Below are 54156 nucleotides of genomic sequence, written 5' to 3' on the forward strand. Positions count from 1 at the left end.
TGGCCGACCCTTGCCCCGCTCTGCGCGCGATGCCATACAAAACCGTAAGGTCGGGACGAACAGGAAGGCCAACCCGTCGAACAAACAGGAAATCCCTAACTCATACCTTGACAGCAAAATCCTCATGTGAGGGGGGAGAAGACTCGCGGAACCGCCTCGGCCCAATTGAGGCACCTACGATGCGGCTGGGTTAATCCCTCCCCACGGGGGTCGCAGTCTTGCGCCCAACATGCGCAGTAGACTCGGCTATGCTATCGAGCGCTACACCGCGAACACGAAGTCGCTCGCATGYAAATCGCCTTCGGCGACGCCCTTCAGCGTCAGGGTATCGTGGCCGGCGGTAATGACGGCGTCCCCGTTCGTGAACGCAATATGATGCTGCATCAGTTCGTCGAAGCTGGTGATGGCCTTCCAGCCGGAAACATCGACGCGGTCATAGTCATGTGTAAAGTCAGTGACCGTGTCATTGCCGTCGCCGGTTGAAAAATGAAACACATCGGTATCGCCGCCGCCGGTGAGGATATCGTTGCCCTTGTGACCATAGAGGTTATCCACTCCGAGCAAGCCCTTGATGACATTGTTACCGGAATTGCCGTGGATGGTGTTGTCGTAGGCGGTGCCAGTTCCCTTGGTGTCATCGGAACCAAGCAGGAACAGTCTTTCCACATTGTCCGAGAGCTTGTAGCTCACGGTCGACTTGACCGTGTCAGTCCCCTGGTCAAAGTCTTCTATGAGCTTCACCTTGGCGCTGTCGGTGATCAGTGTATCGTTGCCTATGGAACCTGCCACACCGCTCATATCGTTGGTAATGACGCCACCACGATTGTCGAACCGGTCATCGCCGGCGCCGAGATCTATATTGCCGGTGATCGTGCCATCGTTGACCACAGTCGTCGTGCCGTCACCGCCGAGCACGGCGTCTTGTGTCGCGGTGATCGTTCCGTGGTTGACCAGGCTCGACGAACCCAGACTGACGGCAAACGTCTTGCCGATGATGGTAGCCCCTTCCGCATTGACGATATGGGTATCTGAAACAACATAGATGGCGGAATCGGCTTTGATGATGTTTTCGTTCGTGAATGTCAGGTGTGTGGCGCCGCTGAAGACGCCATAGCCGGCTGCCGCAATCTTGCTGTCGTTGACGACGGAAATATTGTCGCCGGTAACGGCAATTCCCGCACCGCCGGTTAGTTTGGCGGTTGCCCCGATGTGGATCGTGGTGTCGTCGGATTCACAGAAAACACCCGCTTGATCGCCGTGTACCGCACCGTCGATCTCAATCGTGTTGCCGTCAAAATTCGCGCCGACATGGATTCCATATGTCGTCGACGTGACGGAAAAATCTTTCGTAAACGTCCAATCGTCGGCGGATTTTTTGATTTCATAGGTGCTGGTGAAGTCGGAATCGATGATGTGCTTGGCCATGACAAATGTTTCCTTGAGTTGATTGTTCAGTTGCTGCCGGTCGATGGATCGGCATCGTCTGAACGGCAGACGTTGGCTTCACCACATTGTTGGCGGCAACAGCCGGTTTCCAGGTTTCGGCAGCAGATCCGGCGACAGGTCAATCGGCGCCACCTGGCGTAATCCGCTGGACCTGTGGGATTTTATCGAGCGCTCGTCGCAGGAATATGCCGAAGGCGCGGTGACGAGCGCTACATTGCGAAGGTAAAATCGCCGGCATCGAGGTCGGCTTTGGCAACGCCGTCCAATATCAGGGAATCGTGGCCAGCGGTAATGATGGCGTCGCCGTTCTTGAACGCAATGTGATGCTGCATCAGGTCGTCGAAGCTGGTGATCGCTTTCCAGCGGGAAACGTCGACCTTGTCCAAACCATTTTCAAAGTCGGTGACGGTGTCTTGGCCGTCGTCGATCGAAAAGTGAAACACATCGGCGCCGCCGCCGCCGGTCAGGATGTCATTGCCCTTGTGGCCATAGAGGTTGTCGGCTCCGAGCAATCCCATGATGACATTGTCACCGGAATTGCCGTGAATGACGTTGTCGGCGTCGGTGCCGGTTGCGCGCGTATTGTCGGAGCCGAGCAGGAACAGATTCTCGACGTTTGCAGAGAGCTTGTAGCTCACGGTCGACTTGACCGTGTCGGTTCCCTCGTCGAGGTCTTCGATGAGTTTCACCTTGGCGCTGTCGGTGATCAGCGTGTCGTTGCCATCATTCCCGGTGACGCCGTGCCCGTCATTGGTAATGGTACCGCCGCGGTTGTCAAATCGGTCGTTGCCTGCTCCGAGCATGATGTTGCCGATGATGGTGCCGTCGTTGGTCGCGGTCGTATCGCCGTCTTCGGTAAAATACGCATCCTGTCCCGATGTAATCGTTCCGTGATTGACCATGCTCGTATGCGAGCCGTCAACGTCCGCTATGGCGACTCCATAGGTCGTGCCGGTGATGGTTGCTCCTGCTGAATTGATAACTGTGGAACCCGGACCAAGAACAAGTGCGTCGACGGCCTTGACCGTGTTGTTGTTGGTGAACGTCACGTGGGTCGCGTCATGGGCGAAGACACCATAGGTCGTCGCAGCGAGCTTGCTGTCGTTGACGATCGAGACAGTGTCGCCGGCGACTTCAAGACTGACGGAGCCCGTCAACTTGGCGGTCGATCCAAGGTTGATCGTGGTATTATTCGCTTCACTGAAGACACCCGCGATATCACCGTGCGCTTCGCCATCCATGACGATGGTATTGCCGGTGTACTGACTGCCGATGTCGATGCCGAAATTTTCACCAAACGCGGAAAATGATTTCGCAAAGGTCCAATTGTCGCCGTTCGTCTTGATCTCATACGTGCTGTTGAAGTCGGAATCGATATTGTGCTTAGCCATGACGTATGCCCCTTCGGCCGGATTGTTTTTCTCGCGACCAGGCCAAAGCATTCGGCATGCGCATCGATTGAATGCCAGACGTTCGCAACTGCGAGATTATTCTCGATAGTATGACTATTTGATTCAGACGACCAAGAAACGGTCTGTTGGTCGGACTTCACGGATGGCTCCCAAGCCTGGCTGCTCGCGATGGATGCATCAATGAAATGTAAGCGCGTCGGCGCCACCACGTCGTCAGCGGGGTTCTGCGGCATCTTGGATAGCCCATCCACTCTACTCGCCACCCATCAACCATCCCCCAACGCCCACCGCTCCCCTCTCTCCCCAGAAGGCGGCGCGGCAAGCGCGCCTTCTCTCCGTAGGAGAGACCCCCTTGCCGCCGCTTGCCGCCTCAATGATTTCAATGGGTTACGGCTGCTTGCCGCCCTTGCCGCCTTTGCTTGCCGCTTTTGCCACAAATATCTGATTTCATTGACTAAAGCAGGCGGCAAGCAATTCCTTGCCGCCGCTTGCCGCCACCTTGCCGCCTGCTTGCCGCCCATCAAACGAGATCTCCAATCACTTTCAAACCGGATCTGTTGTTGCTGCTGTCGAAGGTGCTGGAGATGATGATTTCATTGTCCAGCCACGCCTTGAGCAGCCGATCCATGACGCTGGTCTTGACGTTGAAATGCCGGCTGAGCGCCCGCGGCGCATAACGCCCGGTCCGCTGCGACTGAATGGTCATGGAATAGGGATTGCCCTTGTCGAAGGCCGTCTGGATTTCGCGCAGGATCACCTTGCACGTGTTTTTTGACGGCAGATCGTCATGCCGCTCCCCCTCCGCCGCCGTCACCACACAGGAGCCGATCCTGTCGCCATCCTGGTCGTGCCCCAGATCGACCGCTTTCAACTTGAACCTGAACTCCTCGCCGCCCTCGTAATCGCGCTGTTTCGTCACCCTGGCCACGCGCCCCTCGACCTCATCGACCGACACTTCGATCTCGGTATCCGTCGCCGCCCGCAGCGAGGAGTGGCCGCGGGCGCCCTTGGCCACGTCCTTGCCGGTGTGATGGACGATCATCACATGGGCGCCGGTGGCCTGGCGGATCGCATCGACGTTCCTGATGAAGGCGGTCATGTCGGTGGCGGCGTTTTCGTCGCCGCCGGCGATGACGCGCGACAGCGTGTCGATGACGATCAGCGACAGCGGCGCCACCTCCTCCACCTCGCGCGCCAGCCGGATCACATGGGCGGTATCGGCCCGGGGATCGAGCAGGTCGAGCCCGGCGCGGCGCAGCGCCAGGGGCACATCGGTCACCCCCGTCCGGCTGCGCAGTGCCGCGATGCGGTTGGCAATGCCATTGCCGCCCTCGGCCGCCAGATAGAGCACCGCTCCGCCATCCACCCGGCGCTCCCGCCAGCGGGCCGCGGTGGCGATGTGGAAGGCCAGATCGAGCGCAAAGAAGGTCTTGCCGCTGTTGGATGGGCCGTAGATCACCGACATCGCCGCATGATCGAGGAAACCCTTGATGATATAGGGCGACACCGTCACCGGTTGGACATGATCGAACCATTCCAGCTCCGATTTCGCCCGCGCCTTTTCCGTCTCGTTCCTTTCTGCCTCCTTCTTCTCCCAGGCCGCCAGGATCATCGCATTGATCCGCGCCGCCTCCAGCGGGTCGACCGCATGCGGCAGGTCCGATTGCGGCAGGACGCGCGGTTCCTTCCGCCCGGCGCCGAGGCCGGATTGGATCGTCATCCGGCTTTCCACCGCGTCGAGCCCCGAATGCGCCGCCGCATTGGCCAGCAGCGCAAACACCTCGCTCTCGCCGATAAAACCGGCGCCGACCAGCTGGCCGAGCGCGAAGGCGGCTTCGTTGAGCGTGTTGTTGCGCCCGCCCTCGGCAGCACCGGCCACCTTGGCCACCTCCGCGGCAATCGCCGCATCGCAATAGGCGCGGATGCGCTGATCGGACATTTCTGTCCGGGGAACGGCCATTGGCTGGACCGGGCGCGCCGGCTCGCCATCGAGAATGGCGCTGAACCAGTCCGGCAGGACGGGGGCTGCGGCCAGGTCGCCGAACAGCTCATAGCGGCCACGCTGCATCTCGCTGCCCGGCGCAATCACATAGCCGCCATCGCCGCGGATATTGATGCCCATATCCTTGAGCTTGCAGCCCTTGTAGAGGCGGCTGTCGGCATTGCCGAAGCTTTTGCCCTCCGGCTGGCGGTAGAAGAAATGCGTGCCATTGCCGGGCGTCGACACGGTCGGCACCGGCGCCGGGTCATAGCCATGATCGGCCATCATGTCGCCCACGGCCAGCACGCCATCGGCCTGCCCGTGCCGGTCGGCATCGATGACGATCAGCCCCGATTTCGCCAGATCCAGCCCCGGCGCCGCATACGGCCAGGTCCGCCACCAGCGGCTGACCTGCTGCGGATCATTGCTGGACATTTTGCGCCACTGGATCGTCGGCATCGGCTTCTTCGCCCCGTCGCCTGAGGAACGGCAGGGGAAGACGAAATAGCCGAGATCGGCGAGGCGAAGCGCGGTTTCGAAATTGGGGCTGAGGGTCATGGGCATTGGGATCGATACATATGTGCAAACGTCTTGTTGCCGGGCGCTGCGGCCAGTGCCGCGATCTGGGCGCAACTTTCTATTGTAAAATCGATCTTGTTCTGCTGGAGTTTATTGTCCACTGCGAAGGAGGGGAAAGCATGGATCGGGCTAGGTTCGAGCTTCTCAGCGGGATGTTTTTGGCCAAAGGTCTGAGTAAGGCGCCAGATCTTACTGTACCCGACAGGGCCATGGCTCAAAGACTTGAAGCGGTCATGGTTAGTTTTGTGCCAGATCAATTCTGCCGGGAGGATATGCAAGTTGTGCTCAAGATATGGCAACAGCCATACGAGCCGGCAACAGTGCTGACACCAACTCCAGTCGAATTCCAGCCCAATGCCGACGAGCATCTTGCACAGGCGCTCTCGGGGCTTCCACAACAGTCTCCCGGACTTTACCTTGGACTGATCATCTCGACCCTTGCGGCGCTGATCGTTGAGCGCACAAAAAACGCGCCGATCGCGTTCGAACGGAGTCAGTTGAACTATGCAACGGCCATCGATGTAGAAAAGGCAAGCTACCTGGCCTGGAGCGCGCGGTTGGAAGCAAGCGCCGAGGAGGAAAATGCCAAGTCGACTTTTCAGCAACTGAATTTGAATTTTCAATCGTTTGTCGACGATGCGCGCAAGACAATGTCTGTCTTTTCTGACGAGATCGCCAGCCGGCAATCTGCCTTTTCGGCGCTGACAAATCAGACGAACACCGCATCGGAAGCCGTAAGCGCTATGCTTCGAAGCACCGATACAAGCATCAACAAGACGCAGGCTCAGATCAGCGATCTCTCTGAAAACGCGAGCCGAATAGCCAATTTCGTCAAAGAAAGCGCAGACCGGATCAACGCTATCGAAACCTCTGTAACGGAGGACGCCGCACAGAGGTCCGGCCGGGACTTGTGGGACAAGCGCGCGGCTGCGAACACGAGGGCCTTTTGGGTCACCACAGCGGCGCTCGGCGCCCTGCTCATCGTCATTCCGGCGCTGGCGATCTATTATGACGATGCCGTCATCGACGCCCTGATGAAAATAAACTCCGTGGTCATGCGCGATCTTCCGCCAAATCCCACGGCTGCACAGCTCACAATGGCGGCCCTCAATCGCTTGTTGATCATCGCTTTCCCAATAGGGCTTTATCTTTGGACAATTCGGATTCTTGTGCGTCTGAACATGCATAGTCTGCTGATGGCCAATGATGCGCAGCAGCGGCGGACCATTATGCAAACGTACATCCACCTGATCAGAAACGATTTTGCTCAAAAGGAAGATCGGGCACTGCTGCTGAATGCCCTGTTCCGCCCGCCGCCGGGCCAGGTAAACGACAGTGTCGAACCTCCAAGCTTCACCGACTTGATCGACAAGATGAAGGGCATGGGAGGCTAGGCTGCAGGGTGTCGCGCGGTCCATTTTCTCCCCGGCGGCTCTCATCAGGCACGCTTTCCGTCGAGCGGCTCTGACGCCAAATCTTGGCCTCGGACTTTTTTGTCCGAATTCGCTTGAATTCCGGACAAAAATGTCCGACACTCGCCGCATCGAAACGGAGAAAGACCCATGCAAACCTACGCCTATGCGGCCATATTCGAGCCCAGCGAGCGCGAAGGCGGCTTTGACGTCACCTTTCCGGACGTGCCGGAAGCCATCACCGGGGGTGACGACATGGCCGATGCACGGGCGATGGCGCGCGATGCCCTGGGCGTTGCCCTGCTCTTCTATCTGGAAGCCGGCAAGCCCCTGCCCGCAGCCGCCGCGGCCGGCCCGATGATCACGCCGGATCCGGAAATCGCCGCCAAGATCGCCGTGATCGAGACCTTTCGCGGCTCGGGCCTGACGCAAAGCGAGCTGGCGCGCCGCATGGGCCGCGATGAAAAGGAAGTCCGCCGGCTGCTCGACCCGGACAAGGCGACCAAGCTGCCCATGCTGCAGGTAGCACTTGCCGCCATGGGCTATGCGCTGGTCATCGGCCTGGAGGCGGCGGAATAGCGGAAAATCGCCGGCCTGGGATTCTTTTCCGCCACACGGAACGGTTCGTTTCCGACCGACATGAATCGCCATGGTTGTGCGTGAAAGGTTTGTGTCATGGCCCAGTTCTGGGATAAGGGCGTGGAGCTCGAACTCCACGGCATCGGCAAATATCGCCGCGTCACCAGCACCGAGGAAGCCGCCCGGCATCTGACCGGCGAGGAATGGCCGGAAAGCGATAGCCAGGCCTTCAAGGCGGCGGTCAAAGCCTGCATCGCGGCGCTGGAAAACACCCGCAGACGCGCGCTGGCCTCCAAGGCGCGCGCGGCGTTCATCAAGGCCGCGGACGATGCGGGGATTTATGTGAGGGAGAGGTAGCGGTGTTGACCTGAGCGGCTTGCGCCGTTCCGGGAAGGCCTCTGTCGCATGTGGCGTACCCCCCTCTGCCCTCCTGAGCTTTTGTCGAAGGGCGGGCATCTCCCCCTCAAGGGGGGAGATTGACTCGCGGCGCTCCCACCGCCTCACATGAACGTTGCAGAGCAGGCGACGGTAGACGAAGCCGAGACGGCGCCCCATCCAATCTCCCCCCTTGAGGGGGAGATGTCCGGCAGGACAGAGGGGGGTGTCCCACCGGATGACGCTACCACACGAGGATCGCAGGAAGGGTCGAGAGGGACACAACAAAACACCAAGCATCGTCCCGATCCTTCCCGAGCAATGGGGTTCAAATAGAAATACCGGGCGCTTCAAAAACCAGCGCCCGGCTTTGCCTCGCAGCGGCCCTCGAAAAAGCGACCGCGTCAAAATGGCCCTCGATCGAGCAGCCTTGCACCCCCATCCCACATCAGACCGGCATGCCAGCCGCCCTTACCGCCCGCACCTCATTGCGCTGCGCATATTGGCCCGCGGGATCGCTCGCGATCCCCACCTTGATCCGGCAGGCAATGTTGCACAGTTCGTCCACATCGCGCGGCACCAGCCGCCCAGTCGCCGCGCGGATCGCGGCAAATTGCGCATTGGCGATGGCGATCACCTTGTCGAGATTTTGCATATTCTCAGCCCAGAGATTGAGCCGCTGAGAGATGAGGCGATTGCCAAACGGCCCGGCCTCGATCTGCCAGGTCAGTGTCAGGCAGCGGCCGTAACTGCTGGCCCTCGACACGTCCCCGATCGCTGCACCGACAATGCTGGCGCGATAATCACCGGCCGGGACAGGCGCGAAGCCGGTCGAGGCCCGGGCATCATGAGGGCCGGCACGATGCACCATGATGGCGCCTCCCGGGGGTTGCGCCTGCCCCAACAGTGCACCGTCGCAGGCCGAGACGCGCCGCATCGGCATGGTAAAGGGCGATCGGCCCCGGCAGGTCCGCCGGGAAACCGGAGCCGATCGCATCCGGCCCTGCCATGGCCGAGAGAGCGTCAGGGGTCATGTCATGCCGCCTGTTTTTGCGGCCTGTCGGGCCTGAGTTTACGGGCTTCCGGCTTGTCCGTCGGGCGGGTGCAATCCTCGCACCAGCGCTCGATGATCTCGGCCGGCCCGAGCGATTTGTGGCAGGCGGGGCATTGGTCGATGGGGTGGGTGAGCATTGGTGTGGGCTCCGTGGTTGCGTGTGTGGGGCGGCTGAAGTTCATCTCAACAAAGGTGCAGCAACTGCATGCGCGAAAATCCCGCGACATGAGGTGAGGTTGTCACCACCCCCTACTCCCGCCCCACCCGCTGCCCCGCCTCGGCGATCGACAGCCCCGACAGGATCAGCGCAATGAACCGGTCCTCGGCACTGCGCGGCACATCGAAGCCGCGTCGCACCCGGCGGTGGCGGCGCAGCGCCTCGGGCTCTTCCACCTCCGGCACGCCGATCTTGCGCACCGCCGGCGGCACGCCGCCGCCATGGGTCATGCCATATTGCCGGCGCTCGTGGATCAGGGTCGAGTTGGGGGCAAAATGCACGAGGCCCAGGATCGCCGCGATCTCGGTAAACTCCTTGCCCTCGCCATAGGCGATCAGCGCCCGGCGGATCTGGCTGTCGCAATAGGTTCGCTGCCGCGTCATGGCCTGCTCCTCGTCCTCAAAATCGAAATCCTCAAAACCGAAATCGTCGTCACCGGCGCCGGCGCAGAGGCCGGCGGCCGAACGCCGCCGGTTGAACCTCGGCGACGGTGTGGCGGCGGCACTGTCCTGCGCTGTGTCGGATTCGCTTGTCATGGCCAAATAAATGCTATATGCATTTTATTCTGTCAATGCCAATCGCATTTTTATTTCGGGTATGCATAGCGCATGACTGACATCAACGACATCGCGGCCCGTCTGAAAGCCGCCCGCAAGAATGCAGGCTTCAAGACCGCGATTGCCGCGGCGGAATCGCTCGGCGTGCCCTATGCGACCTATTCGCAGCATGAGAACGGCACACGCGGCCTGACCACGGATGCGAGCGAGCTTTATGCGCGGCGCTATCGCGTCTCGCTCGACTGGCTCCTGACCGGCAAGGGCGACAGCCCCGGCTACATGCCCCCGATGGGGGTCGCCGAGGAGCCGGCGCAGCCGCCCGAACGCCGCGCCACCCGGCCGAATGCCAGCTTCCCGCCGATCTACACCGAATTCCCCAAGGGCCGCAGCATCCCCGTGCTCGGCCAGACCGAAGCCGGCCCGAACGGCAAGTTTGTCCTCAACGGCGCCGAAGTCGCCCGCGTCTTCTGCCCGCCCGAGCTCGAAAACGTGCCCAATGCCTATGCCGTGCGCGTCTACGGCACCTCGATGGAGCCGCGCTTCAAGGCCGGCGAAACCGTGTGGCTCAACCCGCAGCTTCCCGTCCGCCACGGCGACGACGTGGTCGTACAGCTCAAACCGATGCGCGACGGCGACGAGATGGAAAGCTATGTGAAGGAATTCCGCGCCAAGAGCTCACGGCGCCTGCAGCTCTGGCAGCACAATCCCGAGGAAGGCGAGAGCCGCGAACTCGACTTCGACACCGAACGGGTGTTTTCGATCCACAAGATCGTGCATCACTCGATGATTTGAGTTGCGTTTGCCGGGGCCGGGGCGGGCCTCACGAGACCTGCTCAGCACCGACAAGGGTTCGGGCATGTCCTGCTCGATTGCGGCGCCGAGCAGATCGATGATTTGGCGTGGCATGGCTGGTGACCACGTCAGCGACAACGCCGTTCAGCGCAACAATCGCCGCTCGAGGAAGGATTGCATGTCTCGCCGACCGTCGGCGACGCAATAGATGATCACGTTCTCTCCCATGACGCGATAGATCATCCGCCATGGCTTGTGGTGCAGTTCCCGATATTCGGTAATGCTCAGTCCAACCAATTCCTTCGGCACATTTCCTCTCTCGGGAAAATCCTCGAGGCCGAGGCAGGCTTCTTCGATTTCGCTGAGGATCCGTTCGGCGGTCTGGACGCCATCCCGACCGGTCAGGAAACGGTAGAGATCTTCAACATCCTGTTCCGCGTCCTCCGCAAAAAGAACCTGGTACGACATCAGGTTTCAGGTTTCGACAGGCGGTCGCGAAGGCGTGCGAACGTTTCTTTCGCAGGGCGGACTTTGCCGTCTTCGACCTGCTTGTTGGTCAGTGCCAGCACCTTCAAAAGCGCCAGCGTTTCCTGCGTTTCCTCATATTGCCTGACGTCCTGGAGCACTGCCTTTGCCTCGCCATGCAGGGTGATCACCACCGGTTGCCGGTGATCGCCAAGCTGGCGAAGGATTTCCGGCGCGTGAGCCTTGAGGTAGCTGATGGGTTTGACCTGTTCAGACAATTTCATCGATCCGATCTCCTTTTGACCAGAATATAGACCGTTAATGGTCTAATACCAAGGTCCGCAGAGACAGACGCGCGGGATTCCGTTTGCATGCAAATCACCTTGATCGCCTCCGGGGAAAGTTTCCTGCTTTTCGGCCCCGTGGCCTGAAGAAAACCAAGCCGGCGGAGTGACGATATGTCCGCATGGAGGCGACGTTCGATCCGCAGCAACTGCGCGCCCGATGACAGCCATCCATCGCAGCACCGCTCCGCCCCCTCACATCACCACCCCCCGCCAGACCGGCGCGATCGACAATTTCCGCCAGCGCCGCGGGCGCGGCGGGCACTGGCTGCAGCGCAGCTTCTCGCACAGCATGCGGTAGCTATAGGCGCCTGAAAATGTAGCGCTTTGCAGCTCCTGAAAACCCAGCACGCTTGCCCTCCCGCATTCCTCGCATTCCACCTTCACGCTTGCCAGTTCGCACAACAAGCGGTTCGCATCCGCATACCCGATAGCGCCGCGCAATTCCCTTTTCTCCATGTTTGTTCTTGTTTTGTTCATGGTAGAAAATCAGGAAACACAATGAGAGTCGAGAGGCATTTTGCAACCTGGACGGTGAATCATCGAAGGCTCTGGATTTGCTCGCATTTTTCTCGACATCACCCTCGCCGCCGACGATGACGACAAAACCTCCTCCATCGAAAAAATGCATTATGCACTTTTCTTGATTGACAATGTTAAATGCGAAACGCACATTTATTTCATCGCCGGCAAACCGGCCGGCCCAGATGAGGATATGCCGATGATCATCCTGTCGACCCTGTTCCGCGACCCCTATCTCCGGCGCGTCTTCGCCCGGGCCGAGCGCGATGGCGGCGCGGTTTGCGCGCCGGCGCGGCCCTACCCCGTCCGCCCGGCGCCGGGCTCGGATGCCGCCGCCCTCAAGCGTCCGGAGGCGTGACATGGTCCGGCATTTCCAAGCCATGACGGAAGCGATCGACGACGCCTGCACCTTGCTCGATCGCCGCAATGACGCGCGCTCGAACCGCGAGGCGTTCCGCGCCTTCCTGGCGAACCTGTTTGCCGGCATCGAGGGCCTCGCCTACCAGCTCGGCGCCGACGGCTCCTACCTCTCCGACGAATTTTTAGACATTACCGGCCGCAACGGCCAGGTCGACAGCGCCTTCCTCGACCTCGTCGACGGCCTGGACGAGGACGCCCGCGGCACCCGCCACGCCCACCGCCGCGCGCTCAACAGCGTCACCTACGATCGCGCGAGGGCCTGAAGCGATGAGCGCAACCCAACCCGACCCCGATCACCTGGTCGAGAAAATCTACGCCGCCCGCGCCGTGCAACAGGGCATAGACCAATCCTGGCCGGATCTGCCGGACCATGCTCGAGCCTATTGGCGCGATCTGGTGGACGTGATGCTGCCGGTGATCGAGGCGGAGATCAAAGCGGCGGAGGTGCGGGCGTGACAAACCGTCCTGTGAACGCCGTCTGGTCCTTTTGAATGACAGCGAATTGCTATGGTGTAGGGCCATGTAGCCTTGTCGGCTCCACGCTTTCCATCAACTGGCTCGCTTCAAGCATCAGCTCGTTTTGCGCGTCTTCGGCCTTCCTCAACTCCAAGACCTCTTCCAGATCAAGAAAGCGCCGTCCTCCAACCTCTCGGCAAGTCAAGTCTCCCGCCTGTATCCGGTGCTCCAACAGAATCTCATCGGAACCAAGGATTTTGGCAGCCTGAGCGGGTGTGACTTCGCGACCGATATGGCCGAAGGCAATCGCTCCCTCCTCGGTGGCGACTTTCAGAAATCGGCTCATGACTTGCGCGAGTTCTGCGGAGAAGCTGACCGTTACATGGTCGCCCGCCGACAACTTCGAGAGAACGCGTTGCGCTTCCTCGATTAATGTCGGATTTAGGCTCTCGTACTCGATCGTGGCTTTACGGCTCATGCCAGGCGCTCCTTCAGCACCATTCTATCGCAACAGGTCACGATGAACAACCGCGCCGATCGTGAGAGCGAGCGGCTCGCCGTGCCGGTAGCCACGTTGTTACGGAATTGCGCGCAATCTCAATTCCATCCTTGTGGAATTCGCTATCTGATTCCGAAAATCTGCGGACCTCGTCGCACCCGCGGCGAGCGGAAGAGACATCGCGCGGAAACAATTGAAACAATTGAAACGGCAATAGGCCGCAATCGATGAACGTCCCCATGGCAAACGCTTTCAAGAGGAAGCCGCGACATAGGAACAAGCCATGAATACGGTCAAGATCAAGGACACGAACAAGCCGGTCGAGGCACTGGCCGGCGACACGCATTATATTCTCGAAAAAGGCGCCACGATCAGCGTCGACCAGATTGAAGGCATCGATGCCAGTGGGACTGCGTCGGGTCGCGTGATCGAAATCGACGGCACGATCAAGGCGCCCAATCAACCGGGCGGCGGTGTGTGGCTCGGCGACCAGCTCACCGGCAAAGGTGGCGGGACGATCGTCATCGGTGATACCGGCCAGATCCTCGACGAGGAAGGCGGCATCGGTGTCGACGGCGACCATTCGAAAGTGATCAACCATGGCAAGATCGATGGCTATCAGGGCATAGGCGTCGGCGCGGATGCGGTGAAAATCCTCAATACCGGCGACATCATTGCCAAGTCCATGGGCATCGACATCCAGGGCGCCAATACCGTCCTGCACAACAGCGGCACGCTGACGTCGACCTCTGTCGCCGTGGATATTCCGGGCTACCATGCCGGCGACGAACGCATCGTCAACACCGGCACGATGTCGGGGGTCCAGCATTCGGTCAATGTCGACGCATCCGTCACCGGCTCCGTCTCGGTGATCAACCGCGGCACCATGTCCGGCGATGTGCAGCTGGGCTCGGGCGACGATATCTTCAACGGCCACAAGGGCACGCTGACYGGCACCGTTTTCGGCGGCGCGGGCAACGACACCTATGTGATCGACAACCACAAGACCCTGATTTCCGAAGCCAATGGCGGCGGCATCGACACCGTCAAGTCGCACGCCACCTATACATTGGGCCAGGATTTCGAAAATCTCGTCCTGACCGGCAAGGGCAATACCGGCGGCGTGGGCAATGCACTGGCCAATCACCTGTCGGGCAATTCCGGCAACAACACGCTTCTGGGCGATTTCGGCGAGGATGTGCTCTCCGGCGGCACGGGCACCGACCTGCTGGTCGGCGGCGCCGATGCCGACACATTCGTGTTCAAGACCGGCTTCGGTACCGACACGGTCAGCGATTTCCAGGCGTCCGGCCCCGGCCACGACAAGATCGATCTGTCGCATGTCGATGGCGTCACCAGCCTGAACCAGCTTGCGGCGCTGATCACCACCAATGGCAGCGACGTGGTGATCGATTTCGGCCATGGAGACAGCCTGAGGCTGATCGGCGTCGAGCCGAACGACCTGCAACCGTCCGACTTCGTCTTCTGATGCGGCCGCCCGCGCGGCGATGCCGTCGCCGAGGAAGCCGGAATCTCGACCATGATCGCCGGCACCGAGGCGCTGGCGCGGTCCGACGCCGCGCCAGTAAAAGTGGAAATGGCAGGCTGCAACAAGTCTCGCGAAACTGAGCAGCATCTTCGCATCCAACCGTTTCTATTTGTGACACCTTCCGTTTGTTCCGATACAGGAAGTGCCATTTGCCGGCTGTTATCCGATTGTTCTTTACTTTCTTAAATCTTTATATAGCTTGGAATGTAAGCAGCGATTGACGTTCCATTGGGAGATGGAGACTTGGGATGAGCAGCGGCAGCCTTCGTCATGCTTCGGGACTATGCTTCGGCATTGCTGGCATCGTGTTTCTCACCATGGCCGGTTACGAAATGCTGACCGGCAATTCCGGATTGGCCACATGGCTTTACGGTTCGGGTCAGGATGAAAACGGCTTTCCGCTGCCGACGCACCATTCCATCTATCTGGCCCCATCGGACCATAGCGATTGAGTCGGACCACAGTGACTGAGACGGGCCAAAGCTTGCTGGCAAAGCCCCTTACGAGTCACTGCTGCAAATGGTATAGGATGTTCGACATCTCGGGAGGATGATACATGCCAGCTACAAAAGACGGAACCGGCACGATCGGCAGCCGTCCGATTTCGGTCGGACCCGGCGCCACAGACCCCATGCACACCGAAGGCTTCCTCGTGGTCACGAAACTGAAGAAGGCCGGCGGATCGCTGGTCATGACCATTCCTGCCGCCGCCCGGGACATGCTCGGCCTGGCTGAAGGACAGGAGATGGCAATCTCGGTCAAGGGGACACAGTTCATCGCCGAACCGATCGCCATGCAGGACAAGGCGATCAACCTGCAGCAGCTGAAATATGCCCTGGATGAACTGGTGGCCGGCTACAAGGCCGATGCCGCACCGACGGAGGATGAACGCGCCTGGATCGACGCGCCGCCGGCGGGGCGCGAAGTCTGCTGAAACAGCGTCCCTGCCTGCCGCATTCCTCGCCCGCCTGCAGGTTGGGTACAGGTTTTGAGCGGGTTGGGTGCGCCTTACCTTTTGCGGTCGAACGATCGCTTGGGGCGTAAACCCCAAGCCATAACATTGACGGAAGGAACACCCTACCTTCCAAGCGCCCCCACAATCCGATCGACATTATAACGGAACATCCGCAAATATGTCGAAGCCGGCCCATCCTTATCCGATAGCGCTTCGACATAAAGCTCCCCGCCCGGCTTCGCCCCCGTCGCCGCCGCGATCTGGTTGACCAGTTTCGGATCGTTGGAATTCTCGAAGAAATACACCTTCACCCCCTCCGCCTTGATCTGGTCGATCAGCCTGGCCACATCCGCGGCAGACGCCTCCGTCTCCGTCGACACCCCGAGCGGCGCCAGGAATTTCACCCTGTATTCCCGGCCGAAATAACCGAACGCATCATGGCTGGTGAGGATCTTGCGCCTGGCCTCCGGCACCGCATCGAGCTTGCCATGCGCATAGGCATCGAGTGCGCTGAGCTCGCCCCGGTATTTTTCCGCATTGGCATGAAAACGTTTGGCATCTTCGGGATCGGCGGCAACCAGCGCCTTTTCGATATTGGTCACCCAGATCGCGACATTGACGGGGCTGTTCCACACATGCGGATCGGTGATCGTCTTGCCGTCTTCCTGCATCTCGCGCGTTTTGATGCCGAGCGAGGCGGTGACCGGCGTGCCCTGGTAGCCGGAGGCGGTGATCAGCCGGTCCATCCAGCCCTCCAGCCCCTCGCCGCTGACGAACACCACATCGGCCGAACGCAGCGCCTTGGCATCGGCCGGCGACGGCTCGAATTCATGCGGGTCGCCATTCAGCCCGACCAGGCTTTTGACATGCACATGCTCGCCGCCGATCTCGTGCACCACATCGGCAAGCACGGTGAAGCTGGCGACGACGTCGAGCGTTTTCGCCGAAGCGATCTGTGCTGCGGCAAACAAGGCGGCAAGCGCCGTCCCTGCCAGAACCACGGTTTTAAGGTGGGGCATTTTAGTCTCCTATGTTGTCACATCGTCAGATGCGGGCTGGGAAAAACCGCCGGACGGCGCCGGAGGGGCAGAAAATCAGCGAACCGCCGTAAAGCACGGCCGCGACCAGGATGATCGTCGGCCCGGAGGCGAGGCTGAAATTGTAGGAGACGATCAGGCCAATGAGCCCCGAGGCGGCAGCGACACCAGCCGCGATCAGCATCATGACAGGCAGCGTCCGCGCCCAGAGCTGGGCAATCGCCGCCGGCAGCGTCATCAATCCCACCGCCATCAGCGTGCCAAGCGCCTGGAAGCCGGCGACCAGATTGAGCACGACGAGAAACAGAAACAGGATGTGATAGAACGACCCGCCGCCGCGCATGGCGCGCAAAAAGCCCGGATCGAAACATTCGACCACCAGCGGCCGGTAGACCAGTGCCAGCACCAACACCGTGACCGAGGCGACCGCGCCGACAAAATAAAGCGCCGTGGGATCGATGGCGAGAATGGTGCCGAACAGCACATGCAGGAGATCGACATTCGAGCCGCGCAGCGACACGATCAACACGCCGGCGGCCAGCGACGCCAGATAGAAACTGGCAAAGCTCGCATCCTCCTTCAGCACCGTCGTGCGGCTGACGAGCCCCGACAGCAGCGCCACCACCACGCCGGCGACAATGCCGCCCAGCCCCATGGCCGGCAGCGACAGCCCGCCGGCGATCAGAAAACCGATGGCCGCCCCCGGCAGCACTGCATGGCTCATCGCATCGCCCACCAGGCTCATGCGCCTGAGCATCAACAGCACCCCGATTGGCCCGGAGCCGATGGCAAGCGCCAGCGACCCCACCAGCGCCCGGCGCATGAAACCGTAATCGATGAAGGGTTGGATCAGGTCGGCGTAGAGGGTCATGCGGTCGCTCCGTTTTCTGGGCGGCACGACCCCGCTTGTCTGGTCTTATCGCCAGAATGATCGCATATGACGCGAAGACCCTCTCTGGCCTGCCGGCCATCTCCCCCACAAGGGGGGAGAGGACTCGCGGCACTCTCCCTGCCACCATCAGGCCCGGTGGAGCCGCAGGTTAAACCCTGCCGACAACGGAGAGAGGCTTGGTTACTGCATCGCCGAGGCGTCGATTTGGGCGGGGCGGCTACCGCGAGTTCTCTCCCCCCTTGTGGGGGGTAAGGAGCGGTCCGCGAAGCGGAGGGATCGATCCAGTGGATCGATCTCAGCGACGAACGCCGGCAGGCCAGAGAGGGTCTTTGCGTCCGACACGTTTGCCCGGATGATAAGAGCAAACCTACGTCTTGTCCGCCCGAAAAATCGCAGGCCAATGCATCCCGCCTCATGCATAAGCCCCCTCTGCACCCACCAACACCCGGCCCGCCATCGCCCGGGCGCGCAAGATATTGTCCGATGTCAGCGCCTGCCACGTCGGCCCCCAATGCACCGGCGCCCGCGCCATCAACAGCGTGTCGGGGAAATGCACCTCGATCTGCTCGACATCATGCAGCACGGCAATCACCGTCCGCCCCGCTTTGTGCCAGCGATGCACCATGCGCAGCAGATCGGCCGTCGTCGCCGCATCCACCGCCGTGAACGGCTCGTCGAGCAGAATGATATCGGCCTCCTGCAGCGACAGCCGGGCAAACAGCATGCGCTGGAACTGCCCCGCCGACAGCGTGCCGATATGCCGGTGCTCCAGCCCATCGAGCCCGACCGCCTCGATCGCCTCCTGCACCTTCGCCGCCGCTGCCCGCGACACCCCGCCAAAGGCGCCGGTCTGCCGCCAGAGCCCGAGCATGACCGTATCGGCCACCGTCAACGGAAACTGCCGCTCGATCTCGGCGGCCTGCGGCAGGTAGCCGATCCGGCAATCGCCGCGCCGATCGATCCTGCCAGACGCCAGCTTGAGATCGCCGACAATGGCTTTCAGCAGCGTCGACTTGCCCGCCCCATTCGGCCCGGCAATGGCAGTCAAACTGCCCTCGGCAAAAGCGCCGGTGACGCCGTGCACAGCCAGCTGCCGCTCATAGGCAACGGAAATATTATCGAGACGAAGTGCTGCCCGGCTCATGGCAAAGCCACCGCCCAGGCAATGGCCGCCCACAGTCCGGCGAGCAGAACGAGCACGGCGAGGATGCGTGTGAGCGCCGACTGGGCCAGGATGGAGCTGCGGAAAGGGTGGGATTGGATTGTCATAGGCCATCCTGTCGGGCGAGAGGTGGCGAAGTGTTATAACGTATCATTTTGGATGTCGAGAAAAATGTTATAAAGTTACATTTGGTCGCAGGTGGCTGTTGTGCCGTGTGGTTGCCCCCCCCCTCTGCCCTGCTGGGCATCTCCCCCTCAAGGGGGGAGATTGACTCGCGGCGGCGTCTTGTATCTCTCATAGGTCGAGTTTGCGGCATTCAAGGCTAGCTTGAGGCGGAGGTCGAACGTCTAGCCAATCTCCCCCCTTGAGGGGGAGATGTCCGGCAGGACAGAGGGGGGTCACCGCAAGTGCGAGCAGCCAAGTATGCTCCTGCGGAGCGCCCCATTTCAATCCAGCAACAGCGGAACGCAATCGATCTCCGCATTCTCAATGCCAGCAAATTTCCCCAACAGATCCAAGCGCAGCCGCTCGACGATATCCGCCGGCAGCGTGCCCTCGACCGTCAGGGTGACATCAAAACTGCTCTCGACATAGCGTACGGTCACGCCCTCGACGGTCAGGCGATAAACGCGGAACTCATCCTTGTCCGGCGGGACCTGCACATGCGGCATGTCGGGTAAGAACAACGTCTCATACAGGTCGAGCCGCGGCGGCAGGCCGAGTTTGCCCGTGAGCTCGACATTCAGCGCGATATATTTGTCGCGCCTATCCTCGAATCTGCGCTCCCAGCGAAGTCGGCGCAGATCATACAAATGGTTGGATTTGCGGTCCGCGCGCACGAAACTGAAGCGCGGCCACGCCCGGCGGGTCAGTCGATCCCAGCGTAGCGTGCCGAGGTCGAGCCGCCAGTCGTCGATATTTTCCACCGACATCGGCAAGCGCTGGTCGATCATCAACCCGCCCCGGACAACGATCGTGCCATCCTCCATATTCTCGGCCGAGTGCTCGTAGAGCCACGGCGGCGCCTCGCCCGTGGCATCGAGGCGCTCGAAGCGATAGTCACCGGTGTCGAGCGCCAACAGCTGCACCTTGTCCTTGCGCAATTTTCTATGGGACAGGCCGCCGATGACGATGATCCGGTCTTCCACCAGCGTGGCCGTATGGAAATCCGTCGGCGGAAACACGTCTTCTGAGTAGCCGAATATTTCGGTCTGGCCGGCGCCATCCGTCACGATCACATCGTTGTAGATGTAGAAATCCGCATCATACCAATCCTCATATTCGCCGCCGATCCGCACCAACCGGCCATCCGGCAGCGTGGTTTCGGTCATTCCAAAGCGGCCGAAGGCCCAGCATGGCCCAGCCTGTTCCGATGGCGGGCCATCGAAAGCGATATTGAGCGCCCAGCCGTCGAGGCGCTGCTCGACCGCCCAGAGCCAGACAGGATTGGTCATCCGCTCCGGATTGCCGGAGCCGCGACGGGGCGAACGGAATTGGGAAAACAGATCACGCCCGATGGAGGCGGGCGGGGTAGGCATAGACAAACGTCTGGGGACTGTCATGGGAGTGGAAGACGCCAGGTGATCTTCCGAAGGACTGGCACAGGTGCGACAACAACGACCCGGCGCGGTCTCTGCATCATCGTGCACTGCCGGCGAAACGGGTCTGGGATGCGAGATAACATGGGGATGCGACAAGGACAAGCTGGCGGCTCAATGGCTCGCGGCACCTGGCCATGCCATTGCTCCGCCGGCGCCCGCGGCGATTTGAGCGAGATAGAACGCGCCTTTTAATTCTCCGGCCACTCGCTACGTGCCGGTCTCTCCTCCTCCGCCGAGGTCCACGAGCGGTACGTCCAGAAGCGACTTGGCCATGCCAGCGCGAAAATGACCCGCAAATACCAGCGTCGGCGCGACCGCTTCAGGCTCAATCTCACCAGGGCGTCCGGGCTTTCAAGGCCCCCTCCCCTGTCCCGGCGATTGCTTTCCGACCAGCCCATTCCGGCCTTCCGCCGTGCAACATGGATGTCGCCGCGAAGATGTCAGCCGCGGGTTTTGCCCGCATCCGGCTTGAAGTTGACCAGCAGGGATTTCAGCTCAATTTCGCGAACGCGCCTGGCCGCCTCGCTCGGGCTCACCCAATCGAACATTCGTTGTCCTCGCTCTTTGAAATCGGTCCTGATCTCCGTCACTTCAATCGCAAACATCTCGACGATGCAGAAGGCGATATCGCCGTCGGCAAGTTCTTTCAGGTAGGTGTAACGACCCACCGGTTTCTTGTTCGTCCTGCCGCGCACGCCGGCTTCTTCCCATGCTTCGATCGCTGCTGCTTCGTGGGGCTTCTTGCCCTTCATCGGCCATCCCTTGGGAATGATCCATCGCCGGCTTTCGCGCGAGGTGAGCACCAGGACTTCAATCTCGGAACGACCCTCTTTATAGCGGAAGCACAGAGCGCCGCATTGCTGGCGAAACGATTTCCCGAACAGCTTGTCCGGGGTTCGAGCAAGCTGTTGGAGCAGCGTTTCTGATTTGCCCGCCGCGGGCGTTCTGCCTGGTTTCTCTGACGTCATGACATCTGAGCGTGTCAAATTTTCTTTTCTATCTCAATGGCCTGAGATGTTTTATGACACTTTTATGACAGTCATCCACACAGGAACGCGTACTGAGCACTGCTTCCTCGGCACCGAGGAGCCGCCGCAAGGCTATTTAAGAAGTTTGCCTCGGTCGCCGCTGCCTCAACCAGCAAGTGCCGTCTTATCCGCTCAGAACATGAAATCGTCCTGGGTCATCGAGACGAGCGAAAAGTTTGCCACCGTCAGCGCCTCCCCGCCGGCAAAGGTCATGACGACGTTGGAACCGACCTGCTTGGCAGCCGCTTGAATGTCGGCGAAACTGTCGATGTCGGGCATGGCGCGCAGGTCGATCGTGTCGAGGCCATTGGCAAAATCCATGATCACGTCGTGGCCCGATCCCTTCGAAAAGGCGAATGTATCGGCCTGGAGACCGCCGTAGAGATAGTCGTCGCCTTTGCCGCCGTTCAAGACATCACTGCCGTCGAGGCCGAACAGCACGTTCGAACCGGCATTGCCCTTGAGGATGTTGGCGCCGCCATTGCCCTTGCCGGTCAGTCCGTCATGACCGAAAAGCGTCAGGTTCTCGAAATTGTCGCCGAGGATCCAATTGACCGAAGCCTTGACCGTATCGAAGCCCTCATTGGCCGCTTCAAAGATCTTGGTCGCCGTATCGCTGACGATATAGCGGTCGCTGTCCGCGCCGCCGGAGACCTCGGTCGCGGTTCCGCCGCGGCCGTCATAGACGTCATTGCCATTGCCGAGCCAGACGCGGCCGGAAATGGTGCCGCTGTTGCGGACAATATCGGTCGCGGAGCTGAAAGTGCCGATGATCGCATAATCCGTGCCGGTGATGGAGCCGTGGTTCACGACCTCCGATTTCGCCCCGGCCAGATTCGACAGATCGATGGCGCGTCCATCGCTGTTGATGGTGCCGTTGTTGACGATGCTGAGTTCGCTCGTGCCGCCGATGAGAGCACTGATGCCATAATGCCCGCTGGCGATCGAACCGTTGTTGACGATGTGTCCGCCTTTGAAACCGACATCGATGCCGACATCCGTGCCGGAGATGGCGCCGTCATTCTTGACGGAAACGCCCTCGCCTGAGAACTGGATGCCCGTCCCCGCCATCAGCTTGCCTGCATTGATGATCCGCTCATGATCGGCGAAGGCCATGATGGAGGTTTCACTGGCCGTGATGGACGAAGTCTTGGCAACGGTCAGCTTGCCGCCGCCATCGAGGTTGTTGGAGCCGACGGCGATGCCGACGCCATGCCCGCCATTGACGCTGATGTCGCCCTCGATGAGAAAATTCCGGTGCGTCACCACCGCATCCATGACTGGCGGAACCCCTGCGAGCCCGAAAGCGGACTCATCCGCACCGACGCTGAGCACGATATCGGCGTCCTTGTCGAGAACATAGAGCGTATCGGAGTTGAACGCCTTCACCATCTTGGTGTGATGTCCGGTGATCATTTTCGTTTGCATGTGCGAGCCTCGGATGATGTCTGTTGTCGGCGTTTTCCCCCAGCTTTGTTTCTGTAAAATTTCGCAAGGCGCGTGCTTTTGTTTCAAATGTTTCAACGACCAGCCGTTGACCAGGCGGACCGGCAGCGGCGCTCCCGCTTGGGCGAAGGCTGCTATTTCAGCAAACCGGTCTCCGCTTTGGAACTTGCCGGTTCCTGTGCTTTGGCCGACAGCTGCCTCAGCACATCGACGAAGTCATCGAAGCGCTCTTTTCCCACCTCTTCGGACCATTGCGCATGCAACTGCCGAAGACATCCGAAAATGGCTGCGACGACTTGATGTCCCCGTGGCGTTACATAAACCAGCCGGCGATCGCTGCCGTCGGTTGCGCGCCGCTCGACATAGCCCAGATCTTCAAGCTGGCTGAGCAGATAGTTCACCGCCTGTCGCGACATCCGCTTCTGACGCGCGAGTTCGGATGGTCTCATGCCATCCGGCAGCGGAAACGAGAACACAGCAAAATGTGCTTCCTGGAAGTCGACAAACCCCGCCTCGTGAATGGCCTGCAGCATGCGGTCGCGCACATGCTGCCAGACAACGCGCAGCAGCGCGCCGAAGAATGGCGGACCGGGCAAGGTGTCGGGACTTGAATTCGGGGGCAGGAGGATTGACATGGATGTAAAGTCACTTTACAGATTGACGTAAAGTTACTTTACATTATGGAGGCCTCATTTGGAAGCGGTGCGAAACGATATCGTGCGGATCGGGCAACTCGAACTGCGGTTTCTCATCACTGAAGCCGGCGCGACGGTATTCGAATTCACGGTGCCATCCCGGGCGCGTGTCCCCGCTGCCCATCATCATCGGGATGCCGACGAATTGCTCTATGGCCTTGAAGGCACGCTGACCGTCATCGTCGACGGACAAACACGGGAGATCCGCGCCGGCGACGCCATATTCATTCCGCGAGGCGCGGTGCACCATCACGAGAACCTGCATGATGGCACAGCCAAGGTCTTGGCGACCATCACGCCGGGTACGATTGGACGGCAATATTTCGAGGAAATTGCCGAAGCGGTGAACGTGCCCGGCAAACCGGACCTCGCCAGGGTCAATGAGATCATGCTCCGCCACGGACTGGTCGCGGTCTGATCCGTTCGCCCAAGCCTCGGAATTTTGAAACAAGGGCATCACCAGGGCCGCTTTTGCAGCGAAGCGGACGCAGCCGATCGCCCGAACTTCGGTGCTCTTTCAGCGCTTCGACCAGCAGCGTGACCGCCGGTGACGGGTGACGTCTCGACGGCCAATAGAGGTCCCTCCCGATTTGCGTAGCGCACGAAAGGCCAGCAGATGACCACGAAAGTTCTGAAAGATATCTACAGAGATGCGATCACCGTCTCGTCCTCGGGTGATAGCTGGGTGCTCGCCCAAGGCGCGATGATCGTGACGACGAATGAGGGTTTTCTGCAAACGGCCGGCGCATCCGGCAACACCTACGAGATCGCCGGCCTGATACGGGCGCCAACGGCGGTGATTGCTGGTGGCACGACGACGATCAATCTCGCCGCAACCGGCAGACTTGTCCAGGGCGGTATCGTGGCCGACGGAGGCGATCTGCTGACGGCGAACATCGATGGCAGGATCTCTTCCGTCGCAACGGCCATCGATTCATCGGCTGCCAAGACCGTCGTGGACGTCGGCAAGCACGGCTCCATCAACACGACAAACGCCGTCGGCATCAACGCCGCCGGCAGCGCCAGCGCCGATGTCACCATCGCCGGCAGAGTGAGCGGCGCAGAAGTCGGCTTTGTTTCGGCTGCAATGAAAATCACGCTCGATGTCCTGGCCGGCGGCGTGCTTGAAGGTAGCTCCATGGCCGCGTCGATGACAGGCACGGGCCAACTTGATGCCACGATAAATGGCGCGCTCAGAAGTGCCGTCAACTATGGCCTTGCGGCCACTTTGGTTGGCGACATCAGCGTCAAGATTGGCACAGAGGGCTTGGTTGACAGCGGCGTTGGCCTGCTTTTGGCAAGCGTTGATCACACGAGCTTCAGCAACCAGGGCGACGTATTTTCACAGACGGTCGGCGTTGCCGTCGGTGGAAACACCATGGACGCCTATAATAACGGCCTGATCGAAGGAGAGACCGGCATGAGCGTCGGCGGAGACGGGCATGTCGTCAACGATGTGAACGGCAAGATCTCTGCCGCCAATACCGCGATCGGCTTGAGCAACTTCGACTATCAGCACGTCTTTGCGATCACCAATCATGGCTTGATCGACGCGGCGGGCATCGCGATCGATGCGACACTCGCCGGCGATGTTTCCATCGTCAGCGATGGCAGCATTGTCGGCAAGGTCATGCTGGGCGACGGAGACGACGTCGTCGACCTGCGCGGCGGCTCGCTCGAGGGCATGTTGTCGGGTGGCAATGGCAATGACACCCTGATCACCGACAATGCCAGGATCAAGCTGATCGAAGCCAGCGACGCAGGCACGCTTGACACCGTCAAGTCCACGGTGAGCTACGTGTTGAACGACAATGTCGAAAGGCTTTACCTGCTCGGCAGCGCCAAGGCCGATGGCACCGGCAATGCATCCGACAACATCCTGAAGGGCAATTCCGGCAACAATGTCCTGAACGGCCTGGCGGGCCTGGACGATCTCGACGGCGGCAAGGGCAATGACAGGCTGACCGGCGGCGATGATGCCGACACCTTCCACTTCGCCACCGGCGGCGGCAAGGACATCATCACCGACTTCACCCATCTGTCCGACAAGATCGATCTGTCGCATTGGGATGCCATCGGCACGTTCAGCCAATTGAAGAGCCACGCCGACGACGACGGCCACGGCAACCTAGTCATCACCGCCGGCACCGACACGCTGACGATCCTGGGCATGGCGAAGGCCGATCTCGACGGCGGGGATTTCACGTTCTAGATGCGCGGATCATTTATCGAACTGGCTCAATGGCGTGTGGCACCTGACCTGGCCATGCTATTGCTGCGCCGGCGTGATGGTGAAGCGCAATCCCATGGCCGACAGCATCTTGAAGACGGTATCGAGCTGGGGTCTGCCGGTTTTGGAAAGCGACTTGTAAAGGCTTCCCCTGTTCAGATGCGCCTGTTCCGCAACGCCGGCCAGCCCCCCCTCCTGTGCCTTGGCGACATCTTTGAGGGCCTCCTGAAAAAGATCCATATCGCCGGTTTCAAGAAATTCAGCCAGATACACTGCCGCGTTGGCAGGGTCTCGAAGCAGCTCGTCGCGGCCGCTGAAATCAAATGGCCTGCTGGCACTGGTCATTGGCTCATCCTCCGATTGTAGTCTGCAAGATATGATTTCGCTTTCGCGATCGTCCGATTCTGATCCTTCTTCGTCGAACCGGCGAGCAGTAAAATGACCTTCCGGCCAACGACGAAATAATAGATACGAAAGCCGGGGCTATGGTGAATGCGCATTTCACAGATGCCGCCCGCGTCAGCCAGAGACTTCCAGTCGCCGAAATTGCCCAGCTGGGCTTTGCGGATCTGCGCATTCACGAGGGTCTTCGCCGTCTTGTCCCGGATATCGTCGACCCATTCCTGAAAAGGAGCTTTGCCTTCTTCGGTTTGATAGACTTCGATCTCGTATCGATCCATTGGCAAAATGTACGCCATAGCGTACACAGATGCAATATGCCGAAAGCGTTCTTGAGGAAGCAAAACCGGAATTGAGGGCACCCCCCTGGCACCATATGCGCCGACCGGTTCCTCCAAACACACACCCACAAAAACGCCCCCACCCCATTGACCCGCCACAAGATCGGCTTATTCTCGAATTAGTTCGTTCACCTTATAATTCGCCTGGCATATCTGCCGCCTCCCACGGCAATCCCGAAGGAATCATCATGTCCGCCCAACGCTCGAACAGAGCGCTCGTCATCGCCGCCGTGATGGCGAGCATGGCGATGATCGCCATTGAAGCCACCATCGTTGCCACAGCCATGCCGCAGATCGCCGCCGAGCTCGGCAATCTCAATCTCTATTCCTGGGTCTTCTCCTCCTTCCTGCTGGCGCAGACGACCATGACCGTGGTGTTCGGCAAGCTTGCCGACATCTATGGCCGCAAGCCGATCCTGATGATCGGCATCGCGATCTTCCTCACCGGCACGCTGCTGGCCGGCTTTGCCCATACGATGCCGGAAATGATCGCCTACCGCCTGCTGCAGGGCTTTGGCGCCGGCGCCATCCAGCCGGTGGCCATGACCGTCGTCGCCGATCTCTATCCCGGCCGCGAGCGCGGCAAGATCCAGGGCTATCTCGCCAGCGTCTGGGGCATATCCGCCGTTGTCGGGCCGCTGCTCGGCTCGCTCATCGTCCATACGCTCAGCTGGTCCTGGGTGTTCTGGATCAACATTCCGGTCGGCCTGGTCGCCGCCACCCTGTTCATCATCTTCCTGAGGGAAAGCGTGGAAAAGCGCAGCGAGACCGTGGATGTCATCGGCGCGGTGCTGTTTGCCATTGCCATGACGGCGCTGATGATYGGGCTCACCGATATCGAGGGCTCGTCGCCGACGCGCATCGGCATTGCTAGCGCTGTGTTCGTCACCAGCCTCGGCCTGTTTCTCTGGCAGGAGAGCCGGGCCAACCACCCGATGGTGTCCGTGGCGCTGTGGCGCAAGCGGCCGATCGCCACCGCCAATGCGGTCACCCTGCTCTCCAGCGTCGCCATGATGGGCCTGACCGCCTTCCTGCCGATCTATGTGCAGACCGTGCTGCAGCGCTCCGCCGTCGTCGCCGGCCTAGCGCTGACCATGATGCTGGTCGGCTGGCCGATTGCGGCGACCGTGTCGTCGCGGCTTTTCCATCGCCTCGGCGTCCGGCCGCTGATGATTACCGGCACGCTGTTTGCGCTGACCGGCGCCTCGTTCTTCGTCCTGCTCACACCCCAGAGTTCGCCGGTCCTGGCCGGCATCGGCTCGCTGATCATGGGTCTGGGCATGGGCACGATGAGCCTGCCGGCGCTGATGCTGATCCAGAATTCCGTCGACTGGAAGGAACGCGGTAGCGCCACGGCTTCCAACGTCTTCTCGCGCAATCTCGGCAGCACGCTCGGCGCCTCGATTTTCGGTGCGGTCTTGAACTATTGCCTGGCGCACTCCGCCGGCGCCGGCAATTTCGGCGCCGACCAGCTGCGCGGCCTGCTCAACGGCACCTCCGTCGTCTCGGCCGTCGAAGCGCCGCTGAGGCTGGCGCTGCAGGGTTCCCTGCACATCACCTTCAGCTCGATGCTGATCTTCGCCGTGCTGACCGTGCTGTCGAGCCTGTTCATCCCGCATGTGGATGTCGAGGGCGCGGCACAGGTGCGCGAAGTGCCGGGGCATTGACCTTTTACAGGGCATTCCGCCCGCCGAGGGCGGCGGAGCGCCTTGCAATTTCAGGTCACGAAACTGTCGGCTGTCAGATTGCCGTGCATGTCCGGACCCCAGGGCGTGTCGTTGCCGAGCTTAACGATCCACCAATCATCGGTGTCGTTCTGATAATAGTTCCATTTCGGGCTGTCGTTGGTCATGTCGATTTCGCCGCCCGGCGCGATCAGGTAATAGCCGCTCTCATCCGATTTCTGCTCGATGCTCTGGACGATCTCCTTGATCTGAAAGGCCGTCAGGTCGATCTTGTCGCCGGCAGCGAAGTCGGTGAAATTGAATGTCTCGGTATGGCCGACCCCATTGTTGACCTGCGAGGGGTCGACGCCCTTGACAGGTGCGATGAACACCGTGTCGTTGCCGGCGCCGGTCTTCACCGAGATCGGATGGGGCTGGATGACGTTGATGTCGATATGGATCGTGTCGCTCTTCTTGGACAGCGTGATGCTGTCGAAATCGTTGAGCTGCAGCCGGACATCGCCGTTGACTGGGTTCTTCAGCACCAGTTTCTCGACATTCTTGACGTCGAAATCGCCCGCCGCCTGTAGCAGCATCGTGTCCTTGCCGCCGCCCTTGTCCTCGGTGATCGTGTCGCCCTGGGAATCGACGGCATAGGTGTCGTTGCCTTTGCCGCCGGTCATGTCGTCGTCGCCCCGGCCGCCGATCAGCAGGTCGTTGCCGCCATGGCCGGTGAGCGTGTCGTCGCCGCCCTGGCCGAACAGGGCGTTTGATGAATTGGCCACCGAGCCACCCCCGACCTTGAGGGCATCCTTGGCCTCAAGCGTATCGGATTTTTCCGTGCCGTTGAGCAGCATGTTGAGCTTGTAGGCATGCGAATATTCCTTGGCGACTTCGGCCAGCAGCGGGGTCGCCTGCTGGGTGAACTGCTGTGCCGATTTGATGCCCCAGGAACCGTCGCGCTCGATGATCGTGTCGTAGACGTCCTTGCCGCCGCGATCGGTGCCGTCGAACAGGTAGCCGAGATTCTTGGCGATGTCGTTTATCGTGTGGTCTGCCGCGACGATGCCGACGCGTGAGGATTCGTCGATGCGCCGGTTCTCGTTCTCGAACTGGTGATTGTAGCGGATTTCGTACCACAGGGCGCCGCGCATGTCGTTGTTGAGCGCCCATTTGATGCCGTTGCCGATCAGCGTCTTGGCATTGTAGTAGAGCGACAGCAGCGCCGCGCGCTCGACGGAATCGGCGATCGACGCGCCGCCGGCAGACAGCGCGTTGGTCAGCCCGTCGTCGTATTTCTTGTCGATGACGCCGGCATCGCCGAACAGCGTCTCTTTCAACAGATCATCCTGCTGCTGGCCGGTCAGCGAAATGCTCTGCAACGCCGCCTGCTGGGCCGCCGTGCCGCCGGTGCCTTCGACAATCCGCTTGAACATCATATAGTCGAGCGTCACCTTCGTGCCGCCGACGTCAATCTTGCCGCCGGACTTGTAGGTCTTGATCAGCGCCATTCCCTGCTGCTGCTCCGCGGTCAAGCCGTCGAGCACCCAGGAAAGCGCCTTGTTGATCGTGGTATAATCGAAAGCATCGATATTGAAGCCGCGCCCGATCGTCGGATGCGGGTCACTCGGCGTATTGACATAGAATATCGTGCCGTTGCCTTCATAATTACGGATGAGATTGACCGCATAGGTCTCGAATGCGTCATGCGAAAGCGAACTCAAAGAAGAAAGTGTCATTGCCAGTCCTCCTCCATCTCTTCCCCCAAGGTATTGTATGCCTGGGAAGTGCCGACCGTAAGACTATCACGCATCCTGGCCCGTCATTATTCATGATGATGATGTTCAAGGCGAAGTTTGAGCGGAAGAGTTGCTTTTCTTGAGTAACTCATCCAGCGGCTGGCATGGACACTGCTTGTAGTCGACCCATTTCGCCGGCAACTCTGCCCCATCCTGCGGACGGCTGGCCGATCTTTCCACCGCCCGACCGAGCCGAAGACGCTTTCCGAACTGCTGACAAAATGGCTCGGGGGAGCACGTGCCCCGATTTCCCTCACTGCTGTCCTCGGACGTGCCCCAGGGATCGGTCGCAGGGATGAGGGCGGAATACATTGCGGCGCCGGTCAGAAACCCGACGCCAACCAGAATGCCAGTCGCGAAGGTTATTTCTCCGATGGCTTACCTGATTTCACCAGGGATGCGTAAGCTTTTGCATATTCGATCACGCCGGCCTTCTCTTTCAAATATTTCATGCCGTCGTGTTCAATGAGCGTGTCATAAAGGTATGCGTCGAGTTGCAGCGTTTTCTCTTCAGACCGAAGCGCCACCGAAACAACGATCCCCTGCTTGCTTTCGATCTCCCAATGCAAGGCGGGTCTCAGCTCAATGATCTTCGACCCAATCTTGACCACGGCATTGGCAAATTCAGCACATCCGTTTTCCGGCGGATATTTGTCGCTGACGATCCTGGCCCACCAGTTCTCGGTCACGACGCTTTTTGCATTCGGGCCGAGCATGCGGAGAAACAGATCCGTCCTGATCTTGTAGGTGACGAAAACCGCATATGGCCCGGGCGGCGTTTTCTTCGCTCCCTCACGATACGCCGCCGCCCAATTGATCCAGAACGCATAGTACGTTTTCGTGTTCAGCTTCTCGACCAAAACGAGCTGATCATGCGGGCCGAACCACGCTGCCTCATCCCCCTCCATCTTGGCGAAGTCGGCATCGTTGTGCCACTTGCCCACCGACACCATCCGGTGAAACTGCTTTTCGCTCAGCGCGCGATGTCTGCGCTTTCTCATGATCGCAGCGCTCACCGGCGGCTGCATGGGCTGCATCTGGCACTGATAGAGCGGATTGGGCAGCACCGGCCTGATCTCGATCGAAGACAGCCAGAATACGAAATGCTCGCCGCCCTGGGCGAGGATTGCGGAGGTCAATACCAGCACTTTTGCAAAAAGCCCGATCATCTGCAGCATGCATGCCCTCGGCGACGGAAATCAAAAGCAGGTTGTTGGCGAACCTGGATACCGTTTTGCACGCTCAACGCAACCCGTCACAGCTCTCCCGACCTATGTCCAGGGCATTGCCGGTTTTTTTTACCCGTCGGAAAAGCAGGGACCGGCATTGTTGAAACATTCCTCGCGTTGCGCCCGGTCGCGGTCCCGGCCAGTGCTACCTACATCCCTCACGCGAAAAGTCGGAATGCGCTCCAACCGACAAACACCAGCCAGGCGAGTTCCAGCAGCAGGGCGCAAAAAAACCAGTACCGGACATGATGAACTTGCTTGTGAGCGGCAGACAACTTACGCCGTGTCACCGTCGACAGCGGCCTGACAGTCCCAGGGAGCGGGATGTCCAGTCGGATACTCTCTCATCATCCCAGCAGGGCTCAATCATAAAATGTCCGCTGCTGGCAGTAGGAATCAAAAAACTAGACGTTGACATCTCTGCCGGCAGTCTCTATTTGTAGTTTATCGAGATTTGCTTGCTGAGCTTTGGTTATCGCGCGTTTGGCATCGTGCCCTGAACGAACCTTTCCTTTCAAAAATCGCTGTTCGTCATCGCTGCGCTCACCCGTCGCGGTTCTTCAATATTGCTATGAAAGGGTTCATCATGACCACTGGCACAGTTAAATGGTTCAATTCCACCAAAGGCTTCGGCTTTATTCAGCCTGACAATGGCGGCCCCGACGCCTTTGTTCATATTTCGGCCGTCGAGCGCGCCGGAATGCGCGAAATCGTCGAAGGCCAGAAGATCGGCTACGATATGGAGCGCGACAACAAGTCGGGCAAAATGTCGGCTTGCAATCTGCAATCTGCATAATTTGGCATCTGCTTTCCTTTGACCACGGATGTACTGGCACTGTCGAGAGCGCGATGCGAACCAAGGTCAGGCAATTTGCCTGGCCTTTTTTGTTGCCGTGGCATTCCCGGCAAATAGCAGCAAATCACTGCTTACCTGTTGAGGTCCGGCCAAAAATTCCGGAGATTTATCGTGGAAAAGAACGAACTACAGGCGATTAACACCGCATGGCAAATCGCCATGCAGGAGATCCTGCGCATGGTGGTGCGCGACATCTATAAAACAGGCGACGAAGCCAGCTTCAACGCACATATCAGGCGAATTGAAGAGGCGGCTGTCGATAGTATATACGCCGGCCTGATGCTACGTGGGACTGACGATTGGACAGAGACGCTGGTTAAAGAAAAAGCCAGCAATTTCGTGACCAGCCTGCTCACATCATTTACCTTCGACCGCGCCTAAGTCCCGTCCCCGCGAACAGTTGAGTTCGCCAGGCGAGATGTTCGGGTTTAATCATTGCTCGCACGTGCGAGCTATCCCTTTCAGGATCGTATCATGACAGAGACATATAGCAGATCCCGCCGACAGGCCGAGATTGCCTTCGGCAAAGAGCAAACCGAGTTCTTCGCTCGGGGACAAGCCGTTCAAGCGCTTGACGCGGTCGCCCAGGCGCGCGACGAAAAGACCTTGCGGTTGCGAGAGGCTCGGAAGGCAAAAGAATTACTCGATCGCCTGTCGGCCGCCACTCCCATCACCCGGAAAACCGCTATTTCCTAGATGCCAACGTTGGCTCCCCCCAGCATCAAGCGGACGTTGTAATCTCCCTGGAATCCAGCGGTTTCAGAGTTTTTGAGGCCTCGAACGCAGACGAAGCCATAGAAATCTTGAACCAACATTCAGACATCCATCTCGTTTTCACGGATATCGACATGCCGGGCAGTATGGACGGCTTGAAGCTAGCAAGCGCGGTGCGCGATAGGTGGCCGCCGATTAAGATCATCGTAACGTCGGGAAACCGCCATCTCAGCGATGACATGCTGCCGGTTCAAGGGAGGTTCTTTGACAAGCCTTATAATCCAATACGGGTCATAGGGGCGATCAAAGAGATGGTGTTGGCGTAGTTTCGATTATTCGATTGATGCGCGCGGCAATTTTCATTTGTCGCGCGGTCTGTGAACAAATCGACGCTTCCCTCAGGAAGGCTGCCGCCAATGGTGGCATCAAATATTGGGAAGTTTACCCGGATATACGCTTCCTCCTTCCCTTGGAAGGTGCCTTCTGCCAGTTGCGGGAAGCAATCATCTTGTGTGAGACTTCCGATATATGACAATGCGCATCCATCGTATATACGATGGGGAAAGCGTATAAATATCAACCAATTGGACGTGCGGTGGGGCGGGTTCCGTTCCGAAAATTAAGCCCCCGCCCCGTGTAACAGGCGTGTTTATCAAGAAAACATGCCAACATTTCTGTTGACTTGAAAACGGTGTTTCGACGCTCTGTCGACATGCTCATCGGATATGGTCGTGTCTCCCCTCAGGATCAGAACCTCGACTCTTTCTCTGTCCATACTGTGGTCGAAAAGGCCTCACTTCCGATAAGTAATGCTTATCTAAATCCAGAATTATAGTGTCTTACATATGGATGTGCGGCATATATTAAATCGTATATTACTATTTTTTCAATAATATACTTTTGAAAGCCTGCCGGCAGAACAAAGCGTGGCGGGATGCCGGCCTGCCGCAGATCAGCGGCGGGCTGCTAATGCTCGGTGCGTGGGGTCCCGTGCGCCTTGACGATCGCGTGGCCTCTTTGCCATAGAGTTCTTCGAAATGATCGAAGCTCTTTGAGAAATAGCCGGGGCATCGAGGACGGCTTCGGCGTCAGCGAGCCGAGCCGAAGAGGCTTTCTCAACCGCTGACAAAGTGGCTTGGCGGAGCGGTCAAATAACCGAATTTGTCGCTGTAAGGACTGGCAAAAGCGTGGGCGGACCAAAGCATAGAAGAATGCTGGCGCAGGGCCCGGGCCAGCGTTGTATCCCTCACGCGAAAAGTCGGAATGCGCTCCAACCGACAAACACGAGCCAGGCGAGTTCCAGCAGCAGGGCGCAGTAAAACCAGACCTGGATCATCCAACGCTCCACAACAAGATGATCAAGGCCACGAGAACCACAAGGACTATCCATCGAATGACGGCCGGCTTTCGTCGCGATCGCGGCTGATGGATGTAGTGAAAGTAGTAAAAATCCGGTTTCTGTGCCGTGACCAGGTTGCTGTAGACGCCGGGGGAAATATCACGATGGACTATCTTGCTGAAGCGGCCGGACCAGATGGTAAGTTTCTTGGTTTCGGCGTCGTAGAAGGCACTTCGAAGCCGTGTTGAATTCAGGGAAACGACCGAATTCTTCTTTGGTGCAATATCGGTATTGGCCATCGGGGCTACCTTGATCTACAAAACTCGGAATAGCGCAAGAGTCGCGTCGGCAGATGTGTTTGTAAAGTTTGTCGCCCTCACCCTCCCCTCCAATCCAAGCCACCCCGAGGCCGAGGCAAATTGGCCGTTGTTCATCAACGCATATTACCCGATCACGGACAGCGGCCATGGCAACGTTTGACAGAGAGAGGCGGCGAGCCCCGTCAAGCACGCCCTCGCTCCGGTAGCCGAGGCTGCTCCGGCCTCAGAAGAACAGAGGCTCCAGCGCAACCATCGCGGCCACAGCCGCCACGATCCCGAAAACGTAGGTCCAGAATGTGTCGCTGATGTACCAGAGCTTACGATCCTCGATCACGTTCTTCAGATGATTGGCCATATTGCCGAACTCACCACCCTGCCCGTCGTGAAGCATGATCGTTTCGTTCAATTCCCTGGTATTTGCTTTGGTGGCCCGAATGAGCAAGTCGGCAATGGTCTCGCCTCGCTTCAACTCGAACGCCATGCCCAGTCTCCCTCACCGCGCAACGCCGGCGCCCGCTCCTCCGAGCTGCCTTCTACATCCCGGCGCCAACATCTCGACGCCAACATTCCGACGCAAGTGCGAGAGTATGACGAAAACAACGTGGCCCGACAACGCCCCTTAAAGTCGTATTCCTCCTCCCGCTTCCGTATAATGTAAGCGCGGAATGTCAGACCGGCAGTTCCGTTCGGCAACGCCTCGCGACAGGCCGGTTGACGAATGGCGCCGGCATCGATCCGTCACCGCGGGATTACCAGACCGCGCTTCGCCCGGCGGGCTTGGAGCATGTCGTCTGAAAGCGGGAACCGATGTCAGAATAAAGACATGCGTAAAAACAAAAGTTTACAGCGCGGTTCCGATTCCATCGGAACACAAAGCGCCTACGGCCGCCGGGCTTTTTCGTGCGCTTTCGCACGCGGAACATTGCGACACGCCGCAAGTTTGCAAATCGTGGAAGTGACCACCCTTTCGGCTTCATCGCAAACCGCCGGAAGGAGGCCCGCCTCTCCCGGGGCGGGCCAACCTCTGGCCACGCATCGGTCGGCTCGAGCGCCGGTCGATCCCGTGGTCGGCGCGCCGCGGACCGGCATCAGGCCTTCCTGAAGACTTCGATGAACCTGGTCCCGCAGTGATCGATGATCCTGGTGGAGACCGCACCGAGCTTCTGAAGTTCGGTCAGCCCCTGCATTTCCTGGTCATCCACATGTTCCTCGATGAGCCAGAGGCGGCCGGCCTTGCCGAGCCGCGATGCCACTGTCAGCATCATCAGAAGCTGTTGCGCCCCATGTCCGATTGCCATTGTCGACGACTCCCGGCGGTTCAGTGCGACAGACAATGCGGCGACAGATCGGAAAGCATAGATATTCGGCCGCCCCCGCCTTCGTCTGCATCACAAGGCAATCTGCAGATCATACCGGGATGGTCCGGACAGCGGGAGCGGCCTTGCAGGCTACCTGTTTGCGGGGTGCGGTCTCCTGCCAAGTTAAAACTTTTCATCACTCTATTCTGTTCCTGAATTGGCTGGAAAACGACTTGGAATGGCAATTTTCTCCAGCAAGAATATCATTTCTACTTATTGGGGAATGAGAGTTCTACCTTAACGATGCATTGGCTTGGAGCTTCTCCTTATAGGAAATTGGAAATCAAACTCCAGCTGACCGAGCCGAAGAGATAAGTGACGAGGATCAGCGCGCAAAAGACGCGCACGTACCGAAATCGCCGCTGAAACTCTGTCTCCATTTCGCACACCCCGACGCTGCCGGGAGTCGAGGAGCAAGAAGTGGGCCAGATCGATCGCGTCCATGCCGACGCCGTGCAGCAAATCCACCTGCCGGCATGCGCGCTCGCCCCGCCTGGCGGCGAGGTCTCGTCACCTCGGACGCAAAAATCAGGTCGTGATTGGCGACAGCAAAATTCTGTCACCGACAGCCGCGACGGTTCCCACCGGCTCGTGCGTTCGTCTTGCATCGAAGGATAATTCGACGAAAAGCCCCTGGTTTTCGAAGGTTTGCAATTCGCGTATCAATTGCACGATCGTTTTGCCGCGGACCACGAAGTCCGGCAACGTTTCTCCCGCATATGAACTTTCCAGATTCTCCAGAACGCAGAGGCGACCGTGTTTGCCAACGAGGCTGATGGGCTTGGGGGTCAAGCCGCCCTCTCGCAGGATTTCGACGCAAAGCTGTTGATTTTCAAAGATCTTCAATTCGGAAATAAGCTGTTCGATGGTTTTTCTATGAGGCATGACGCTTCCAGGCTGCCGACAAAGCTGTTTCGGGTCGGGGAACGCCGGCGCCGCCGGCCATCTCCGCTTCCTTGAGCAGTTCAGGGGTGACCGGCACCTGCGGCACAAGCGCGTCGACCAGTGTCTCGAATGTCTTCTCCCGCCGCCGCTCGACCAGGGTCTGGATCAGCGGGTTCCGACTGCAGACAATGACGGATAAGCTCCTATAACCACATCCGCCACCAAGGCTTCTGCTCGTCCCGGATGGTGGCATGCATTTTGGCAAACAGAGCGTCCCAGTAAGATTTCTCGTAAGCGCCGGCGTCATACTCGACCTCGTATGAGACGACGTCGCCGTGTTGGTCAAACTCGATATCGTAGGAATATCCGTTCTTGTGCACTTTTTCGACGTCGCAGTCGTCGAGGCCCGTCACTGCAGTCCCTTCCGTCCCGAAGCAGTAAAGTCCCATGGCGTGGGCGTCGGAGGACTTTGCTCCGCTCATCGGCCTCTTGTCGACCCTGATCAGAGGTTTGCCGTATTTGGCAATCAAGTCAGCCTCGACCGCTTGTCGCGTCCGATGCGTCTGCCCAGGCTGATATCGAAACTCCACACGCTGGCTGATGGAATTCACTCCACCCTGTCCAGGCAGAAGCCTCACGACCACGATTGCTTTTTTGGATTTATCTTCGGATTCCTTGAGGAAATCCAACCGCGTGACATAGTCGTCCGTCGCAAGGGACTTGCCATCAACGCCGGCGGCACTTTTACCGTGGAACCAAAGCGTGGTGGTATAGCCGTTTGCCATCGCCTGGTCATAGATTTTCCTGGCAGGCATGTCGACGCGAAATCCACCGGCTTCGAAGTCAGGTTTCGGCTGCTGGATCGCCGGCACGATAGGCTCAAGCGCCGCGACCGTGCGGACGGGAACCTCGGCGTGGGAATTCCAGGCAATGGCGGCGAAGGCCATGGTCGGGATGAGCAGGCGCAGCCGAAATTTGCCGGCCAGTGTCGCAAGACCGGCGCCGGCCTTGGCATTGGTTCCGGGGGTGATGAAAAGCGCTGCGGTGAGAGGACGAGTCATTTGCATGTCAACCAATGGGAAAGACGTGAAGCCGCCGGTTCAGGATATTGCCCGGCCGTATGGGGTTGGATAACCGGTGCAGGCTTGGCCCGCTGTTTCCGCTGGAACAGCGTCGGCGATCAGCTTAGGCCGTTCCGGGAGGACGGGATATCCGAAACGAGATGTTCACGTGATCTGAGGTCGGACGTCATGGTGGTCAATCTGGCACTTGGTCGTTCCGACTGTCGATAATGACGGACAAGCGCTCATCACCACTTCAGCCACCAAGACGTCTGCTCGCCCTGGATCACGGCATCCATTTTGCCATACAGAGCGTCCATGTAGGATTTCTCGTATCTGCGGGCGTCATACTCGACCTCGTATGAGACGACGTCGCCGTGTTGGTCAAACTCGATGTCGTAAGAATATCCGTTCTTGTGCGCTCTATCGATGTCGCAGTCGTCGAGGTCGGTTGTTGCGGCCCGGTCCATGTCGAAGCAGTAAAGTCCCATGGCGTGTGAGGACTTTGCGTCGCGCGCCGACTGTTCGACCGTGATCAGCGGTGCGCCGTACTTGGCAATCAAGTCAGCCCAGACCTCGCGTCGCGTCCGGTGCGTCTGCCCTGGCTGATATCGAAACTCGACACGCTGCTTGATGGAATTCACCCCACCCTGTCCAGGCAGAAGCTTCAAAATCACGATTGCTTTCTTGGATTTATCTTCGGATTCCTTGAGAAGATCCAGCTCCGTGATGTAGTCGTCGGTCGCAAGGGACTTGCCATTGACGGTGGAAGTACTTTTACCGCGGTACCCAAGCGTGTTGGTATAGCCGTTTGCCATCGCCTGCTTATAGATTTTCTCGGCAGGCGTATCGACGCGAAATCCACCGGCTTCGAAGTCCGGTTTCGGCTGCTGGATCGCCGGCACGATAGGCTCGAGCTCCGCGACCGTGCGGACGGGAACCTCGGCGTGGCAACTCCAGCCAACGGCGGCGAAGGCCATGGTCGGGATGAGCAGGCGCAGCCGAAATTTGCCGGCCGCCGTCGCAAGACCGGCGCCGGCCTTGGCAAGGGTTTCAGGGAGGATGAAAAGTGCTGCGGCGAGAGGACGGGTCATTTGCATGCGAACCAATAGATGAGACGTGAAGCTGCCGGGTCGGGACATTGTCCGGCCGTGTGGGGGTTAGATAGCTGGTGCGGGATTGGCTGGCTGTTTCCGCTGGAACAGCGGTAGCGAGCGGCGGAGATCGTACGGGCGGGGGAGTTCCACGGCGTCAGCGCGTCGATTTCGCTGCTTGGCCGTCCATTGGCTCAGCCGCGGCCAGGTGTATGATCGGATGCAAACAGCGGTGTTCAAATGCCTGGGGGACACTCTTTGTTGCGAGAAAGTAGAGGTTTGACTTGATAATGTGTTTATCACCACGTCCCGATTTTCAGCGGCGCGTGGTTAGCAGGTGATGTGAAAATGAATAGTTTCCGCCATGAATGAAGATATCCAGAAGTTGTACGAAATTGCGATGGCCCGGCAGCCACACGAGCATGACATCTCTTCAATCGTACCTATCATACGTCCGTACGACTGGCTGGACGGTAGCTACATGCGGCCAATCGTTCCACTGGCCGATCTCCCTTTCTCCTTGGCATGGGCCGTTTGGAGCGCCCCGCACATATTGATCTACGTAAGTTATGAGATGGCCCAGTATTGGGAGGATACCGGTGTGGACTGGCCTGAAAAGGCGATGGAAAATCTGCAAAGGATGGCGCAGTCAAAGCGTATGAGTGGCGCCAGAAAAGACGAACGCGGCAAGACGACCATTGTCGCGATGCTTACCGACGATGCCATCGGGCCATCACGACTGTTGATCCCCGACCTCTTTGTAGACATCTTCGGAGAGGACTACATGGTTGCTATTCCCGAGCAAACTTGCGCAATTGCTTACGCTAATGATCTGCCTGAGAGCGAAATGGCCGCTGCAGACGGTCTGATCGAAGGCTGCTACCGAAGTGGCACGACACCATTTTCACCGGAGCGATTCGAGGCCAGTCGCTTCATGCTTAAGCAAGTGGCGGTTAAACTCACTTATGACTGAAAGCATGTACTTGGTGTTGCATTGAGCCGACTTGGAACACCGAGTTCATATCCGCTGCCTCGCATTTCGCATCATTCGTCGAAAACCCACCCCTGCGGAAAACAGGATGAGGGAGGATAATTGACGCCATTCCTCACGACCCTGGCCACGTCACCGTCGCACTCCCCACCCCCTGCCCATTCCTTCACCACCCCACAAAATTTTAGCATCACTAAAAAAGCATATTGACAAGTACCCGGTTTTGAATTTCCTATTGAAGAAATACTAAAAAAATCCAGGGTGAACAGTGAAGACCGAACCCATGACCGATGACGACATCGGCGCGGCGGATATCAATCCGCTGGGCGAACGCCTGCGCGAACGGCGCAAGCAGATGAAGCTGACGCTGCAGGAGGTCGCGGATGCCGCGGGCTTCTCGGTCGGCTTCATATCGCAGATCGAGCGCGGCATCACCGTGCCGTCGCTGGTGTCGCTCGTCGCCGTCTGCCGGGTGCTGAAGGTCGAGATCGGCTCGTTCTTCCAGCAGCCCAAGGTGAATGCGCCCGTCACCCGGCATGAAAGCCGGCCGATCTATGGTCTGGGTGCGCTCAACGGCAAGGACGTCACCTATGAGCGGCTGTCCGCCTCCTTCCCCGGCAATGTCCTGCGCAGCACCATCATGCATGAGCCGCCGGGCTACCGCAGCGAGGCCATGTCGCATGAGGGCGAGGAGATCTTCTACATCGTCGACGGCGAACTGACGCTCGAGCTCGACGGCGAGACACTGATCCTCGAGGCCGGCGATACCGCCCATTTTCCGTCGACGCGCCGGCACGCCACCTGGAACCACACGGACAGGCCGACCACCGTTWTCCACACCTGCACGATGGACGTCTTCGGCGACGGCGAGCCATCGGGCGACCCGAATACCAGCCTGGTCGTCACCCGGGCTGCACACCGGCGCAGCGCGCCAAAACCGCTGAAAATCAGCAAGGGGAACAAGACATGAAAACAGGGTTGAAGATGATCGGCGCGGCGCTTCTCGCCGCTGCATCGATCCATTCCTATGCACATGCCGAAACCGTGCTCCGTCTCGACGAGGCCCCGATCGGCGAAATCGACCCCGGCAAGGCCTCGGACTATGCCGACACGATCCTGATGTTCAATCTCTATGACACGCTGGTCATGCCCAAGGCGGGCCAGCCGGGCTTCGACCCGATGCTGTCGACCGGCTGGACGTCGGATGGCAAGACCTACACGTTCAAGCTCCGCACCGACGTCAAGTTTCAGAGCGGCAATCCGCTGACCGCCGATGACGTGGTCTTCTCCTATGACCGCATGCAGAAGCTCGGCCAGGGCTATTCCTACCTCTACACCAATGTGGTCAAGGCCGAAGCCGTCGATGCCGCCACGGTGAAGTTCACGCTGAAGGATCCCTCGGCGCCGTTCATCTCCACCCTCGTCCACCTGCCGGTTATCGACAAGAAGACGGTTCTTGCCAATCTCGGCAAGGGTGACGGCGAGATGAAGGACTGGGGCCAGGCCTATCTTTCCGGCCACACCGCCGGCACCGGCGCCTATACGCTCGTCTCGCAGAACCCGCAGTCCGAGACTGTGATGAAGAAGAACCCGAACTACTTCCTCGGCATGCCGAAGAAGGCGCCGGATACGGTTCGCTTCCGCTACGGCCTGGAAGCCGCCACGGTGCGCACGCTGATCTCCCAGGGCCAGCACGAAATCTCCTCGCAATGGCTGCCGCCGGAAGTGCTGAAGTCTCTGGCCGCCGATGGCAACCAGCTGCTGTTCGAGCGCGGCGTGTCGGAATATTACATCAAGATCAACACCGCCAAGCCCCCGTTCGACGATGTCGAATGCCGCCTCGCGGTGACCTATGCCTTCGACTATGACGCCGGCATCAAGATGGTCGCGGTCACCAACAATGTCTCGCTCGGCAGCCTGGCGACCGGCGCGCTCCCGTCCGGCATGCTGGGCTCGCTGCCATCAGACCAGGCGACGCACAAGGACATCGCCAAGGCTAGGGAGCATCTGGCCAAGTGCAAGTACAAGCCCGAGGACATGAAGGTCCAGCTCTCCTGGATCGGCGAAGTGCCGCTCGAAGAGCGTTTTGCGTTGCTGATGCAGGCCAATTTCGCCGAACTCGGCATCAAGGCGGAAGTGCGCAAGGTGCCGTGGGCGCTGTTCACCGACATGGTGACCAAGCCCGAGACGACGCCGAGCATTTCCCAGGTCTTCGTGTCGACGGCGACGGGTGACCCCGACACGCTGCTCTACAACATGTACTATTCCAAGCTCGGCGGCACCTGGATGTCGCCGGAACACCTGAGCGACGCCAAGGTCGACGAGCTGCTCGACAAGGGCCGCACCGCACCCGAGGCAGACCGCAAGGCGATCTACGAGGAGCTGAACAAGCGGCTGAAGGAATTGGCCCCGTCGATCTATGCGCAGGACCAGACGGCGGTGTTTGCGGCGAGGAAGGGCATTGTGGTGCCGGCGCTGTCGGACCCGAAGAAGGCGTTCGGGGTGTCCGGGTTTGGGTTTACGTTCCGGTTGATGGAAGTGAATGAGTAAGTCATCGGTGACGGTGGGTGAGGCCATGCCTGCTTCACCCCTCACCAACTTCGGCCAAGGCCTCGCAAGTGCTCGTCCGGCCTTCGTATCCTCTCCCGCAAGGGGCGAGGAAAAACTCGCGGCACCGACTTACCACAAGCAAGGCCTGCGCTTGAGGCACCCTACCTCTCCCCTTGCGGGAGAGGATAGCAAGGCCGGGTGAGCATAGCGAACCCTTGGCCGCGCTTGGTGAGGGGTGATCCCACGGCTCGATGAGTGGCGAATGCCAACCGAAACTCGAAGAAAGAACCTCTGAAATGCCCCCTCTGATCCGCCTGCTTGCGAAGCGGTTGGGAACCTCGCTGATCGTCCTGATCGGGGTTTCCATCCTGATCTTCGCGATTGCCCGGGTGATCCCCGGCGATCCGGCCCGCATCGCGCTTGGCCCGAATGCGACCGCCGACGCGGTGGCGGTCTTGCGCGAGAGGCTGCATCTCAACGAGAGCGTCGTTGCCCAATATGGCTATTTCGTCAGCGATCTCGCCCAGGGCGATCTCGGCGTGTCGCTCTACACCAACCGCCCGGTCACGACGGACATCGCCGAATTCCTGCCGGCGACGATGGAGCTGGTGATCATTTCCGGCCTGATGATGGTGCTGCTCGGCGTGCCCCTGGGCATAATCTCGGCCCGCTATCGCGGCACCTGGGTCGATCACACTGCCCGTTTCGTCACGCTGCTCGGCGTCTCCGCCCCCGGTTTCGTCTGGGCCGTCATCCTGATGCTGCTCTTCTCCTATTTCACCCATTTCTTCCCGATCGCCGGCCGCATCTCCGACAATTTCACCATCACCCCGGTCACAGGCTTCATGCTGATCGATACGCTGATCGCAGGCAACTTCACCGCCTTTGGCGACGCCATCTGGCACATCATCCTGCCCGCCTTCGCGCTGGCGCTTTCCGGCATCGGCCAGGCGGCGCGGCTGGTGCGCTCCAACATGGTCGAGACCTATGACAAGCCCTATATCGAAATGGCCGAGGCCTATGGCTTTCCGGAGCGCAGGATCGCCGGCAAATATGCCTTCCGCCCGTCGATGATCCCCTCGCTCACCATTATCGGCCTGGATTTCGCCTCCATGCTCGGCAACGCCTTCCTGGTCGAGTACGTCTACGCCTGGCCCGGCCTGTCGAAATACGGCGTCGCCGTCATCCTGCGCAAGGACTTGAACGCCATTGTCGGCACGGTGCTGATCATCTCGGCCATGTTCCTCATCGTCAACATCATCGTCGACTTCATGGTCTCGATCATCAATCCGCGCATCCGGCTGTCGCAGAGGGCGTCATGAAGAAAACGCTCCTCATTCTGCTCAGCAACCCGCTGTCGCTGATCGGCCTGATCCTGGTGGCGATCGTCGTGCTCTCGGCCGTGTTCGCCGACTTCATCACGCCTTTCCCCGAACATGTCGGCGCCGTCGTCGACTTCTCCAACTTCAACCAGCCGCCGCATTGGCCCAACATTTTCGGCACCGACCTGGTCGGCCGCGACCTCTTCACCCGCGTGGTCTTCGCCTATCGGGTGTCGCTGATCCTCGGCGTCGTCGTCTTGGCCATCGCGGTGCCGATCGGCGTCACCATCGGCCTTGCCGCCGGCTATCTCGGCGGCTGGACCGAATATCTGCTGATGCGGCTGACCGATGTCTTCCTGTCGATCCCGCCGCTGGTGCTCGCCATGTCGATCATGGGCGTGCTCGAGCCGACGCTGACCAATGGCATGATCGCCGTCACCGCCATGTGGTGGCCCTGGTATACGCGGCTGGTCTACAACGTCGCCCGCTCCGAAAAGGAAGAAGGCTATGTGCTGGCCGCCGAGGTCATCGGCGCCTCGAAAATGCACATCATGTTCCGCGAGATCCTGCCCAATTGCGTGCCGTCGATCATCACCAAGATGACGCTCGATTTCGGCTTCGTCATCCTCATCGCCTCGTCGCTCTCCTTCCTCGGCCTCGGCGTCCAGCCGCCAACGCCGGACCTCGGCTCGATGGTGTCGGACGGCGCCAAATACCTGCCCGACAGCTGGTGGCTCACGGTGTTTCCCGGCCTCGCCATCCTCGTCGCCGTCTTCGGCTTCAACCTGATTGGCGACGCGCTTCGCGAAATCCTGGGAGTCGACCAATGACCGCACCGACACTCAGAATTGACAATCTGCGTCTGGGCTTCAAGACCTGGTCGGGCATGAGCGAAGTGCTGCATGGCATCTCGCTGCATATCAGGAAGGGCGAGCGCGTCGCACTTGTCGGCGAAAGCGGTTCCGGCAAGTCGGTCACCGCCCGCATCGTGCTCGGCATGCTGCAATCCCTCAGGACGGCGCGGATTTCCGGCACGGTCGAATTCGAAGGTACGGATCTGGAAAAGCTCAGCTATGCCGACCGCCACCGGCTGCGCGGCACCAAGATGTCGATGATCTTCCAGGACCCTACCTCATCGCTCAACCCGGTCTACACCATCTTCACCCAGTTCAAGGAAGTGCTCGAACGCGCCGAGCCCGGCATCGGCAACGATGCCGCCCGCCGCAAGGCTTCGGAAGCCTTGAAGGATGTCGCAATCACCGAACCGGACCGGGTGCTCGATTCCTACGCCTTTCAGCTCTCCGGCGGCATGAACCAGCGCGTCATGATCGCCATGGCGCTGGTCAACAATCCCGCTTTGCTGCTCGCCGACGAGCCCGGCACGGCGCTCGACGTCACCGTCCAGGCCCAGACACTGAAGCTGATGTCGGAGCTGGTCGAGAAGCACCACACCGCAGTGCTGTTCATCTCGCACAATCTCGGCGTGGTGCGCGAATTCGCCGACCGCGTCTATGTCATCTACAAGGGCAATATCGTCGAGCAGTGTTCGACTGAAAGACTGTTCGCCGCGCCGCAGCATCCCTACACCAAGGCGCTGCTCGCCGCAGTCCCCCGCATCACCGGCGGCGGTATTCCCGACATTTCCGACGATCCCGCGACTTTTTTGGCCCCGCTCGTCGCCCATACCGGCTTCAGCGAGAAGGAGTTACTCTCATGAGCAAGCTTCTCCAGGTCGTGGATGTCTCCAAGGAATTCTCTGTCAACGGCCGCAAGGTCCAGGCGCTCGACCATGTCTCCTTCGACGTCGAGCAAGGCGAATGCCTGGCGATCGTCGGTGAATCCGGCTCCGGCAAGTCGACCATTGCCAACATCATCCTCGGGATCTACGCTGCCACCTCCGGCCGCCTGATCTTCAGGGATAAGGACCTGCCGGCGAAACGCGAGAAGGAACACCGCCGCGCCATCCAGCTGGTACAGCAGAACCCGCTGTCCTCGCTCAATCCCCGCCGTTCCGTCGGCGCCTCGCTCAGGCTGGCGCTCGATGTCCACGAGATCGGCGACAGAGCGGGCCGGGCGAAACGTACCGAACAGCTTCTGGAGGAAGTAGGCCTCCCCACCGATTTCAGGACGCGGTCCCCTTCCGCTCTGTCCGGAGGTCAGCGTCAGCGCGTGGCGATTGCCCGGGCGCTGGCCTGCCAATCCGAACTGGTCGTGCTCGACGAGCCGACTTCGGCGCTCGACGTGCTGGTCCAGGCCCGCGTGCTGAAGCTGCTCAAGGACCTCAAGGACAGCCGCGGCCTGACCTATGTGTTCATCACCCATGACCTCTCGGTCGTGCGCAACATCGCAAACCGCGTCGCCGTGTTCGAAAAGGGCAAGCTCGTCGAGCTTGGCGACACCGACGCGATCTTCGAACGTCCTGCCCACCCCTATACGCGCCGCCTGATCGGCGCAGTCCCCGTCGTCAGCCGAGAGGAAGCGGCCCTGCGCGACAGCATTATGGAGAATGGAAATGCCTGATTACGAGAATTTCGTCGCCGCCGTCGCGGAGACCGGCCAGCCCCAGAAGGCCTTCGCGGCGCTGGAACAGCTGACCCGTGACCTCGTCGGGGTAAAACTCTTCACCGTCATGACCAGCGACACCAACAAGAAGGTCGCCGAACGTGTCTATTCCAACATGCCCGATGCCTATCCGGTCTCCGGCACCAAGCCCTATAACGAGACCTACTGGTCCGACATTACGCTGAAAGAGAAGCGCACCTTCGTCGCCAACACCATCGAGGACATTTCCAAGGTGTTCGACGACCATCCGCTGATCAAGTCGCTCGGCTGCGAGAGCGTTATCAATGTGCCGATCACCGTCGACGGCATGGTCATCGGCACGATCAACTGCCTGCACGAGGAAGGTTTTTATACCGAAGACCGCGTCAAGGCGGCCGATGCGCTGAAACTGCCCGGCACCGTCGCCATGCTGCTTTTGGCAAAATCCAGGGAGGCTGATCAGGCATGAGCACGAAAACCATCCGCGTCGCCACCGATGTCGGCGGCACTTTCACCGATCTGGTCTGCTTCGAGACCGATCACGCAACCGGACAGTCGCGGGTGACGACCGCCAAATCCGACACGACGCCGCCCAATTTCGAAGAGGGCGTGCTGAATGTACTGGAGAAGGGTAGCGTCGACCCGAAATCGGTGGATTTCCTCGCCCATGGCACCACCGTCGTCATCAATGCGCTGACCGAGCGCAAGGGCGTGAAAGTCGGCCTGATCACCACCGAGGGCTTTCGCGATTCACTCGAAATCGCCCGCGGCAACCGGCCGGATTTCTTCAACCTGCATTACCAGAAGCCCGCACCCTTCGTGCCGCGGTATCTGCGTGCCGAACTGCCCGGACGCTTCACCTATCACGGCAAGGAAACCAGGCCGCTCGACCTCGCCGGCCTGCCCGGCATACTCGAAGGTTTCAAGGCCGAGGGCGTGCAGGCGATCGCCATCTGCTTCCTGCATTCCTATGCCAATCCCAGCCACGAGCAGCAGACCCAGGCCGAGGTGCAGCGCCTCTGGCCCGGCATTGCCACCGTCTCGTCGCACCAGATCACCCGCGAATGGCGCGAATATGAGCGCACCAGCACCACGGTGCTGTCGGCCTATGTGCAGCCGGCCGCGGAACGCTACCTGCAGCGCCTCAACCAGGGCCTGTCGACCAAGGGTTTTGATGGCAACCTGTTCATCATGCAGTCGAACTGCGGCGTCGATTCACTCGAAAGCGTGTCGAAGATCCCGATCACCATGGTCGAAAGCGGCCCCGCCTCCGGCTTCTGGGGCGCGGCCGAACTCGGCAAGCTGATCGGCGAGAACAACGTGCTGGCCCTCGATATCGGCGGCACGACCGCCAAATGCTCGCTGATCGAGGACGGCAAGGTCAGGATCATGACCGATTACTGGATCGAGCGCAGCCGGCTCTCCTCCGGCTATCCGATCATGGTGCCCGTCGTCGATCTCGTGGAGATCGGCAACGGCGGCGGCTCGATCGCCTGGGTCGACGATTTCGGCAAGCTGCATGTCGGCCCGCAATCGGCCGGCGCCATGCCCGGCCCAGCCGCTTATGGCCGCGGCGGCACCAAGGCGACCACCACCGACGCCAATCTCTGGCTCGGCCGCATCAACCGCGACTATTTCTGCGGCGGCGCCATCAATGCCGACATGGTCTCGGCGAAAAAGGCGCTCAATGACGTCGCCGAAAAACTCGGCGGCAGCGCCGACGACGTGGCGCGCGGCATCATCCGCATCGCCAACAACAACATGGTCAATGCGCTGAAACTGGTGTCGCTCAACCGCGGCCACGATCCGCGCGATTTCACGCTCGTCGCCTTCGGCGGCGGCGGCGGCATGCATGCCGTGGCGCTCGGCGTCGAACTCGGCGTCAGGAAGGTCGTCATCCCCGCCGGCGCCTCGGTGTTCTCGGCCTGGGGCATGATGATGTCGGACCTGCGCCGCGACTATTTCATGACCAAGCTCGCCGATCTCAGGACCGGTGCCGGCCAGGTGATCGAAGGCGTCTTCGCCGAGGCCGAAGCACTGGCGCTGAAGCAATTCGGCGAGGAAGGCGTGGCCAGGGACAAGGTGAAATTCCTGCGCTACGGCAAGTTCCGCTACCAGAACCAGGAACACACGACCGAGGTGCTGGTCGAGGGCGAAGTCACCGATGCGCGTCTCGCGGCCATCGAGACCGCCTTCCACGAAACCTATGAGCGCGAATATACCTATCGCCTCAAGGCCCCAGTGGAACTGGTCGGCATCCATCTCGTCGCCTCCGCCGAGGTCGGCAAGCTGACGATGAAGGAACAGAAGAAAGGCTCAGCCGATGCCTCGCCGGCGCTGAAGGGCGAACGCGACGTGGATTATGCGCTGGAAGGCATCCACAGGGCGAAAATCTATGACGGCGAGAAATTCACCCCCGGCATGACTTTTACCGGCCCGGCCGTGGTCGAGGACCCCGGCACGACCATCGTCATCCATCCCGGCAACCGCGTCGAAGTCGATGGCTTCGGCAATATCCACATCCATCTCCAGGGAGCGTGAAAATGACAAAGATTTCCCACGATCCGATCACGCTGGAAATCATCCAGAACTCGCTGCAGGCCACCGCCGACGAGATGTTCGCCGCGATGAAGAAGACGGCGATGAGCTCGATCATCTATGAAGTGCTCGACATGGGCACCGGCATCACTGACGCCCAGGCCCGCCTCGCCTCCTCCGGCGCCGGCATTCCCGGCTTCATCGGCGTGCTCGACAAGGCGGTGAAAGTGCTGGTGAAGAAGTTCGACAAGCCAGGCGATATCGAGCCCGGCGACGTCTTCATCACCAACGACCCCTATTATGGAGGCGTCACCCATCTCAACGACCTCGTCGTCTGCATGCCGGTCTTCGCCGAGGGCCGGATCATCGCCTGGACCGCCAATATCGCCCACAATTCCGATGTCGGCGGCAAGTCGCCGGGGTCGCTGTCGGCCGATGCGACGGAGATCTTCCAGGAAGGCATTCGCCTGCCGGCGATCAAGATGATTTCTAGGGGCGAGCCGATCCCCGGCATTTTCGACATCATCACCGTCAATTCGCGCATGCCGGATTTCCTCGAAGGCGATCTCTGGGCGGCCATCGCCGCCGTCCGCATCGGCGCCAGGCGCCTCGTCGACCTCGCCACCAAATATGGCGTCGACACGTTCGAGGCCGCCATGGCCGGCTTCATGGACCATGGCGAGAAGGTGGCGCTCGCCGCCCTTGCCGACCTGCCGCACGGCACGTTCGAACTGACCGAAGAGCAGGACGACGGCCGCATGTTCAACGTCAAGGTGACGATATCGGACACTGAATTCGTCGTCGACCTCCGCGACAATCCCGAACAGGATCGCGGACCCTCCAATGCCGGCTATGACGACACGCTCGTCTCCATGCAGGTGATCTTCAAGGCGCTGACCGCCCCGGATTCTCCGGCCAATGAGGGCTCGTTCAGGCCGCTCCGGCTGCTCACCACCGAAGGCACCACCTTTCATGCCAAGGAACCCGCCGCCGTCGGCTTCTATTACGAACTCGGCATTCGCGGCTACGACCTCGTCTGGCGGTGCCTGGCGCCACACATTCCGGAGAAGCTGCCGGCGGGCCATTTCTCCTCGATCGCCGGCACTTTCATCGGCGGCATCCATCCCGATACCGGCCGGCAATATACGATCATCGAGCCGCAGATCGGCGGCTGGGGCGCCTCCAGGGGCCGCGACGGCAACAGCGCCATCTTCTCCGCCGTCCACGRCGAGACCTACAATTGCCCGGCCGAGATTTCCGAAGCCCGCAACGGCCTGTTCGTCGACCGCATGGAGCTCAACACCGATCCGGGCGGCGAAGGCCAATGGTCCGGCGGACACGGCATCCGCATGGATTACCGCATCCGCCGCGACAATTCCTTCCTCACGCTGGGCTACACCCGCTCCCGCATCGTCCCCTGGGCGCTGGACGGCGGCGAGCAAGGCACCGGCAATTACTGCCTGGTCATGCGCACCGACGGCACCCAGGAACGCTACGCCTTCGGGTCGGGTATCCGCGTCGATACAGATGACGTCATCCGCATCATCACTGGGGCCGGTGGTGGTGTCGGTGATCCCAGGGAGCGTGATGTGGAAGCGGTCCAGCGGGACATCAAGAACGGGATGATCACGCCGGAGCGGGCGAAAGCGGTGCATGGGGTGGGCTGAGGCGCCGTCAAGCCGCCTCTTAACGAGAGGGTATCGCCAGAGACACCCCCCTCTGTCCTGCCGGACATCTCCCCCTCAAGGGGGGAGATTGGATGGGGGCATCGCCCTGCCCCAAACAACCGTCGGAAACCCAGTTGTCGGCAGATATTTGAGCCGATGAGTGTGCCTCTGGCCAATCTCCCCCCTTGAGGGGGAGATGTCCGCCAGGACAGAGGGGGGTGTCCCTGGCACCGTCCCTAAATACAAACCGAAAGGGAATGCCAATGCCCACCCCCCTCAAGATCATGTATCTCAACCCCGTCGCCGACAATCCCGACGTTGACCCGATCTTCGCCGACATGGCCCGCGACCACAAACTCCCTGGCACCGAAATCCACATCACCGCTCTCCCCAAGGAAGACTACGGCTTCTCCCACATCGAATTCCGCACCTACGAAGCCCTGGTCACCCGCGGCATCCTGCGCGCCGTCCGCGCCGCCGCTGCCGAGGGTTTCGACGCGCTGGCCATCGGCTGCTTCTACGACACCGCACTCCATGACGCCCGCGAAATCTCCGGCGAGATGATCATCACCGCCCCCTGCTTCGCCGCCTGCGAGATTGCATCCACCCTCTCCAACCGCTTCGGCATCATCATCGGCCGCAAGAAATGGACGCACCAGATGCAGTCCAACGTCCATGCCTATGGCCATGCCGAGCGCCTTGCCGGTTTCTACGATGTCGGCCTCGGCGTCGATGACTTTCAGAAGGACCACGCCGAAACCAACCGCCGCCTGCTCGCCGCCGGCCGCAAGGCGGTCGAGGATGGCGGCGCCGAGGCACTCATCCTCGGCTGCACGATGGAAATCGGCTTCTACAAGCAATTGGAGCGCGCACTCGGCGTGCCCGTGATCGACCCGTCGATCGCGGCCCTGAAACGCGCCGAATATGCCGCCATCCTCAAGCGCCAATGCGGCTGGGTCCGCTCGCGCAAAGGCTCCTGCGAAGCGCCAACCGAGGAAGAAATGGCCCGCTTCGATGCTTTCGGCAGCAACGCGCCGGTGTTCGGCAGCCGGATCGTGGTGGAGGCGGCGTGATCAAGAGGGTTACTCCTCACCAACTTCGGCCACGAGGAGCTTCTCGCATTTGGAAAAGGACCCTCTCTGGCCTGCCGGCCATCTCCCCCACAAGGGGGGAGAAGATTCACGGCTCGCTCCTTGCCTCGATTGTGGCTCCGAGGGCGCAGCTGGGTTAAGCCCCTCCCCCTTGTGGGGAGGGGTTTGGGGCGGGGTCTTTCTTGCCGCCGGCGAGAGATGAAACAACGACCACAACAATACCAAAAGGAGAAACCCATGACCGAACAAACCGCCAAACGCCTCGCCGCCCTGCGTGAAAAAATGACCGCCACCGAAACCGGCCTCATCGCCCTCGGCCCCGGCTCGCACATGCAATGGCTCTTGGGCTTCCACCCGCATCCCGACGAGCGCCCCTGCCTGATCCTGGTCGGCCGCGAGAAGCAATGCTTCCTGATGCCGGTTCTCAATGCCGAAGGCAGCCGCGAATTCACCGACATCGAATTCTTCAACTGGGCCGATGATGTCGGTCCCGACCAGGCGCTCGCCGACGCGCTTGCCGCCATCGACGCCACCGCGCCCGGCAAGGTGGCGCTCGACGAAACCATGCGCGCCGATTTCGCCCTGCTGCTGCTCGACGCCCTGCCTGCCGATACAGCCCGCACCTTCACGCCCGAAACCGTCGGCGCGCTCCGCATGCGCAAGGATAGCGACGAATACAGAAAGATGAAGATGAATGCCGGCATTGCCGACCGCGCCATGCAGGCCGCCTTCGGCGCCATCAAGCCCGGCATGACCGAAAACCAGGTCGCCGACGCCATCAAGGGCCATTTCTCCTCCGAAGGTGCGTCGCCGCAATTCTATATCGTCGGCTCTGCCGGCAACGGCGCCTTCCCGCACCATTCCGCCAGCGAGCGCGTCATCCAGGAGGGCGACGCCGTGGTCATCGACATCGGCGGCCGCAAGCAGGGTTTTCCGAGCGACATCACCCGCATGGCGGTGATCGGGCAAGCCCCGGAAGGCTATGGCCAGATCCATTCGATCGTCGAAAAGGCCGTGCAAGCGGCGCTGAAGGCCGCCCGCCCCGGCGTGCTCGCCAGGGAGGTCGACGCTGCCGCCCGCCAGGTGATCAGCGACGCCGGCTACGGCGAATATTTCGTCCACCGCACCGGCCACGGCATGGGCATAGACGGCCACGAGCCGCCCTATATCACCGCCACCTCGGAAACCGTGCTCGAAGAAGGCATGGTCTTCTCGATCGAACCCGGTATCTACCTCCCCGGCCGCTTCGGCATCCGCCTGGAAGACATCGTCATCCTGCGCGAGGACGGGCCGGAGATTCTGTCGACGCTATCGCGCGAGACGCATTTCGTGCAGGTGTGATGGGTGTGGCGCTCGTGTGAGCGGGCGCCACCTCTGTAAACGGATTGACACTGCACATCTGTGAACTATAATTCACAATATGATCGAAGTCCGCCAGACCAAGATTTTCCTTGAATGGCTGCGGAGCTTGAAAGATTCGCGCGCGCAGGAGCGAATTGCCCAACGCATTGTCAGAGTTCAGTCAGGTTTGCTTGGCGACGCCAAGTTTTTCGACGGCATCGGAGAGTTACGCATCGACTATGGGCCTGGCTACCGCCTCTACTTCGTCCAGCGCGGAAAGGTTTTGATCATCCTGCTTTGCGGTGGCGACAAAGGGTCTCAATCAAGGGACATCCAGCGCGCCAAGGAAATAGCGAGGGATATGCGCCATGACAGTTGAAACCCTGCCCTTCGATGCCTCTGAATTCCTGGAAAGCCCGGAAGCGCAAGCCGAACTGATTGCCGACGCCTTCGAAAGCGGTGACGCTGCCTATATAGCGCATGCGCTCGGCATCGTTGCCAAGGCAAGAGGCATGACCAGCATCGCAAAAGATGCTGGCGTCACCCGCGAGGCCCTCTACAAAGCCTTGAGCGAGACCGGCGATCCCAAACTCTCGACATTGCTCGGCGTCGTCAAGGCTCTGGGACTACGGCTGTCGGCGACGCCCGAAACGCATGCCCCGGCGGCTCAATAAACCCCGTAACTCTTGCACACCTTGGCGATCTCCGCGTCCTTCTCGTCGGCCATCTGGATCGAGGCGAAGCCGGCCTTCTTGTCGCTGCCGGGCGGTGTCAGCAGGCCGAAGAAGGCTTTCGTCTTGGCGTGCTCTATCTGCTTCTGCTTGAAATTGGCAAAGCCGCAGACCGGCACCGCGCCGTCATCGGTCTTCTTGTTGACGAAGAAGATGCGGCGGAAGGTGACATAGGCGGGGTTCTTGAGCTGTTCGCGGATCGCATCCTTGATCAGCGGCATCCAGTCACCGGGCGGCGTCGTGCCTGCGGCGAAAGCGGGTTGAGCAATGGCGAATGCCAGCAACAGGGCGGCAGGGGCGAATCTCGACATGACCATTTCCTCCGATTTTCACGCGGGAAGAAAGCACAAGTCGATCAAACCGTCGAGAGTTAAGGCGCTGATTGTGTGCAAGGGGCAAACAAGGCGGCCTGCGAGAACTCTCGCCAGGCGCTCAGCTGCGCTTGACAAAATACCTAGCAGTCCTATGTTAAAGTCAAATGGAACGGGACTGCTCGTTCGGCGTCGGGCCTCCGGGACTACCTGGAGGCTTTTCGCTTTTATGGAAAGATTTTCAAGCCGAATCCTTCTAACCTTCCATCCGGTCCCCTGCGAAACTTCGGTTCTACCAAGTCGTAAGCA

Annotated in this window: 62 protein-coding genes and 1 pseudogene (1 of these 63 only partly in view); 32 read left to right on the forward strand and 31 right to left on the reverse strand. The window is 60.1% G+C overall.

The window, feature by feature from the left end:
• Window positions 1-261: 261 nt before the first annotated feature.
• The 3 genes from AC1DYF_RS30485 to AC1DYF_RS30495 all read right to left on the reverse strand — a co-directional run bounded on the left by AC1DYF_RS30485 (window position 262) and on the right by AC1DYF_RS30495 (window position 5397).
• Window positions 262-1425: a calcium-binding protein gene (locus tag AC1DYF_RS30485; RefSeq protein WP_477881350.1), complete on the reverse strand. Its 1164-nt coding sequence runs from the start codon at window positions 1423-1425 to the stop codon at window positions 262-264.
• Window positions 1426-1655: 230 nt separating this feature from the next.
• Window positions 1656-2837 carry a calcium-binding protein gene (locus tag AC1DYF_RS30490; protein WP_477881352.1) on the reverse strand — a complete coding sequence of 394 codons (1182 nt, stop codon included), beginning with the start codon at window positions 2835-2837 and terminating at the stop codon, window positions 1656-1658.
• A gap of 541 nt (window positions 2838-3378) precedes the next feature.
• Complete coding sequence (locus AC1DYF_RS30495) at window positions 3379-5397, reverse strand: AAA family ATPase (RefSeq protein WP_477881354.1); 2019 nt, start codon at window positions 5395-5397, stop codon at window positions 3379-3381.
• Between the two features lie 20 nt (window positions 5398-5417).
• On the opposite strand from AC1DYF_RS30495, the gene AC1DYF_RS30500 reads away from it, so the two are divergent.
• The 3 genes from AC1DYF_RS30500 (at window position 5418) to AC1DYF_RS30510 (ending at window position 7766) form a co-directional block, all read left to right on the forward strand.
• Window positions 5418-6812: a DUF6161 domain-containing protein gene (locus AC1DYF_RS30500; RefSeq protein ID WP_477881355.1), complete on the forward strand. Its 1395-nt coding sequence runs from the start codon at window positions 5418-5420 to the stop codon at window positions 6810-6812.
• A gap of 168 nt (window positions 6813-6980) precedes the next feature.
• Window positions 6981-7409, forward strand: coding sequence for a type II toxin-antitoxin system HicB family antitoxin (locus AC1DYF_RS30505; protein ID WP_477881356.1), 429 nt, complete (start codon window positions 6981-6983; stop codon window positions 7407-7409).
• Window positions 7410-7505: 96 nt separating this feature from the next.
• A complete protein-coding gene (locus tag AC1DYF_RS30510; protein WP_477881357.1) occupies window positions 7506-7766 on the forward strand; it encodes a DUF982 domain-containing protein in 261 nt (86 codons plus the stop codon).
• Between the two features lie 466 nt (window positions 7767-8232).
• Here AC1DYF_RS30510 and AC1DYF_RS30515 read toward each other — a convergent pair whose 3' ends face one another.
• The 3 genes from AC1DYF_RS30515 to AC1DYF_RS30525 all read right to left on the reverse strand — a co-directional run bounded on the left by AC1DYF_RS30515 (window position 8233) and on the right by AC1DYF_RS30525 (window position 9591).
• On the reverse strand, window positions 8233-8655 hold the full coding sequence (locus AC1DYF_RS30515) for a hypothetical protein (protein WP_477881358.1): 423 nt from the start codon (window positions 8653-8655) through the stop codon (window positions 8233-8235).
• A gap of 164 nt (window positions 8656-8819) precedes the next feature.
• Window positions 8820-8975 carry a hypothetical protein gene (locus tag AC1DYF_RS30520; protein ID WP_477881359.1) on the reverse strand — a complete coding sequence of 52 codons (156 nt, stop codon included), beginning with the start codon at window positions 8973-8975 and terminating at the stop codon, window positions 8820-8822.
• 112 nt (window positions 8976-9087) lie between these two features.
• Complete coding sequence (locus tag AC1DYF_RS30525) at window positions 9088-9591, reverse strand: hypothetical protein (protein WP_477881360.1); 504 nt, start codon at window positions 9589-9591, stop codon at window positions 9088-9090.
• Window positions 9592-9663: 72 nt separating this feature from the next.
• Here AC1DYF_RS30525 and AC1DYF_RS30530 point away from each other — a divergent pair, with 72 nt between their 5' ends.
• Window positions 9664-10404 carry an XRE family transcriptional regulator gene (locus AC1DYF_RS30530; protein WP_477881362.1) on the forward strand — a complete coding sequence of 247 codons (741 nt, stop codon included), beginning with the start codon at window positions 9664-9666 and terminating at the stop codon, window positions 10402-10404.
• 144 nt (window positions 10405-10548) lie between these two features.
• Here the strand turns inward: AC1DYF_RS30530 and AC1DYF_RS30535 are convergent, their stop codons facing one another.
• The 3 genes from AC1DYF_RS30535 to AC1DYF_RS30545 all read right to left on the reverse strand — a co-directional run bounded on the left by AC1DYF_RS30535 (window position 10549) and on the right by AC1DYF_RS30545 (window position 11693).
• The gene (locus AC1DYF_RS30535) at window positions 10549-10872 is read right to left on the reverse strand and encodes a type II toxin-antitoxin system RelE/ParE family toxin (RefSeq protein ID WP_477881364.1); all 324 of its coding nucleotides are present in this window, start codon (window positions 10870-10872) and stop codon (window positions 10549-10551) included.
• Window positions 10872-11153: a type II toxin-antitoxin system Phd/YefM family antitoxin gene (locus AC1DYF_RS30540; protein WP_477881365.1), complete on the reverse strand. Its 282-nt coding sequence runs from the start codon at window positions 11151-11153 to the stop codon at window positions 10872-10874. The genes AC1DYF_RS30535 and AC1DYF_RS30540 overlap by 1 nt, the downstream gene beginning before the upstream one ends.
• 255 nt (window positions 11154-11408) lie before the next feature.
• Window positions 11409-11693 (reverse strand): hypothetical protein, encoded by a 285-nt coding sequence (locus AC1DYF_RS30545; protein ID WP_477881366.1) that lies wholly within the window; start codon window positions 11691-11693, stop codon window positions 11409-11411.
• Window positions 11694-11856: 163 nt separating this feature from the next.
• Here AC1DYF_RS30545 and AC1DYF_RS30550 point away from each other — a divergent pair, with 163 nt between their 5' ends.
• Genes AC1DYF_RS30550 through AC1DYF_RS30560 form a run of 3 tightly spaced genes read left to right on the forward strand, consistent with a single transcriptional unit; the run spans window position 11857 to window position 12611 of the window.
• Window positions 11857-12093, forward strand: a complete 237-nt coding sequence (locus AC1DYF_RS30550) for a hypothetical protein (RefSeq protein WP_477881367.1) — start codon at window positions 11857-11859, stop codon at window positions 12091-12093.
• A gap of 1 nt (window position 12094) precedes the next feature.
• Window positions 12095-12418, forward strand: a complete 324-nt coding sequence (locus AC1DYF_RS30555; RefSeq protein WP_477881368.1) for a hypothetical protein — start codon at window positions 12095-12097, stop codon at window positions 12416-12418.
• A gap of 4 nt (window positions 12419-12422) precedes the next feature.
• Window positions 12423-12611 carry a hypothetical protein gene (locus AC1DYF_RS30560; protein ID WP_477881369.1) on the forward strand — a complete coding sequence of 63 codons (189 nt, stop codon included), beginning with the start codon at window positions 12423-12425 and terminating at the stop codon, window positions 12609-12611.
• A 49-nt stretch (window positions 12612-12660) separates the two neighbouring features.
• Here the strand turns inward: AC1DYF_RS30560 and AC1DYF_RS30565 are convergent, their stop codons facing one another.
• Complete coding sequence (locus AC1DYF_RS30565; RefSeq protein ID WP_477881370.1) at window positions 12661-13089, reverse strand: MerR family transcriptional regulator; 429 nt, start codon at window positions 13087-13089, stop codon at window positions 12661-12663.
• A 304-nt stretch (window positions 13090-13393) separates the two neighbouring features.
• Here AC1DYF_RS30565 and AC1DYF_RS30570 point away from each other — a divergent pair, with 304 nt between their 5' ends.
• The 3 genes from AC1DYF_RS30570 to AC1DYF_RS30580 all read left to right on the forward strand — a co-directional run bounded on the left by AC1DYF_RS30570 (window position 13394) and on the right by AC1DYF_RS30580 (window position 15593).
• Window positions 13394-14599, forward strand: coding sequence for a calcium-binding protein (locus AC1DYF_RS30570; RefSeq protein ID WP_477881371.1), 1206 nt, complete (start codon window positions 13394-13396; stop codon window positions 14597-14599).
• A gap of 308 nt (window positions 14600-14907) precedes the next feature.
• A complete protein-coding gene (locus tag AC1DYF_RS30575) occupies window positions 14908-15111 on the forward strand; it encodes a hypothetical protein (protein WP_477881372.1) in 204 nt (67 codons plus the stop codon).
• A gap of 104 nt (window positions 15112-15215) precedes the next feature.
• Window positions 15216-15593: an AbrB/MazE/SpoVT family DNA-binding domain-containing protein gene (locus tag AC1DYF_RS30580; protein WP_477881373.1), complete on the forward strand. Its 378-nt coding sequence runs from the start codon at window positions 15216-15218 to the stop codon at window positions 15591-15593.
• A gap of 143 nt (window positions 15594-15736) precedes the next feature.
• On the opposite strand, the gene AC1DYF_RS30585 is transcribed toward AC1DYF_RS30580, so the two are convergent.
• The 5 genes from AC1DYF_RS30585 to AC1DYF_RS30605 form a co-directional block, all read right to left on the reverse strand.
• Window positions 15737-16633, reverse strand: coding sequence for a metal ABC transporter substrate-binding protein (locus tag AC1DYF_RS30585; protein ID WP_477881374.1), 897 nt, complete (start codon window positions 16631-16633; stop codon window positions 15737-15739).
• Between the two features lie 25 nt (window positions 16634-16658).
• Complete coding sequence (locus AC1DYF_RS30590) at window positions 16659-17522, reverse strand: metal ABC transporter permease (RefSeq protein ID WP_477881375.1); 864 nt, start codon at window positions 17520-17522, stop codon at window positions 16659-16661.
• A 433-nt stretch (window positions 17523-17955) separates the two neighbouring features.
• Window positions 17956-18687: a metal ABC transporter ATP-binding protein gene (locus AC1DYF_RS30595; protein WP_477881376.1), complete on the reverse strand. Its 732-nt coding sequence runs from the start codon at window positions 18685-18687 to the stop codon at window positions 17956-17958.
• Complete coding sequence (locus tag AC1DYF_RS30600; RefSeq protein WP_477881377.1) at window positions 18684-18812, reverse strand: hypothetical protein; 129 nt, start codon at window positions 18810-18812, stop codon at window positions 18684-18686. Before AC1DYF_RS30600 ends, AC1DYF_RS30595 begins: the two co-directional genes overlap by 4 nt.
• Window positions 18813-19151: 339 nt before the next feature.
• On the reverse strand, window positions 19152-20243 hold the full coding sequence (locus AC1DYF_RS30605) for a hypothetical protein (protein WP_477881378.1): 1092 nt from the start codon (window positions 20241-20243) through the stop codon (window positions 19152-19154).
• A gap of 207 nt (window positions 20244-20450) precedes the next feature.
• Between AC1DYF_RS30605 and AC1DYF_RS30610 the strand changes: the two are divergent.
• Window positions 20451-20657 (forward strand): annotated as a pseudogene (locus tag AC1DYF_RS30610) (integrase); the annotation flags it as partial.
• A gap of 89 nt (window positions 20658-20746) precedes the next feature.
• Here the strand turns inward: AC1DYF_RS30610 and AC1DYF_RS30615 are convergent.
• The 3 genes from AC1DYF_RS30615 to AC1DYF_RS30625 form a co-directional block, all read right to left on the reverse strand.
• Window positions 20747-21274 (reverse strand): NUDIX hydrolase, encoded by a 528-nt coding sequence (locus AC1DYF_RS30615; protein WP_477881441.1) that lies wholly within the window; start codon window positions 21272-21274, stop codon window positions 20747-20749.
• Window positions 21275-21466: 192 nt separating this feature from the next.
• Window positions 21467-22762: a calcium-binding protein gene (locus AC1DYF_RS30620; RefSeq protein WP_477881380.1), complete on the reverse strand. Its 1296-nt coding sequence runs from the start codon at window positions 22760-22762 to the stop codon at window positions 21467-21469.
• A gap of 152 nt (window positions 22763-22914) precedes the next feature.
• On the reverse strand, window positions 22915-23415 hold the full coding sequence (locus AC1DYF_RS30625; protein WP_477881381.1) for a MarR family winged helix-turn-helix transcriptional regulator: 501 nt from the start codon (window positions 23413-23415) through the stop codon (window positions 22915-22917).
• Window positions 23416-23473: 58 nt separating this feature from the next.
• On the opposite strand from AC1DYF_RS30625, the gene AC1DYF_RS30630 reads away from it, so the two are divergent.
• Both AC1DYF_RS30630 and AC1DYF_RS30635 read left to right on the forward strand, forming a co-directional pair.
• A complete protein-coding gene (locus AC1DYF_RS30630; RefSeq protein ID WP_477881382.1) occupies window positions 23474-23893 on the forward strand; it encodes a cupin domain-containing protein in 420 nt (139 codons plus the stop codon).
• Between the two features lie 198 nt (window positions 23894-24091).
• Entirely contained in the window at window positions 24092-25687 is a 1596-nt protein-coding gene (locus AC1DYF_RS30635) for a calcium-binding protein (protein WP_477881383.1), read from the forward strand.
• A gap of 57 nt (window positions 25688-25744) precedes the next feature.
• On the opposite strand, the gene AC1DYF_RS30640 is transcribed toward AC1DYF_RS30635, so the two are convergent.
• Complete coding sequence (locus tag AC1DYF_RS30640; RefSeq protein ID WP_477881384.1) at window positions 25745-26050, reverse strand: addiction module antidote protein; 306 nt, start codon at window positions 26048-26050, stop codon at window positions 25745-25747.
• Entirely contained in the window at window positions 26047-26502 is a 456-nt protein-coding gene (locus AC1DYF_RS30645) for a type II toxin-antitoxin system RelE/ParE family toxin (RefSeq protein ID WP_477881385.1), read from the reverse strand. Before AC1DYF_RS30645 ends, AC1DYF_RS30640 begins: the two co-directional genes overlap by 4 nt.
• Window positions 26503-26633: 131 nt before the next feature.
• Between AC1DYF_RS30645 and AC1DYF_RS30650 the strand changes: the two genes are divergently transcribed.
• On the forward strand, window positions 26634-28112 hold the full coding sequence (locus AC1DYF_RS30650) for an MDR family MFS transporter (RefSeq protein ID WP_477881386.1): 1479 nt from the start codon (window positions 26634-26636) through the stop codon (window positions 28110-28112).
• A 50-nt stretch (window positions 28113-28162) separates the two neighbouring features.
• Here the strand turns inward: AC1DYF_RS30650 and AC1DYF_RS30655 are convergent, their stop codons facing one another.
• A complete protein-coding gene (locus AC1DYF_RS30655; protein ID WP_477881387.1) occupies window positions 28163-29848 on the reverse strand; it encodes a hypothetical protein in 1686 nt (561 codons plus the stop codon).
• Between the two features lie 422 nt (window positions 29849-30270).
• Window positions 30271-31086, reverse strand: a complete 816-nt coding sequence (locus AC1DYF_RS30660; protein ID WP_477881388.1) for a hypothetical protein — start codon at window positions 31084-31086, stop codon at window positions 30271-30273.
• A 637-nt stretch (window positions 31087-31723) separates the two neighbouring features.
• Between AC1DYF_RS30660 and AC1DYF_RS30665 the strand changes: the two genes are divergently transcribed.
• The 4 genes from AC1DYF_RS30665 to AC1DYF_RS30680 all read left to right on the forward strand — a co-directional run bounded on the left by AC1DYF_RS30665 (window position 31724) and on the right by AC1DYF_RS30680 (window position 33033).
• Complete coding sequence (locus tag AC1DYF_RS30665) at window positions 31724-31933, forward strand: cold-shock protein (RefSeq protein ID WP_477881442.1); 210 nt, start codon at window positions 31724-31726, stop codon at window positions 31931-31933.
• Window positions 31934-32152: 219 nt separating this feature from the next.
• Window positions 32153-32374 (forward strand): hypothetical protein, encoded by a 222-nt coding sequence (locus AC1DYF_RS30670; protein WP_477881443.1) that lies wholly within the window; start codon window positions 32153-32155, stop codon window positions 32372-32374.
• Between the two features lie 93 nt (window positions 32375-32467).
• Complete coding sequence (locus AC1DYF_RS30675) at window positions 32468-32689, forward strand: hypothetical protein (RefSeq protein ID WP_477881445.1); 222 nt, start codon at window positions 32468-32470, stop codon at window positions 32687-32689.
• Between the two features lie 47 nt (window positions 32690-32736).
• Window positions 32737-33033: a response regulator gene (locus tag AC1DYF_RS30680; protein WP_477881447.1), complete on the forward strand. Its 297-nt coding sequence runs from the start codon at window positions 32737-32739 to the stop codon at window positions 33031-33033.
• On the opposite strand, the gene AC1DYF_RS30685 is transcribed toward AC1DYF_RS30680, so the two are convergent.
• From AC1DYF_RS30685 to AC1DYF_RS30715, 7 genes are all read right to left on the reverse strand, one after another.
• Window positions 32982-33242: a hypothetical protein gene (locus AC1DYF_RS30685; protein ID WP_477881390.1), complete on the reverse strand. Its 261-nt coding sequence runs from the start codon at window positions 33240-33242 to the stop codon at window positions 32982-32984. The two genes, AC1DYF_RS30680 and AC1DYF_RS30685, sit on opposite strands and share 52 nt — an antisense overlap.
• Window positions 33243-34039: 797 nt before the next feature.
• Complete coding sequence (locus AC1DYF_RS30690) at window positions 34040-34345, reverse strand: hypothetical protein (protein ID WP_477881392.1); 306 nt, start codon at window positions 34343-34345, stop codon at window positions 34040-34042.
• A gap of 244 nt (window positions 34346-34589) precedes the next feature.
• Window positions 34590-34847, reverse strand: coding sequence for a hypothetical protein (locus AC1DYF_RS30695; RefSeq protein WP_477881394.1), 258 nt, complete (start codon window positions 34845-34847; stop codon window positions 34590-34592).
• A 607-nt stretch (window positions 34848-35454) separates the two neighbouring features.
• A complete protein-coding gene (locus AC1DYF_RS30700; protein ID WP_477881395.1) occupies window positions 35455-35664 on the reverse strand; it encodes a hypothetical protein in 210 nt (69 codons plus the stop codon).
• 588 nt (window positions 35665-36252) lie between these two features.
• Window positions 36253-36609 carry a hypothetical protein gene (locus AC1DYF_RS30705; RefSeq protein ID WP_477881397.1) on the reverse strand — a complete coding sequence of 119 codons (357 nt, stop codon included), beginning with the start codon at window positions 36607-36609 and terminating at the stop codon, window positions 36253-36255.
• Window positions 36610-36812: 203 nt separating this feature from the next.
• Entirely contained in the window at window positions 36813-37670 is an 858-nt protein-coding gene (locus AC1DYF_RS30710; protein WP_477881398.1) for a hypothetical protein, read from the reverse strand.
• Between the two features lie 248 nt (window positions 37671-37918).
• Window positions 37919-38764 carry a hypothetical protein gene (locus tag AC1DYF_RS30715; protein ID WP_477881400.1) on the reverse strand — a complete coding sequence of 282 codons (846 nt, stop codon included), beginning with the start codon at window positions 38762-38764 and terminating at the stop codon, window positions 37919-37921.
• Window positions 38765-39128: 364 nt separating this feature from the next.
• On the opposite strand from AC1DYF_RS30715, the gene AC1DYF_RS30720 reads away from it, so the two are divergent.
• The 14 genes from AC1DYF_RS30720 (at window position 39129) to AC1DYF_RS30785 (ending at window position 53479) form a co-directional block, all read left to right on the forward strand.
• Complete coding sequence (locus AC1DYF_RS30720) at window positions 39129-39737, forward strand: hypothetical protein (protein WP_477881401.1); 609 nt, start codon at window positions 39129-39131, stop codon at window positions 39735-39737.
• A 301-nt stretch (window positions 39738-40038) separates the two neighbouring features.
• Window positions 40039-40725 (forward strand): helix-turn-helix domain-containing protein, encoded by a 687-nt coding sequence (locus AC1DYF_RS30725; RefSeq protein ID WP_477881402.1) that lies wholly within the window; start codon window positions 40039-40041, stop codon window positions 40723-40725.
• Complete coding sequence (locus tag AC1DYF_RS30730) at window positions 40722-42305, forward strand: ABC transporter substrate-binding protein (protein WP_477881403.1); 1584 nt, start codon at window positions 40722-40724, stop codon at window positions 42303-42305. Before AC1DYF_RS30725 ends, AC1DYF_RS30730 begins: the two co-directional genes overlap by 4 nt.
• A gap of 296 nt (window positions 42306-42601) precedes the next feature.
• Entirely contained in the window at window positions 42602-43627 is a 1026-nt protein-coding gene (locus tag AC1DYF_RS30735) for an ABC transporter permease (RefSeq protein ID WP_477881405.1), read from the forward strand.
• Entirely contained in the window at window positions 43624-44457 is an 834-nt protein-coding gene (locus tag AC1DYF_RS30740) for an ABC transporter permease (RefSeq protein WP_477881406.1), read from the forward strand. The genes AC1DYF_RS30735 and AC1DYF_RS30740 overlap by 4 nt, the downstream gene beginning before the upstream one ends.
• The gene (locus tag AC1DYF_RS30745) at window positions 44454-45344 is read left to right on the forward strand and encodes an ABC transporter ATP-binding protein (RefSeq protein WP_477881407.1); all 891 of its coding nucleotides are present in this window, start codon (window positions 44454-44456) and stop codon (window positions 45342-45344) included. The genes AC1DYF_RS30740 and AC1DYF_RS30745 overlap by 4 nt, the downstream gene beginning before the upstream one ends.
• Entirely contained in the window at window positions 45341-46147 is an 807-nt protein-coding gene (locus AC1DYF_RS30750) for an ATP-binding cassette domain-containing protein (protein WP_477881408.1), read from the forward strand. Before AC1DYF_RS30745 ends, AC1DYF_RS30750 begins: the two co-directional genes overlap by 4 nt.
• Window positions 46140-46637 (forward strand): GAF domain-containing protein, encoded by a 498-nt coding sequence (locus AC1DYF_RS30755; RefSeq protein WP_477881409.1) that lies wholly within the window; start codon window positions 46140-46142, stop codon window positions 46635-46637. Before AC1DYF_RS30750 ends, AC1DYF_RS30755 begins: the two co-directional genes overlap by 8 nt.
• A complete protein-coding gene (locus AC1DYF_RS30760; RefSeq protein ID WP_477881410.1) occupies window positions 46634-48709 on the forward strand; it encodes a hydantoinase/oxoprolinase family protein in 2076 nt (691 codons plus the stop codon). The genes AC1DYF_RS30755 and AC1DYF_RS30760 overlap by 4 nt, the downstream gene beginning before the upstream one ends.
• 2 nt (window positions 48710-48711) lie before the next feature.
• The gene (locus tag AC1DYF_RS30765; protein ID WP_477881411.1) at window positions 48712-50373 is read left to right on the forward strand and encodes a hydantoinase B/oxoprolinase family protein; all 1662 of its coding nucleotides are present in this window, start codon (window positions 48712-48714) and stop codon (window positions 50371-50373) included.
• A 263-nt stretch (window positions 50374-50636) separates the two neighbouring features.
• Window positions 50637-51446, forward strand: a complete 810-nt coding sequence (locus AC1DYF_RS30770; protein ID WP_477881412.1) for an aspartate/glutamate racemase family protein — start codon at window positions 50637-50639, stop codon at window positions 51444-51446.
• 255 nt (window positions 51447-51701) lie between these two features.
• Window positions 51702-52805 (forward strand): M24 family metallopeptidase, encoded by a 1104-nt coding sequence (locus AC1DYF_RS30775; RefSeq protein WP_477881414.1) that lies wholly within the window; start codon window positions 51702-51704, stop codon window positions 52803-52805.
• Window positions 52806-52884: 79 nt separating this feature from the next.
• Complete coding sequence (locus tag AC1DYF_RS30780; protein ID WP_477881415.1) at window positions 52885-53184, forward strand: type II toxin-antitoxin system RelE/ParE family toxin; 300 nt, start codon at window positions 52885-52887, stop codon at window positions 53182-53184.
• Window positions 53174-53479, forward strand: coding sequence for an addiction module antidote protein (locus AC1DYF_RS30785; RefSeq protein ID WP_477881416.1), 306 nt, complete (start codon window positions 53174-53176; stop codon window positions 53477-53479). The genes AC1DYF_RS30780 and AC1DYF_RS30785 overlap by 11 nt, the downstream gene beginning before the upstream one ends.
• Here AC1DYF_RS30785 and AC1DYF_RS30790 read toward each other — a convergent pair.
• Window positions 53473-53847, reverse strand: a complete 375-nt coding sequence (locus AC1DYF_RS30790) for a hypothetical protein (protein ID WP_477881417.1) — start codon at window positions 53845-53847, stop codon at window positions 53473-53475. The two genes, AC1DYF_RS30785 and AC1DYF_RS30790, sit on opposite strands and share 7 nt — an antisense overlap.
• Window positions 53848-54074: 227 nt before the next feature.
• Window positions 54075-54156: the final stretch of a DUF3800 domain-containing protein gene (locus tag AC1DYF_RS30795; protein WP_477881418.1), read on the reverse strand. 656 nt of this gene lie beyond the right edge of the window; only the last 82 of its 738 coding nucleotides appear in the window; its start codon lies beyond the right edge, outside the window — the gene reads right to left on this strand; its stop codon occupies window positions 54075-54077.

This window comes from Rhizobium sp. P2_G9 (assembly GCF_056403475.1).

Bases quoted from the DNA above. Each gene is read 5' to 3' on its own strand.
- AC1DYF_RS30490 (WP_477881352.1), bottom strand. From the start codon at position 2,837: ATGGCTAAGCACAATATCGATTCCGACTTCAACAGCACGTATGAGATC.
- AC1DYF_RS30495 (WP_477881354.1), bottom strand. From the start codon at position 5,397: ATGACCCTCAGCCCCAATTTCGAAACCGCGCTTCGCCTCGCCGATCTC.
- AC1DYF_RS30500 (WP_477881355.1), top strand. From the start codon at position 5,418: ATGTGCAAACGTCTTGTTGCCGGGCGCTGCGGCCAGTGCCGCGATCTG.
- AC1DYF_RS30505 (WP_477881356.1), top strand. From the start codon at position 6,981: ATGCAAACCTACGCCTATGCGGCCATATTCGAGCCCAGCGAGCGCGAA.
- AC1DYF_RS30510 (WP_477881357.1), top strand. From the start codon at position 7,506: ATGGCCCAGTTCTGGGATAAGGGCGTGGAGCTCGAACTCCACGGCATC.
- AC1DYF_RS30515 (WP_477881358.1), bottom strand. From the start codon at position 8,655: ATGGTGCATCGTGCCGGCCCTCATGATGCCCGGGCCTCGACCGGCTTC.
- AC1DYF_RS30520 (WP_477881359.1), bottom strand. From the start codon at position 8,975: ATGCTCACCCACCCCATCGACCAATGCCCCGCCTGCCACAAATCGCTC.
- AC1DYF_RS30525 (WP_477881360.1), bottom strand. From the start codon at position 9,591: ATGACAAGCGAATCCGACACAGCGCAGGACAGTGCCGCCGCCACACCG.
- AC1DYF_RS30530 (WP_477881362.1), top strand. From the start codon at position 9,664: ATGACTGACATCAACGACATCGCGGCCCGTCTGAAAGCCGCCCGCAAG.
- AC1DYF_RS30535 (WP_477881364.1), bottom strand. From the start codon at position 10,872: ATGTCGTACCAGGTTCTTTTTGCGGAGGACGCGGAACAGGATGTTGAA.
- AC1DYF_RS30540 (WP_477881365.1), bottom strand. From the start codon at position 11,153: ATGAAATTGTCTGAACAGGTCAAACCCATCAGCTACCTCAAGGCTCAC.
- AC1DYF_RS30545 (WP_477881366.1), bottom strand. From the start codon at position 11,693: ATGAACAAAACAAGAACAAACATGGAGAAAAGGGAATTGCGCGGCGCT.
- AC1DYF_RS30555 (WP_477881368.1), top strand. From the start codon at position 12,095: ATGGTCCGGCATTTCCAAGCCATGACGGAAGCGATCGACGACGCCTGC.
- AC1DYF_RS30560 (WP_477881369.1), top strand. From the start codon at position 12,423: ATGAGCGCAACCCAACCCGACCCCGATCACCTGGTCGAGAAAATCTAC.
- AC1DYF_RS30565 (WP_477881370.1), bottom strand. From the start codon at position 13,089: ATGAGCCGTAAAGCCACGATCGAGTACGAGAGCCTAAATCCGACATTA.
- AC1DYF_RS30575 (WP_477881372.1), top strand. From the start codon at position 14,908: ATGAGCAGCGGCAGCCTTCGTCATGCTTCGGGACTATGCTTCGGCATT.
- AC1DYF_RS30580 (WP_477881373.1), top strand. From the start codon at position 15,216: ATGCCAGCTACAAAAGACGGAACCGGCACGATCGGCAGCCGTCCGATT.
- AC1DYF_RS30585 (WP_477881374.1), bottom strand. From the start codon at position 16,633: ATGCCCCACCTTAAAACCGTGGTTCTGGCAGGGACGGCGCTTGCCGCC.
- AC1DYF_RS30590 (WP_477881375.1), bottom strand. From the start codon at position 17,522: ATGACCCTCTACGCCGACCTGATCCAACCCTTCATCGATTACGGTTTC.
- AC1DYF_RS30595 (WP_477881376.1), bottom strand. From the start codon at position 18,687: ATGAGCCGGGCAGCACTTCGTCTCGATAATATTTCCGTTGCCTATGAG.
- AC1DYF_RS30600 (WP_477881377.1), bottom strand. From the start codon at position 18,812: ATGACAATCCAATCCCACCCTTTCCGCAGCTCCATCCTGGCCCAGTCG.
- AC1DYF_RS30605 (WP_477881378.1), bottom strand. From the start codon at position 20,243: ATGCCTACCCCGCCCGCCTCCATCGGGCGTGATCTGTTTTCCCAATTC.
- AC1DYF_RS30615 (WP_477881441.1), bottom strand. From the start codon at position 21,274: ATGACGTCAGAGAAACCAGGCAGAACGCCCGCGGCGGGCAAATCAGAA.
- AC1DYF_RS30620 (WP_477881380.1), bottom strand. From the start codon at position 22,762: ATGCAAACGAAAATGATCACCGGACATCACACCAAGATGGTGAAGGCG.
- AC1DYF_RS30625 (WP_477881381.1), bottom strand. From the start codon at position 23,415: ATGTCAATCCTCCTGCCCCCGAATTCAAGTCCCGACACCTTGCCCGGT.
- AC1DYF_RS30635 (WP_477881383.1), top strand. From the start codon at position 24,092: ATGACCACGAAAGTTCTGAAAGATATCTACAGAGATGCGATCACCGTC.
- AC1DYF_RS30640 (WP_477881384.1), bottom strand. From the start codon at position 26,050: ATGACCAGTGCCAGCAGGCCATTTGATTTCAGCGGCCGCGACGAGCTG.
- AC1DYF_RS30655 (WP_477881387.1), bottom strand. From the start codon at position 29,848: ATGACACTTTCTTCTTTGAGTTCGCTTTCGCATGACGCATTCGAGACC.
- AC1DYF_RS30660 (WP_477881388.1), bottom strand. From the start codon at position 31,086: ATGCTGCAGATGATCGGGCTTTTTGCAAAAGTGCTGGTATTGACCTCC.
- AC1DYF_RS30665 (WP_477881442.1), top strand. From the start codon at position 31,724: ATGACCACTGGCACAGTTAAATGGTTCAATTCCACCAAAGGCTTCGGC.
- AC1DYF_RS30670 (WP_477881443.1), top strand. From the start codon at position 32,153: ATGCAGGAGATCCTGCGCATGGTGGTGCGCGACATCTATAAAACAGGC.
- AC1DYF_RS30675 (WP_477881445.1), top strand. From the start codon at position 32,468: ATGACAGAGACATATAGCAGATCCCGCCGACAGGCCGAGATTGCCTTC.
- AC1DYF_RS30690 (WP_477881392.1), bottom strand. From the start codon at position 34,345: ATGGCCAATACCGATATTGCACCAAAGAAGAATTCGGTCGTTTCCCTG.
- AC1DYF_RS30695 (WP_477881394.1), bottom strand. From the start codon at position 34,847: ATGGCGTTCGAGTTGAAGCGAGGCGAGACCATTGCCGACTTGCTCATT.
- AC1DYF_RS30700 (WP_477881395.1), bottom strand. From the start codon at position 35,664: ATGGCAATCGGACATGGGGCGCAACAGCTTCTGATGATGCTGACAGTG.
- AC1DYF_RS30705 (WP_477881397.1), bottom strand. From the start codon at position 36,609: ATGCCTCATAGAAAAACCATCGAACAGCTTATTTCCGAATTGAAGATC.
- AC1DYF_RS30710 (WP_477881398.1), bottom strand. From the start codon at position 37,670: ATGACTCGTCCTCTCACCGCAGCGCTTTTCATCACCCCCGGAACCAAT.
- AC1DYF_RS30715 (WP_477881400.1), bottom strand. From the start codon at position 38,764: ATGACCCGTCCTCTCGCCGCAGCACTTTTCATCCTCCCTGAAACCCTT.
- AC1DYF_RS30720 (WP_477881401.1), top strand. From the start codon at position 39,129: ATGAATGAAGATATCCAGAAGTTGTACGAAATTGCGATGGCCCGGCAG.
- AC1DYF_RS30730 (WP_477881403.1), top strand. From the start codon at position 40,722: ATGAAAACAGGGTTGAAGATGATCGGCGCGGCGCTTCTCGCCGCTGCA.
- AC1DYF_RS30735 (WP_477881405.1), top strand. From the start codon at position 42,602: ATGCCCCCTCTGATCCGCCTGCTTGCGAAGCGGTTGGGAACCTCGCTG.
- AC1DYF_RS30740 (WP_477881406.1), top strand. From the start codon at position 43,624: ATGAAGAAAACGCTCCTCATTCTGCTCAGCAACCCGCTGTCGCTGATC.
- AC1DYF_RS30745 (WP_477881407.1), top strand. From the start codon at position 44,454: ATGACCGCACCGACACTCAGAATTGACAATCTGCGTCTGGGCTTCAAG.
- AC1DYF_RS30750 (WP_477881408.1), top strand. From the start codon at position 45,341: ATGAGCAAGCTTCTCCAGGTCGTGGATGTCTCCAAGGAATTCTCTGTC.
- AC1DYF_RS30755 (WP_477881409.1), top strand. From the start codon at position 46,140: ATGCCTGATTACGAGAATTTCGTCGCCGCCGTCGCGGAGACCGGCCAG.
- AC1DYF_RS30760 (WP_477881410.1), top strand. From the start codon at position 46,634: ATGAGCACGAAAACCATCCGCGTCGCCACCGATGTCGGCGGCACTTTC.
- AC1DYF_RS30770 (WP_477881412.1), top strand. From the start codon at position 50,637: ATGCCCACCCCCCTCAAGATCATGTATCTCAACCCCGTCGCCGACAAT.
- AC1DYF_RS30775 (WP_477881414.1), top strand. From the start codon at position 51,702: ATGACCGAACAAACCGCCAAACGCCTCGCCGCCCTGCGTGAAAAAATG.
- AC1DYF_RS30780 (WP_477881415.1), top strand. From the start codon at position 52,885: ATGATCGAAGTCCGCCAGACCAAGATTTTCCTTGAATGGCTGCGGAGC.
- AC1DYF_RS30785 (WP_477881416.1), top strand. From the start codon at position 53,174: ATGACAGTTGAAACCCTGCCCTTCGATGCCTCTGAATTCCTGGAAAGC.
- AC1DYF_RS30790 (WP_477881417.1), bottom strand. From the start codon at position 53,847: ATGTCGAGATTCGCCCCTGCCGCCCTGTTGCTGGCATTCGCCATTGCT.